Origin of the sequence: Gordonia rubripertincta (assembly GCF_038024875.1) — a bacterium.
In the GTDB taxonomy this organism is placed as follows: Bacteria; Actinomycetota; Actinomycetes; order Mycobacteriales; family Mycobacteriaceae; genus Gordonia; species Gordonia rubripertincta.
This window is the reverse complement of sequence record NZ_CP136136.1, coordinates 172,402-230,072: the sequence shown is the minus strand read 5'-3', so window position 1 is coordinate 230,072 and position 57,671 is coordinate 172,402. Positions and strand designations below refer to the sequence as shown.

Annotated in this window: 26 protein-coding genes and 4 pseudogenes (2 of these 30 only partly in view); 27 read left to right on the top strand and 3 right to left on the bottom strand. The window is 66.7% G+C overall.

Going from position 1 to position 57,671, the window contains the following annotated elements; genetic code table 11:
• Positions 1 to 176, top strand: the 3' portion of a protein-coding gene (locus tag RVF83_RS00935) for a hypothetical protein (protein ID WP_005194629.1). 103 nt of this gene lie to the left of the window's left edge; only the last 176 of its 279 coding nucleotides appear in the window; the start codon falls outside the window, past its left edge; the stop codon is at positions 174 to 176.
• On the opposite strand, the pseudogene RVF83_RS00930 reads toward RVF83_RS00935, so the two are convergent.
• Positions 169 to 646 (bottom strand): annotated as a pseudogene (locus RVF83_RS00930) (hotdog fold domain-containing protein). The gene RVF83_RS00935 and the pseudogene RVF83_RS00930 overlap by 8 nt on opposite strands.
• Positions 647 to 1,062: 416 nt before the next feature.
• On the opposite strand from RVF83_RS00930, the gene rpsJ reads away from it, so the two are divergent.
• The 15 genes from rpsJ to RVF83_RS00855 all read left to right on the top strand — a co-directional run bounded on the left by rpsJ (position 1,063) and on the right by RVF83_RS00855 (position 11,276).
• Positions 1,063 to 1,368: a 30S ribosomal protein S10 gene (rpsJ, locus tag RVF83_RS00925; RefSeq protein WP_003938093.1), complete on the top strand. Its 306-nt coding sequence runs from the start codon at positions 1,063 to 1,065 to the stop codon at positions 1,366 to 1,368.
• Between the two features lie 19 nt (positions 1,369 to 1,387).
• Entirely contained in the window at positions 1,388 to 2,044 is a 657-nt protein-coding gene (gene rplC / locus RVF83_RS00920; RefSeq protein WP_005194633.1) for a 50S ribosomal protein L3, read from the top strand.
• A complete protein-coding gene (gene rplD / locus RVF83_RS00915) occupies positions 2,044 to 2,733 on the top strand; it encodes a 50S ribosomal protein L4 (protein WP_005194635.1) in 690 nt (229 codons plus the stop codon). Before rplC ends, rplD begins: the two co-directional genes overlap by 1 nt.
• A 1-nt stretch (position 2,734) precedes the next feature.
• The gene (gene rplW, locus RVF83_RS00910; protein WP_005194638.1) at positions 2,735 to 3,040 is read left to right on the top strand and encodes a 50S ribosomal protein L23; all 306 of its coding nucleotides are present in this window, start codon (positions 2,735 to 2,737) and stop codon (positions 3,038 to 3,040) included.
• Positions 3,041 to 3,068: 28 nt separating this feature from the next.
• Positions 3,069 to 3,905: a 50S ribosomal protein L2 gene (rplB, locus tag RVF83_RS00905; RefSeq protein ID WP_005194639.1), complete on the top strand. Its 837-nt coding sequence runs from the start codon at positions 3,069 to 3,071 to the stop codon at positions 3,903 to 3,905.
• 17 nt (positions 3,906 to 3,922) lie between these two features.
• A complete protein-coding gene (gene rpsS, locus RVF83_RS00900) occupies positions 3,923 to 4,204 on the top strand; it encodes a 30S ribosomal protein S19 (protein ID WP_004020551.1) in 282 nt (93 codons plus the stop codon).
• Positions 4,204 to 4,614: a 50S ribosomal protein L22 gene (rplV, locus tag RVF83_RS00895; protein WP_005194644.1), complete on the top strand. Its 411-nt coding sequence runs from the start codon at positions 4,204 to 4,206 to the stop codon at positions 4,612 to 4,614. Before rpsS ends, rplV begins: the two co-directional genes overlap by 1 nt.
• 2 nt (positions 4,615 to 4,616) lie before the next feature.
• Complete coding sequence (gene rpsC, locus RVF83_RS00890; RefSeq protein WP_004020549.1) at positions 4,617 to 5,423, top strand: 30S ribosomal protein S3; 807 nt, start codon at positions 4,617 to 4,619, stop codon at positions 5,421 to 5,423.
• Between the two features lie 3 nt (positions 5,424 to 5,426).
• Positions 5,427 to 5,843, top strand: coding sequence for a 50S ribosomal protein L16 (gene rplP / locus RVF83_RS00885; protein ID WP_004020548.1), 417 nt, complete (start codon positions 5,427 to 5,429; stop codon positions 5,841 to 5,843).
• Positions 5,843 to 6,076: a 50S ribosomal protein L29 gene (gene rpmC, locus RVF83_RS00880; protein ID WP_005194647.1), complete on the top strand. Its 234-nt coding sequence runs from the start codon at positions 5,843 to 5,845 to the stop codon at positions 6,074 to 6,076. The genes rplP and rpmC overlap by 1 nt, the downstream gene beginning before the upstream one ends.
• Entirely contained in the window at positions 6,073 to 6,363 is a 291-nt protein-coding gene (rpsQ, locus tag RVF83_RS00875) for a 30S ribosomal protein S17 (protein ID WP_005194649.1), read from the top strand. Before rpmC ends, rpsQ begins: the two co-directional genes overlap by 4 nt.
• 200 nt (positions 6,364 to 6,563) lie before the next feature.
• Positions 6,564 to 7,781: a sensor histidine kinase gene (locus tag RVF83_RS00870; protein WP_341261986.1), complete on the top strand. Its 1,218-nt coding sequence runs from the start codon at positions 6,564 to 6,566 to the stop codon at positions 7,779 to 7,781.
• A gap of 547 nt (positions 7,782 to 8,328) precedes the next feature.
• Positions 8,329 to 8,874, top strand: a complete 546-nt coding sequence (locus tag RVF83_RS00865) for a hypothetical protein (RefSeq protein ID WP_247602510.1) — start codon at positions 8,329 to 8,331, stop codon at positions 8,872 to 8,874.
• Positions 8,871 to 10,121: a sensor histidine kinase gene (locus RVF83_RS00860; protein ID WP_005194658.1), complete on the top strand. Its 1,251-nt coding sequence runs from the start codon at positions 8,871 to 8,873 to the stop codon at positions 10,119 to 10,121. Before RVF83_RS00865 ends, RVF83_RS00860 begins: the two co-directional genes overlap by 4 nt.
• A gap of 411 nt (positions 10,122 to 10,532) precedes the next feature.
• Positions 10,533 to 11,276 carry a hypothetical protein gene (locus tag RVF83_RS00855; RefSeq protein WP_341261985.1) on the top strand — a complete coding sequence of 248 codons (744 nt, stop codon included), beginning with the start codon at positions 10,533 to 10,535 and terminating at the stop codon, positions 11,274 to 11,276.
• Between the two features lie 10 nt (positions 11,277 to 11,286).
• On the opposite strand, the gene RVF83_RS00850 is transcribed toward RVF83_RS00855, so the two are convergent.
• Positions 11,287 to 11,691 (bottom strand): GNAT family N-acetyltransferase, encoded by a 405-nt coding sequence (locus RVF83_RS00850; RefSeq protein ID WP_005194661.1) that lies wholly within the window; start codon positions 11,689 to 11,691, stop codon positions 11,287 to 11,289.
• 532 nt (positions 11,692 to 12,223) lie between these two features.
• Between RVF83_RS00850 and RVF83_RS00845 the strand changes: the two are divergent.
• Both RVF83_RS00845 and RVF83_RS00840 read left to right on the top strand, forming a co-directional pair.
• A pseudogene (locus tag RVF83_RS00845) lies at positions 12,224 to 13,535 on the top strand (ISL3 family transposase).
• A 179-nt stretch (positions 13,536 to 13,714) separates the two neighbouring features.
• Positions 13,715 to 15,026: pseudogene (locus RVF83_RS00840) on the top strand (ISL3 family transposase).
• A gap of 172 nt (positions 15,027 to 15,198) precedes the next feature.
• On the opposite strand, the gene RVF83_RS00835 reads toward RVF83_RS00840, so the two are convergent.
• Positions 15,199 to 15,942: a glycosyltransferase gene (locus RVF83_RS00835; protein ID WP_005193839.1), complete on the bottom strand. Its 744-nt coding sequence runs from the start codon at positions 15,940 to 15,942 to the stop codon at positions 15,199 to 15,201.
• Positions 15,943 to 16,438: 496 nt separating this feature from the next.
• On the opposite strand from RVF83_RS00835, the gene RVF83_RS00830 reads away from it, so the two are divergent.
• From RVF83_RS00830 to RVF83_RS23680, 9 genes and pseudogenes are all read left to right on the top strand, one after another.
• Positions 16,439 to 17,824: an ATP-binding cassette domain-containing protein gene (locus RVF83_RS00830; protein WP_005193837.1), complete on the top strand. Its 1,386-nt coding sequence runs from the start codon at positions 16,439 to 16,441 to the stop codon at positions 17,822 to 17,824.
• 9 nt (positions 17,825 to 17,833) lie between these two features.
• A complete protein-coding gene (locus RVF83_RS00825; protein WP_005193835.1) occupies positions 17,834 to 18,649 on the top strand; it encodes an ABC transporter permease in 816 nt (271 codons plus the stop codon).
• A gap of 38 nt (positions 18,650 to 18,687) precedes the next feature.
• Positions 18,688 to 19,536, top strand: coding sequence for an ABC transporter permease (locus tag RVF83_RS00820; RefSeq protein WP_051989222.1), 849 nt, complete (start codon positions 18,688 to 18,690; stop codon positions 19,534 to 19,536).
• Positions 19,537 to 20,050: 514 nt separating this feature from the next.
• Positions 20,051 to 27,997, top strand: coding sequence for an amino acid adenylation domain-containing protein (locus RVF83_RS00815; protein WP_005193831.1), 7,947 nt, complete (start codon positions 20,051 to 20,053; stop codon positions 27,995 to 27,997).
• Positions 27,994 to 32,823, top strand: a complete 4,830-nt coding sequence (locus RVF83_RS00810; protein WP_341261984.1) for an amino acid adenylation domain-containing protein — start codon at positions 27,994 to 27,996, stop codon at positions 32,821 to 32,823. Before RVF83_RS00815 ends, RVF83_RS00810 begins: the two co-directional genes overlap by 4 nt.
• On the top strand, positions 32,798 to 42,370 hold the full coding sequence (locus RVF83_RS00805; RefSeq protein ID WP_341261983.1) for an amino acid adenylation domain-containing protein: 9,573 nt from the start codon (positions 32,798 to 32,800) through the stop codon (positions 42,368 to 42,370). Before RVF83_RS00810 ends, RVF83_RS00805 begins: the two co-directional genes overlap by 26 nt.
• Positions 42,345 to 52,115, top strand: coding sequence for an amino acid adenylation domain-containing protein (locus tag RVF83_RS00800; protein ID WP_341261982.1), 9,771 nt, complete (start codon positions 42,345 to 42,347; stop codon positions 52,113 to 52,115). Before RVF83_RS00805 ends, RVF83_RS00800 begins: the two co-directional genes overlap by 26 nt.
• Positions 52,112 to 55,235: pseudogene (locus RVF83_RS23685) on the top strand (amino acid adenylation domain-containing protein); the annotation flags it as partial. The gene RVF83_RS00800 and the pseudogene RVF83_RS23685, both read left to right, overlap by 4 nt.
• Positions 55,218 to 57,671, top strand: partial view of an amino acid adenylation domain-containing protein gene (locus RVF83_RS23680; protein ID WP_423133037.1) — the 5' portion only. Its footprint extends 1,452 nt past the window's final position; only the first 2,454 of its 3,906 coding nucleotides appear in the window; its start codon is at positions 55,218 to 55,220; its stop codon lies beyond the right edge, outside the window. The pseudogene RVF83_RS23685 and the gene RVF83_RS23680, both read left to right, overlap by 18 nt.

The following is a 57,671-nucleotide window of genomic DNA, read 5'->3' as shown; positions in this document are numbered from 1 at the left end:
TTGCCGCGGCCGACACCGCGACGAGAAGCGCCGCCGAGGGACTGGTTGTTGTCTCTGCCTGGTACGGCATGTCCTGCTACGTCTGGGCGCCGCTGCTGTGGTTCCTCGTCTCATTGGTGGGGGTCCTGATCGGGCAGCTGCGAGCGCGGAGACGTCGACTGGACGCCGTTACCTAGGCGTCACCCAGGTGGTGATGTCGCAGTGGACGACCTCGACCCCCTTGGTGTCGACGATGCTCACCGACACTGTGACGTCGGTGCCCTCGGTGATGGTGGCAAGGTCGATCGGCTCGGCGAGACGGGCTTCGGCGGTGAGTCGGGTGGTGGCCTTTGCCAGGTACCGCGTCTCCATCGCCTTCGGGATCCAGCGATGCGACGTCGGGGTCGTCGCCTCCATGAGCACACCCATCGCGGCCTCGGCAAGGTTGCACGCGGCAATCGCGTGGAAGGTGCCGATGTGGTTGTGCACGCCGAACCAGTTGGGGTGCGGTGACCCTGGCGTAACCGGGCTCCATCTCCTGGACGAGAGGGAAGACGGTCCCGAAGTACGGGGCCTTGGCCACCAGGCCGAGTGAGAACAGCACGTTCCCGAGGGCGTTGTCGGGGAGCTTCTTGCGCAGGGCGTAGGTGGAGCTGGTGGAAGACATGCGCGTATATTACTCGCGAGTCAGTTTGCGGTGTGGACCCGAGTCCCCGGGTGTGACGAGGTCGGATTTGAATCGGCACCCGCCTCTGTTGCATACTTGTCGGGTTGCCTTGACCGGCAGACGCACGTCGCACTCTGTGCCGACACCGCCGAAGTGGTCAGGTGAATGACTCCCAGGCCCGGTTGACGGGGAATGGGCGTGTAACGCGTGCGCCGGATCAGGTTCACGGACTCGACACGCCCGACCGCGGGTGCCGGAGCAAACCGGTTCGTTCCAGAGACGAGCCAACGTACAACGACAGATGAACAGCGTCGATTGCCGAATCTCACACGGCGGTCATGTGCTCAGCCGGCGAGAGCCTGCCCTGGTCACGCGGTGTTTGTCTGTCGAGAACAACTGACGGAAGAGGACACAGCGTGGCGGGACAGAAGATCCGCATCAGGCTCAAGGCCTACGACCACGAGGCGATCGACGCTTCGGCGCGCAAGATCGTGGAGACCGTGACCCGTACGGGTGCACGCGTCGTTGGCCCGGTGCCGTTGCCCACCGAGAAGAACGTGTACTGCGTCATCCGTTCGCCGCACAAGTACAAGGACAGCCGCGAACATTTCGAGATGCGTACCCACAAGCGACTCATCGACATCCTCGACCCGACCCCGAAGACGGTCGACGCGCTCATGCGCATCGACCTGCCGGCCAGTGTCGACGTCAACATCCAGTAGGACGGGGGCGAGATAAATCATGAGCAACCAGAGTTCATCCAAGGGCATCCTGGGCACCAAGCTCGGCATGACCCAGGTTTTCGACGAGAACAACCGCGTCGTTCCGGTCACGGTCATCCAGGCCGGCCCGAACGTCATCACCCAGCTCCGTACGCAGGACCGTGACGGCTACACCGCCGTCCAGCTCGCCTACGGTGCCATCGATCCCCGCAAGGTGACCAAGCCGGTCGCCGGCCAGTACGAGAAGGCCGGGGTCACCCCGCGCCGTCACCTGGCCGAGATCCGCGTCAACGACGTCAGCGAGTTCGAGATCGGTCAGGAACTGACCGCCGAGATCTTCGCCGACGGCGCGCTGGTCGACGTCACGGGCACCTCGAAGGGCAAGGGTTTCGCCGGCGTCATGAAGCGCCACGGCTTCGCCGGTCTGGGCGCCAGCCACGGCGCTCACCGCGTGCACCGCGCACCGGGCTCGATCGGTGGCTGCGCCACCCCGGGTCGCGTGTTCAAGGGCATGCGCATGGCCGGTCGTATGGGTAACGACAAGGTGACCACGCAGAACCTCACCGTCCACAAGGTGGACGCCGAGGCCGGCCTGCTGCTGATCAAGGGAGCGATCCCGGGTCGCAAGGGCGGCATCGTGGTGGTCCGCGACGCAGTGAAGGGTGGTGCGAAGTAGTGAGCACCGAGACCACGACCAAGTTGACGCTGGACGTCAAGACCGCCGACGGCAAGACCAACGGAACCGTTGACCTGCCGGCCGCGCTCTTCGACGCTCCCGCCAACATCGCGCTGATGCACCAGGTCGTCGTGGCCCAGCAGGCCGCGGCTCGCCAGGGCACGCACTCGACCAAGACCCGCGGCGAGGTCCGTGGCGGTGGCGCCAAGCCGTACCGCCAGAAGGGCACCGGCCGTGCGCGTCAGGGTTCGACCCGTGCACCGCAGTTCACCGGCGGCGGCACCGTCCACGGCCCGCAGCCGCGTGACTACAGCCAGCGCACCCCCAAGAAGATGAAGGCCGCCGCCCTGCGCGGTGCCCTGAGCGACCGCGCTCGCAACGAGCGCATTCACGTGATCACCGAACTGGTTGCGGGGCAGGCCCCCTCGACCAAGGCGGCTCGCGAGTTCCTGGAGAGCCTCTCCGATCGTCGCAAGTTCCTGGTCGTTCTCGGCCGCGAGGACCTGACGGCGTGGAAGAGCGTGGCGAACCTGGACAACGTGCTCCCGATCGCTCCCGACCAGCTCAACACCTACGACGTCCTGGATTCGGACGAAGTCGTGTTCAGCGTCGAGACGCTCAATGCCTTCATCGAGCAGAACACGGCGGATGCCAAGGCTGCCGTCGAGAAGACAGCAGAGGAGGCCTGACATGACGACCGTTGCCGATCCGCGCGACATCATCCTGGCGCCCGTGATCTCCGAGAAGTCCTACGGACTCATGGAGGACAACGTGTACACCTTCCTGGTGCACCCGGAGTCCAACAAGACCGAGATCAAGATCGCGATCGAGAAGATCTTCGGTGTGAAGGTTGCCAGCGTCAACACCGCGAACCGACAGGGCAAGCGCAAGCGGACCCGCTCCGGCTACGGCCAGCGCAAGTCCACCAAGCGCGCCATCGTGTCGCTGACCGCAGACAGCAAGCCCATCGAGATCTTCGGAGGCTCGGTCAGCTGACCGGGGCTTCAGAGAAGGACTGAGACTCATGGCTATTCGTAAGTACAAGCCGACGACCCCGGGTCGTCGCGGGGCCAGCGGCTCCGACTTCGCCGAGGTCACCCGTGACCATCCGGAGAAGTCGCTGGTGCGTCCGCTCCACGGGCGCGGTGGCCGAAACGCTCACGGCCGCATCACCACTCGTCACAAGGGTGGCGGCCACAAGCGTGCCTACCGTCTGATCGACTTCCGTCGTAACGACAAGGACGGCATCAACGCCAAGGTCGCTCACATCGAGTACGACCCCAACCGCACCGCGCGCATCGCGCTGCTGCACTACGTCGACGGCGAGAAGCGCTACATCATCGCGCCGAAGAACCTGAAGCAGGGCGACATCGTCGAGAGCGGTCCGGCCGCCGACATCAAGCCCGGCAACAACCTGCCGCTGCGCAACATCCCGACCGGTACCCAGGTCCACGCTGTGGAGCTGCGCCCGGGCGGTGGCGCCAAGATGGCACGTAGCGCCGGCGCGTCGATCCAGCTGCTCGGTAAGGAAGGCGCCTACGCCACGCTGCGTATGCCTTCCGGCGAGATCCGCCGTGTCGACGTGCGCTGCCGCGCAACCGTCGGCGAGGTGGGCAACGCCGAGCAGAGCAACATCAACTGGGGCAAGGCCGGCCGTATGCGCTGGAAGGGCAAGCGCCCGACCGTCCGCGGTGTCGTCATGAACCCGGTTGACCACCCGCATGGTGGTGGTGAGGGCAAGACCTCCGGTGGTCGCCACCCGGTCTCGCCGTGGGGTAAGCCCGAGGGCCGCACCCGCAAGAACAAGGCCAGCGACAAGCTGATCGTCCGTCGCCGTCGCACCGGCAAGAACAAGCGATAACAGGAGGAGGTAAGAGAATGCCACGCAGCCTCAAGAAGGGCCCGTTCGTCGACGACCACCTCCTGAAGAAGGTGGACGTTCAGAACGAAAAGGGAACCAAGCAGGTCATCAAGACCTGGTCCCGCCGTTCGACCATCATTCCCGACTTCATCGGTCACACCTTTGCCGTCCACGACGGACGCAAGCATGTGCCGGTGTTCATCTCGGACTCGATGGTCGGTCACAAGCTGGGCGAGTTCGCCCCCACCCGCACCTTCAAGGGTCACATCAAGGATGACCGGAAAGCGAAGCGCCGCTGATGACTACGCAGACCGATAATCCGACCGCCAAGGCCACCGCGAAGTTCGTTCGCGTCACGCCGATGAAGGCCCGCCGCGTGCTGGACCTCATCCGCGGGAAGAACGTGGACGAGGCCCTGGACATCCTGCGGTTCGCCCCGCAGTCGGCGTCCGAGCCCGTGTACAAGGTGCTGGCCAGCGCTGTCGCCAACGCAGAGAACAACTTGGATCTGGATCGCCGGACCCTGGTCGTCGCCACCGCGTTCGCCGACGAGGGCCCGACCCTCAAGCGCTTCCAGCCGCGTGCCCAGGGCCGCGCATTCCGTATCCGCAAGCGCACCAGCCACATCACCGTGGTCGTGGAGAGCCTGCCGGAGAAGGCAGCCGGCGGCCGTGGCCGTTCGCGTCAGCCGAAGAAGAAGGGAGCCTAGTAGTGGGCCAGAAAATCAACCCGCACGGCTTCCGTCTGGGCATCACCACCGACTGGAAGTCGCGGTGGTACGCCGACAAGCAGTACGCGGACTACGTCAAGGAAGATGTCGCGATCCGCAAGCTCCTCTCGACGGGGCTCGAGCGCGCCGGCATCGCGAAGGTGGAGATCGAGCGCACCCGTGACCGGGTTCGCGTCGACATCCACACCGCGCGACCGGGCATCGTCATCGGTCGCCGTGGCGCCGAGGCCGATCGCATCCGCGGCGACCTGGAGAAGCTGACCGGTAAGCAGGTCCAGCTGAACATCCTCGAGGTCAAGAACGCAGAGTCCGAGGCCCAGCTGGTGGCCCAGGGCGTCGCCGAGCAGCTGAGCAACCGTGTGGCGTTCCGCCGCGCGATGCGCAAGGCGATCCAGTCGGCGATGCGTCAGCCGAACGTGAAGGGCATCCGGGTCCAGTGCTCGGGTCGTCTGGGCGGCGCTGAGATGAGCCGCAGTGAGTTCTACCGCGAGGGACGCGTGCCGCTGCACACGCTGCGCGCCGACATCGACTACGGACTCTACGAAGCCAAGACCACCTTCGGCCGTATCGGCGTGAAGGTGTGGATCTACAAGGGCGACATCGTCGGTGGACGTCGCGAGCTGGCTGCGGCCGCTCCGGCAGCCGAGGATCGCCGTCCGCGCCGGCCCAGCCGGCCCCGGCGTAGCGGTGCCTCGGGCACCACTGCGACGAGCACCGACGCCGCTCGCGCGGCCGAGGCCGCTCCTGCCGAGGCCACTGCTGGTGCGGCTGAGAAGCAGGAGGGCTAGGCCATGTTGATCCCACGTCGGGTCAAGCACCGCAAGCAGCATCACCCCAGCCTCAAGGGGCAGGCCAAGGGCGGCACCAAGGTGACGTTCGGCGATTACGGCATCCAGGCTCTGGAAGGCGCGTACATCACCAACCGTCAGATCGAGTCCGCTCGTATCGCGATCAACCGGCACATCAAGCGTGGCGGCAAGGTCTGGATCAACATCTTCCCGGACCGCCCGCTCACCAAGAAGCCGGCCGAAACCCGCATGGGTTCGGGTAAGGGTTCGCCCGAGTGGTGGGTCGCCCCGGTCAAGCCGGGTCGCGTGCTGTTCGAGATGACCTACCCGAATGAGGAGATCGCTCGCGAGGCCCTGCGCCGCGCACAGCACAAGCTCCCCATCAAGACCCGGATCGTGACACGAGAGGAGCAGTTCTGATGTCTCTCGGAGTTGCTGCGAACGAGCTGCGCGAGCTCAACGACGCCGATCTGGTCGACCGCCTGAAGGAGTCGAAGGAAGAGCTCTTCAACCTTCGTTTCCAGATGGCCACCGGCCAGCTCGACAACAACCGCCGTCTGCGCACCGTGCGTCGCGAGATCGCACGTATCTACACCGTCATGCGTGAGCGTGAGCTGGGCCTGGCGTCGGGACCGGAAGGTGAAGACGCATGAGTGAGGACCAGAAAGTGACCGAAAACCAGGCTGCCGAGCGTAACCGCCGCAAGGAGCGGATCGGCTACGTGGTCAGCGACAAGATGCAGAAGACCATCGTGGTCGAGCTGGAAGATCGTAAGAGCCACCCGCTCTACAAGAAGATCATCCGGACCACGAGCAAGGTCAAGGCACACGACGAGAACGGCGATGCCGGCGTCGGTGACCGCGTGCGGATCATGGAGACCCGCCCGCTGTCGGCGACCAAGCACTGGCGTCTGGTCGAGGTGCTGGAGAAGGCCAAGTAAGCCGACTCCCAGCGAGATCGACACCCGAACGGCCCGTTCCCCTCTCGAGGGGGACGGGCCGTTCGGCGTGCCGGGTGAGTACGCCGGTCCCGTTGGTTCCCCCGATGGATTGACCGCGTCACCGGTGGGTGTGAGGGTTGACCTGATGGCCGCGACCGATGCATCTCTGACCGACAGAACGATGGAACATCCGGCTTGGGGTGCGTCGAGTTTTCGAATCCGACTCGGCCGAGCCGGATCTCGACCATGTCCGCCGGATCGGCGCGCGATTTCTCGGTCTCGGCTTCATCGGTTATCCGATCGTCTCGTTCGCGGCGATCGCCTCCGCGGCGACGGTGACCGCCTCCTGGTGGGTACCGCTGAGCGTCATCCTGTCCGTCGGGCCCGGGATCCTTTTGATCATCTCCAGCTTTCGCCGGGGCGTTTCCTGGCTCGCTCCGCTGGCGCTGGCCACCTGGGGTGGCTATCTGTTGGGCATCGCGCTGTGGTTCCCGGCCTGGACCGGAGCCGCCATCGCCGACACGGAGGGCGTGGCGCAGTGGATGATCGCGTTCTGCGGGATGCCGAGCATGGTGCTGATGCTCGTCAATGCCAGGCTCGGTGCGATCAGTCTCGTCGTGTCGTCCGTCGCTTCGCATGTCTCGCAACAACTCGGGCGGTTCGGAGAGGTCACCACGGATCTCGTGTTCGAGATCGTGTGGTCGGTCGTGTTCACCGCGGTCTTCCTCGCGGTTGTTCTCGTGGCCACCCGCACCGGGCGGCGCCTGGACGAGACCCGTGAAGAGACCTACCGGAACGCGGCGAAGGTCGCCGCGGAGGCGGCCCGCGAGGTCGAGAAGGCGCGCTTCGACGCCATCGTCCACGACCGGGTGATCGCGTCCCTGCTCGCAGTCGGGCCGGGCACACCCGATCACCGTCTCGCCGCACAGGCACGCTCCGCGCTCGAGGAACTGGTCCGCGTGCCGGTCGCCGGCGACGCCGAAGCGGTGTCACGAGCCGAGACCCTTCGCCGGATCAGATCGGCGGCAGCCGACGTCTCCGAGCGATTCGAGGTCCAGATCCTCGGCGCGGCGACAGACTCCGACGGTACGAGGGTGGCTCGGTGGGACCACGTCGACTATCCCGTGGAGGCTGTGCAGGCGGTTGTCGAGGCGATGTCGGAGGCGCTGCGCAACGTCGTCCGGCATGCCGGGCCCGATGCCGAGTGCGCGGTGATCGTGCAGCTCGCGCCGGAGGTGCTGAGCATGGCGGTCGTCGACAACGGCACCGGCTTCGACCCGGACTCGGTGGGCCCCGGCCGGGTCGGGATCGCGGTCAGCATCCGCGGCCGGATGTCACGACTGCCCGGCGGCCACGCGCAGGTGAACAGTCGCCCGCGCCGCGGCACCACCGTCCAGATCGGATGGGAACGTCCGTGATCGGGAACTGCGAACACGGCCGGGACGTCGAGCGGGGCGCGGTCGACAACGCCTTCGGTATCGGCTCCCGCCCGCTCTGGGTGACCATGGCGATGTTCGGCTGCGGATATCTCGCCGTCACGTTGTACGCCAACGCCGACGTCACGGGGGTCTGGCAGTGGGTCGGGATCATCGCAGGGTTCCTGTTCTTCGCCGCCGGCGGATTCCTCATCCTCGATGCACCGGGCGACCCGTTGCCCATGCCGACCACGGTGGTGATCGCCGTCCTGGCGGTCGCCGGGGTGACAGCCTCCCTGTTCTCGCTGCCGTTCCCGTTGACGCACGCCATGCAGACCGGCCCGTCCATGGGTGCGTCGGTGGTCATCCTCGCCTTCGTCGCGGTGCGCGGCCGCCCACTGGCAGCGTGGAGCGCGAGCATCGTGATCTCGCTGATAGCGACCGAATGGGGGCATCTGGCGCTCGGGGACGCGATGTGGGGTCTGGCGGTGACACTGCCCGGTTACGCCATCATGATCATGGGTTCGTTGTTTCACTCATGCTGCGGCCGATGGCCCGGCAGCTGTACGGACTGCGAGAAGCCAACGAACGTCAGGCGGCGCGAGACGCCGCGGCGGCCGCGGCGGCCGAGGTTCGCAGCCGGCGCCTGGCAGCGCTCGACGAACGCGCCCGGCCGATCCTCACCCGCATCGCCGACCGGCAGGAGTTCAGCGCCGAGGAGGTGGCCGTCGCCCGCCTCATCGAGGCGCAACTCCGTGATGGCATCCGTGCAACGGATCTCGATGTGCCGGAGGTCCGGGACGCTGCCTGGCGTGCCCGGCAGCGGGGCGTGAAGGTGGTGCTGCTCGACGACGGCGGCCTGTCCGTCCTTGCCGAAGATGAAGCCGCACGGACCCGTGACCGGCTCGGTGCGGCGGTCGCCGAACTCCTCGCCGATGCCGAGAGCGGTCGCGTGACCGTCCGCATCCATCCACCGGGTCGGAACACCCTGGCGTCGGTGGGTGTCGACACCGATGACCAGGTCCAACTGGTCGAGTTCACGGCTGCGGAAGCGGATCGCCAGGAGGCTTCGGCAGACCGGCGGTTGTCCAGATGAGCACGACGACACGGTCCCACAGCACCGTGGGCGAGGTGCGCGCGGAGCGTGTCGTCGATCGTGTTCGCCGAGGCCTGGGGCGCGGTATCCGCGAGGATTCGTCCGATCTCGACCGTCAGAAGCGAATCGGGTGCAGGTTCGTCGGAAGCGGACTCCTCGCCTTCTGCGCCGTGATGGTCCCGGTCGCGATGATGCGGGCCGACCTCGCGGCGTCCTGGTGGACGCCGGTGAGCCTTCTGCTGGTCGTCGTGCCCGCCGCCTTGTTGGTCGCCTCGACCTTCCTGACCGTTCCGCGGGCCCTCCTGGGGCTGGTCTGTGCCTGCGCACTGGGCTATCTCGCGGCGACGCTTCTGTGGTTTCCGGCCTGGCTCGGCGAACCGGACGAGGAGGCCCGCTGGGCGGTGTGGCTGTTGCAGTTCCCGTCGGTGCCGAGCTTCGGACTCGTCGTGATGTTGCGGACCGGCCTGGCCGTGACGAACCTCGTCGTCGCCACCTTCGCCGTCCACGCTGCCAATCAGATCGCGCGCTACGGAGAACTCCGTCCCGTCGAATTGCTGAGTGTGCCGCTGTCCGCGGCGCTTGCCGGGGTGTTCCTGGCCGTGGCTCTCGCCGCGGTGCGCAACGTGCGCGCCCTCGATGCGCGGCACCCCGCCGTCCTCGCGATGACAGCGCGGGCCGCTGCCGGCGCGGCGCAGGAGGCGGAGCGTTCCCGGTTCGCCGCGCTGATCCACGACCACGTGATCGCCACTCTCCTGGCCGTTCGGGAGGGACCGCCGGACCCGCGGCTCGCGGAGCAGGCGGCGTCGGCGATCGACGAACTCGACCGCAGCACCGTACCGCCGTCGGAGGTCACGGCTCGGAGGTTCGCCTCGCGGATAGAGGAGACCGTCGCCTCGACGAGCGGGCTCGCGTCGTGCGCGCACGTCATCTCGTCACCCGCGGCGAGCTACCCGGCGCAGGTCGTCAAGAACATGGTCGACTGTGTGGCCGAGGCGACCCGGAACTGTGTGCGGCATGCGGGTCCGGACGCGCGCTGCGCGGTCACCGCCGAGTTCGGAGACGGCTTCGCGAGGGTGACCGTGACCGACGACGGCGTGGGATTCGACCCCGACGTCGTGGATCCGCGGCGATTCGGCATCGCGGTCGGCATCCGCGCGCGGATGGCCGGTCTGCCGGGCGGCGGCGCGGAGGTCGAGAGCGCGCCGGGTCAGGGCACGGTCGTCACCGTCGAATGGAGGCGGCCGTGATCTCGCACCCGGTGCCCGAGGAAGCGATCGACCTCGACGAGACGACCGGTAATCTGTTCGGGCTCGGTTCGCCGCTGCTCGTTCGAGCACTCGTCATCTTCGCGGTGATCTACGTGGCCGTGACCATCGGCGCCGGTTGGCAGATCCGATCGGTGGGCACCTGGGGCGCGCTGACGACGGGTTTCGCCCTGTTCGTGGTGGCCACGTCTCTGCTCATGCGCTACGGCCGGACGACGCTGCCGTGGGGCACTGCCGCGGTGGTGACCGTCCTGACCGTCGCCGGACTCGCGACGTCGTTCTGGACCCTCTCGCTCGACACGTACCTGACCCTTCAGACCACCCCCGCGAGCTCGGCGTTGACGATCATCCTGGCCATGGTGGTGCTGTACCGGCGACCGCTGTTCGCCTGGGGTGGGGGCGTTCTGCGCCACGGGTCTGGCTGCGGTCGGTGGAGAGATCATCGGCATCGGCTACGCGATCGGGGCCGGCAACACCCTGTTCTGTTATCCCGTCCTGGTGCTGGCAACACTGTTCGGGCTCATGGCGATCCCGATGCCCGACCGCCTCCGCAGCCTTCGGGAGCAGGCGTTCGCGCAGGCGGCGGAGGAGGCCGCGACGGCGGCGTCGGCCGACGAACGGAGAAGGCAGCTCGAGCGTCTCGACGCGGGCGCACGCCCGATCCTGGAGCAGATCGCCGGCGGACACGAATTCGGCCCGGAGGAGGCGCGCGACGTACGCCTGACGGAGGCGCAGCTCCGCGACACCATCCGCGCACCCGGCTGGGACGCGCCCGAGGTGGGTGAGGCGGTATGGGCAGTACGCCGACTCGGTATCTCCGTGCGATTGCTCGACGACGGCGCCCTCGACGACTACGCGTCAGACGACCTCGCCGACGAATCCACGCCCGGGAGCCTCGCACGTCGGATGCTCGTCGAGGAGTTGACCGCTGTCGCGGCGACATCTGCGGACCACGGCAGTGTCACCGCCCGCATCCTGCCGGCGGGACGGGACGTGCTCGCGTCGATCGTGGTCGACGTCGGCCTGCGCATGCGCCGGGTGGAAGTCCAGCGGGATGGCAGTGTCAGCGTCGACAGCACTCCCGCGGGTGATGTGGGCACCTCGGGGACCGCCACGGGCCCGGTCGCCCCGGCCTGAGGGCGACCCCTCAGGTCTGCTGACCTCGCAGCCAGGTCAGGACGTCGCGAGTGACCGGTCGCGTGGCACCGGCGTACTCCGGATGCTTTTTCAGGAAGGCCCCGACGAGGGGGCAAACCCCCACGATGACGAGCCCGCGCGACCGTGCGTCGTCGAGCGCTTCGCGAACCAGGATCGTCGCAAGTCCCCGGCCGCCGAATTCTTCGGCTACCTCCGTGTGGAAGAAGACCCGCTCGGTGTCCGTGCCCGAACCGTCGGCGCGGTCCCGATACTCTGCGAAACCCGCGACGACACCGTCGGTGGTGCCGTCGACGGTGATCTCGTAGCGCCGGGCCGAGGTGTTGTCGCGCACCGACGTCGGCGCACCGGTCTTGTCGGTGGTCGACTTGTCTGCGTTGGCCGTCTCCTGGGTCACGGTGTGAGTCTGCCATGGCTGTCCGGAGGCCGGGCGCCGCTGCACTGCCCCGGCGGGTGAGGTCGAAGTTGGACTTGCATGAAAATGCGCGGTTACTCCGTGAGGAGTTAGGTTCGATATGCCGAATGCGTTCCGGCATGGTAGACAACGGGGGGTTAGTAAGCGATGGTAATTAACTAGGCTAGTCTTCCATCTGCCTTGGGCAGCACGTGTCGCGTATTCGTGGATCCATGATGTGGCCTGCCCTTCTGGTGATCATGCAGACCCCTGTTCCAACCAGAACGTGAAAGGATGTTCTCCGTTATGCCGCGAGGTGCTGCGACACTTTCTGCCCTAGATGCATTGCTCGCACATACGCGGTCGATAAACCGGCTCTTCCTGATTGACGGTGCGTGGAACAGGTTCTTGCGACCACAAGATGTAGGGGTGAGCAAGATCGCGGGGTGATGGGCGGTGTCGCTGGAGGTATAGGCGGGTCCTGCGGTGTGAGGATGAAAGTTCTCACACCATCAGCCCGACACCGACAGGACCCATGTTGCAGCGTAGCGCTATTGCCGACACCATTTGCCGCACCATCGAGCTCGGGGTGACGATCACCGATGCCGCCCTCGACGGCGAGGACCGCACCCACGTGTTCTGCCAGGTCCTGGCCCCTCAGGATGGGTGTCCCAGGTGCGGGCAGGCCGGTCGGCTGCGTGACCATGTGGATCGGGAGGTCGCGGATCTGCCGATCGTCGGGCATCCGACTCGTCTGCACGTGAAGGTGCCGCGTTACGCCTGCACCAACGCTGGGTGCGCCACGTCGGTGTTTCGGGCCGACATCAGCTCGATCGTGGCTCCGCGAGCCCAGGTCACCCGCCGCAGCACTGCTTGGATCATGCGGCGGATGATTGTCGACAAGATGAGCGTGTCGGCGGTCGCGGCCTCGGTCGGGTTGAGTTGGAACACCGTCAACACCCTGGCCCTGGATGCGGCCCACACCCTGGCCTCGGCGCCGGCCCGTCTGGCTGGTGTCCGAGTTCTCGGGGTCGACGAGCACAAGTGGAAACATGTTCGCGGCACGGGTAATTCGAGTTTCGTGACCGTGTTGGTCGACCTCACCCCGGTCGTGGACGGGACTGGCCCAGCCAGGTTGTTGGACATGGTCGCCGGCCGATCCAAGGCCGCCCTTGCCGACTGGCTCGGTGCCCGCGATCAGTCGTTTCGTGACCGCATCCGGGTGGTGGCGATGGATGGGTTCACTGGGTATCGCACCGCCACCGCCGAAGCGCTCGAGAAGGCGCGGCCGGTGATGGATCCGTTCCACGTGATCCATTTGGCAGCGCAGAAGCTGACGTTGTGTCGTCAACGCGTGCAACAGGATACGTGCGGGCACCGGGGTCGGTCCGGGGATCCGCTGTTCGGTATCCGCCGCACCCTGCTGACCCGCATCGGGTTACTCACCGACAAGCAGAAGACCCGACTGCGCTCGGGTCTGGAAGCCCACGAGGACCATCTCGCCGTCGCGATCAGCTACGCGATCTACCAACAGTTGATCGAGGCCTACGACCAGGAACGCAAGCGGGACGGGAAGGTCTTGATGTACAAGGTCCTCAAGAAGATCCACACCGGCCTGCCGGCCGGTCTGCTCGAACTCGCCCAGCTCGGCCGCTCGTTGTGGGCCGACACGTGCCGAGATCCTGGCCTACTTCGACACCGGCGCCTCCAACGGGCCCGTTGAAGCGATCAACGGACGCCTGGAACACCTGCGTGGCATCGCCCTGGGCTTCCGCAACCTCAACCACTACATCTTGCGGTCACTTATCCACTCCGGCGGCCTGGCAGAACGCTTGCACGCACTCTGAATCAGGAAGAGCCTCAGTGGCTCTTCCTGATTGACGGTGCGTGGAACAGGTTCTTGCGACCACAAGATGTAGGGGTGAGCAAGATCGCGGGGTGATGGGCGGTGAGCCTGGAGATATAGGCGGGTCCTGTGGTGTGAGGATGGAAGCTCTCACACACCCACCCGGACACAACAGGACCCATGTTGCAGCGTAGCGCTATTGCCGACACCATTTGCCGCACCATCGAGCTCGGGGTGACGATCACCGACGCAGCCCTCGACGGCGAGGACCGCACCCACGTGTTCTGCCAGGTCCTGGCCCCTCAGGATGGGTGTCCCAGGTGCGGGCAGGCCGGTCGGCTGCGTGACCATGTGGATCGGGAGGTCGCGGATCTGCCGATCGTCGGGCATCCGACTCGTCTGCACGTGAAGGTGCCGCGTTACGCCTGCACCAACGCTGGGTGCGCCACGTCGGTGTTTCGGGCCGACATCAGCTCGATCGTGGCTCCGCGAGCCCAGGTCACCCGCCGCACCACTGCTTGGATCATGCGGCGGATGATTGTCGACAAGATGAGCGTGTCGGCGGTCGCGGCCTCGGTCGGGTTGAGTTGGAACACCGTCAACACCCTGGCCCTGGATGCGGCCCACACCCTGGCCTCGGCGCCGGCCCGTCTGGCTGGTGTCCGAGTTCTCGGGGTCGACGAGCACAAGTGGAAACATGTTCGCGGCACGGGTAATTCGAGTTTCGTGACCGTGTTGGTCGACCTCACCCCGGTCGTGGACGGGACTGGCCCAGCCAGGTTGTTGGACATGGTCGCCGGCCGATCCAAGGCCGCCCTTGCCGACTGGCTCGGTGCCCGCGATCAGTCGTTTCGTGACCGCATCCGGGTGGTGGCGATGGATGGGTTCACTGGGTATCGCACCGCCACCGCCGAAGCGCTCGAGAAGGCGCGGCCGGTGATGGATCCGTTCCACGTGATCCATTTGGCAGCGCAGAAGCTGACGTTGTGTCGTCAACGCGTGCAACAGGATACGTGCGGGCACCGGGGTCGGTCCGGGGATCCGCTGTTCGGTATCCGCCGCACCCTGCTGACCCGCATCGGGTTACTCACCGACAAGCAGAAGACCCGACTGCGCTCGGGTCTGGAAGCCCACGAGGACCATCTCGCCGTCGCGATCAGCTACGCGATCTACCAACAGTTGATCGAGGCCTACGACCAGGAACGCAAGCGGGACGGGAAGGTCTTGATGTACAAGGTCCTCAAGAAGATCCACACCGGCCTGCCGGCCGGTCTGCTCGAACTCGCCCAGCTCGGCCGCTCGTTGTGGGCCGACACGTGCCGAGATCCTGGCCTACTTCGACACCGGCGCCTCCAACGGGCCCGTTGAAGCGATCAACGGCCGCCTGGAACACCTGCGTGGCATCGCCCTGGGCTTCCGCAACCTCAACCACTACATCTTGCGGTCACTTATCCACTCCGGCGGCCTGGCAGAACGCTTGCACGCACTCTGAATCAGGAAGAGCCGGTTTCAGACAAGGGCTTGCCGTCTCGGCATCGCCCGTCAGACGCGTTTCTCGGTCGACCCGGGCGATAGTGGTGCGTTCGTGCAGTCATCAGGACTGACTTTGAGAAGGCCGTTCCGCCACGAGTTCCGCGTTTGTGTACGCGCGAGCGCACCTACCGCTACTCGAATGATCTGGTGACGACCGGCAACTTTGAATCGGCGCGGATCTGACCGTTCAACCCGATGCGACGCATGCCTTGCTTCATCTGACGGAATGAACTCAACTGATAGGAAAATCGCGACTTGGAAGCGGTTGCCGTTCTCTGGCCGAGATGGTTTAGGAAGCCCCTTTCAGTTACGTAGATCTTGAATCCGGCTTGCCGAACTCGTAGTGATAGGTCGAGGTCTGCACCCCACGCATATGTTCCGAACGTGCGTTCGTCCAGGCTTCCGACGGCCCGCCACGCTTCGCGTGTAATCAAGAGTCCGGTGCCGTCGACAAACGGCACCTCCCGAAATCTGTTCGCCGGGATGTATTGGTCGGCGGGTCCCCTGTAGTCCGCGAGCATCATCCGATGCGCCATTTCGTCGTCGTACACCGCCGTCACCAGGCCGCGGTCGGCGGGCAGAGCCGAGTCCAAGAGGGCGTCAACGTATCCAACGGAGATGCGGGTGTCATTGTTCAGGGTCACCGCGTTCTGGTACCCCTCCGAGAACGCGAGTCGGAAACCAAAGTTTGAACCTCCGGCCCACCCGAGATTCCTACCGGGGTGTTCCACCCTTTCGTCCGCCAGCCGGGTGTAGTCGCCCTTGTTATCGATGATTACGAAATCAGCGCCTTCCCGGATTAGGTCGGACACAAGTGCGTGGGTGTACTCGATTTGTCCGAATACAGGAACGCCAATCAGTAGTTCTTTGGTCACGTGAGGTCCTCATATTTCTGCCTGTGCCGATAACGAACTTTCCACGACGGCATGCCGCTACGGCAGAGTGGCAGCGCCGGGTTGAAGATCGCCAGACTCGCTGTCATAGATATGCTGCATCATAGCCGTCGGGCCATCGCGAACGGCCCGATACGGTGTCGTTCGCGATGTAATCTGTCGCACCACTTCGATTTCCGCAAAGCCGTATTCTTCGGCGTTACCTCCTGCAAAAGGGGTTCGCGAGACGGAAGAAAGGTGCTTCATCTCGAGTGTGGCGTCCCTGGGCCTCGCATGCGGAGTGTACGGTGCGCTTGAGGCAAGCGGTGTGGACCTAGCGAATGGACGGCTATCCGGGACGATAAGTAGACGGACGCACGCGCCTGACCGTTGTGAAACGACTGTCGCTGCGTTGTCTCCAGTCTCGCGATGGATAGGCTGGTGTGTGCGTCCGGGTTAAGTTCGCGGATGCCTAGTGAGAAGCCGACTGAAAGAAGAGATGCCCGTGGCCGGTGGTCAGCAACCCTCGGATGCCATGCACCAACCCCGGCATCGGCGGCTCGATGAGGGGAACCCGCCAGAGGAGCGGATCGACTCCGAGCCCCCGGGCGATGGTTCGGATGACGTGGCGGCAAAGCTACGGGAGTGGCGCCTGGAGAACGAGCGACTCGGCGCCTGGACCAGCGGACCGGAGCATCTGGCGGATGAGCACGATCTGCCCGGGGAGTCGCATACAGACCGAGCGGACCAAGCGCCGACCACGCGATTGTCCGCGCCTACGAGCGCGGACCGGAGGGCTGAGTCTCGAACCATTACGTCGCCGTCGCCGGACGATGGGGCGGGTGACTCGTCCGAGCCCCATATGGGTCAACATCAACCGAAAGACAGCATCGACGTGGGATCCAGCAGGTTGCGAGACTCCGAACCGGATGCGCCGGTGAGTGCTCCCGCGATCGAGGTCAAGAACCTACAGAAGAGTTTCAAGGACACGCTCGCGGTGCGGGACGTGAGCTTCTCTGTTCCGGCGGGAAGCATCGTCGCGCTCCTCGGGCCCAATGGCGCTGGCAAAACGACCACGGTGAACATGCTGTGCACCCTCCTCAAACCGGACGGGGGCTCCGCCACTGTCAACGGGTACGATGTCGTCGCCGATTCGGCTGCGGTTCGCCGGTCGATCATGCTGACCGGGCAGTTCGCCGCACTGGATGAGTCACTCACCGGCCGCGAGAACCTGATTCTGTTCGGCCGACTGCTCGGACTCTCCAAGTCCGCCGCGAAGTCCCGGGCCGCGGAGCTGCTCGAGACCTTCGGTCTGGCGGATGCGGCCGGCAAGCGTGTCGGCCAGTACTCGGGCGGTATGCGTCGGCGCATCGACATCGCGTGTGGCCTCGTCACGTCGCCCAAGGTGGTATTCCTCGACGAACCGACAACCGGCCTCGATCCCCGCAGCCGGCTCGAGGTGTGGTCACTCGTCGGACGTCTCCGCGACGAAGGCGTCACGATCCTCCTCACCACCCAGTACCTCGAAGAGGCAGACGTGCTGTCGGACAACATCGTGGTCATCGACAAGGGGCACGTGATCGCCCAGGGCACCTCCGACGCGCTCAAGGAGGCCACCGGCGCCGCGTATTGCGAGGTCACCCCGGCTCACGCCGACGACTTGCCGCGCATGCTGGAGGTTCTGGCCGACCTCATTCCGGATGGCTCGGCGCACAGCGACGATCACGCCGTGTCCGTCCCCGCCCCGCGCGGGACAGAAACACTGGTCGAGGTCATCCGTCGCACCACGGATGCCTCGATCCAGCTGTCGGACGTCGCGATGCGGCGCCCCTCACTGGACGAGGTGTTCCTCGCGCTGACCGACCCCGAACATGGCGGGAGGTAGACGAGTCACATGTCTACGTTCGTGACTGGATCGCCGTTAGCGTCTCTCAGAGCACCCGCCGAAGCGCGGACCCGGCCACTGCAGCAGTGGTGGGCGCTCAGCGTGCGCGGCATCTTCAAGGTGTTCCGCAACGGCGAGTTCGTGTTCGCCTTCGTCTCCCCGGTGTTCCTTGCTGTGTGCTTCTACCTGCCGTTGAGCAGCGTCATGAATACATTTGGCGTGAACTACGGGCAGTTCCTGATGCCTATCATCGTGCTCCAGTCGGTCGGCTTCGCCGCATCGTCGGCCGCGATGCGCGCGTCCTTCGACGACACCGAGGGCATCAACACCCGGTTTCGTGTGTTGCCGATGCCCTCGGTGGTCCCGATGTTCGCGCGCCTGAGCGCGAACGCCGTATTACTGGTGGTCTCATTGATCTGCGCGACCATCGCCTGCTCGGTCATCGGGTGGCGTCCGATGGGCGGCGTGACCGGGACCATCGGCCTTTACGCAACCGCTCTGATCGTCGGCCTGCTGATCGCACTTCTCGCCGACGGGATCGGCCTCGTCGCAGGAAGTCCAGAGGCGACCAGCCAGGCCTTGATGCTGCCGACCCTGATCCTGGGCATGATGTCGAGCGGGTTCGTGCCGGTCGGGCAGTTTCCGGAATGGATTCAGCCCTTCGTTCGTAACCAACCCATCTCCCAGTTCGTGAACGTCATGCGTGCGTCCGACAGTGGCGTCCTGACGTGGGAGATCCTCCAGCCCACGGTGTGGTGGTGCATCGGGCTGTTCGTCTCTGCGGTGGTCCTCCTCGGTGTCGGCGGTCGGAAGGTTCGAGCGTGATCACCTCACAGACAGATGGCGGCGCGCCAGGGCACGACGTGCGAGCACCTGGGTCGCTCGGTCCGGCGGCCGATCCGAGTCCCGCGGGTGAGGCAGCGACACATTCGGAGTCGTCGGTTCGCGCGTGGTGGAGTCAGAGCCTGGCCCTTGCAGGCCGTCAGCTGCGGGTCTTCGTCAGAGATGTTCCAACGCTGGTCCAGTCGCTGGTCATGCCCGCTCTGAGCATGCTGATGTTCAAGGTCGTGCTCGGCGATAGCATCGGTAAGGCAACCGGACAGGACAGTGCGTACGGAACGGTCCCGCTGGTGATCCTTGTCGGCGCGATGTTCGGGTCGATCGCGTCGGCGACCCGACTTAATCGAGAACGGCGGACCGGACTGCTGGCAAGGTTGTATGTCTTGCCGATCAATCGCGGCGCCGACCTTACCTCGCGTGTCGCGTCAGACATGGTCCGCGTGTTCGTCACGACTCTGCTGCTGCTGGCCGCGGGGCATTTGATCGGTTTTCGCTTCACCCAGGGGGTCGGCCCGGCGATCGGCCTGGTCGCGGTGGCGATGGCATACGGCGCGGCGTTCGGGATCATGACGCTGGCGCTGGCCGTCAACGCGGCTCCGGGGGCGCCGATTGTGCCGTACCTCGGTCTCTTCTCGAGTCTGTTGATGTTCTTCAACTCGGGGTTCTCGCCGCTGAGCGCATATCCGGACTGGTTGCAACCGATCGTGGCGAACCAGCCGATGACTCCGGCCATCGAACTTATGCGAGCGCTTGCGGTCGGGGGACCGATGGCCGAGAACCTGCTCAAGGTGAGCATGTGGACGGTGGCGCTGCTGGCGTTGTCGATCTATCCGGCGCTCCGTGGATACCGGAAGGCCGCGACCGCCCGGTGAGGCCGTCACCGACCGATCGTTCGCATCCGATAACGTGTTGAGCGATCAATCGGTGGGTACACCGCGGTAAGAAGCAGGGTGCGTGGCACGGGCTGAGGCCTCTGACGCACAGCCAACCTGTTCTGGGTCGTTACGGGCCCGCCGACTTGGCGAAATCCGAGCTGGACACGGCGAGCCGCCGTGCTCGCGGATAGTCGCATGGAAAGCTGAATGACACCGTTGAATGTAACGCTAAGGAGGGCTCAGGTCGATTAACCGAAGTGGTGCCCGCTCGGTTGTCCGAATAGTTCCTCGGGCATTTCCGTGCGTGACACGATCGCAACCTGAAGAACGGCCTAGGTTGGTGTTTGTGGGACGAAGTCTATGGGTCGTATCAGGTCTAATCGATAGACCCGAGGCAGTGAGGCAGTGAGGAGTGTCAGCGTCCGTGGCGACCGCCGATAACAGCGACAGCGCGAACGTTGTCGGAAGAAACATCACCGAAGTCTTGCCTCTTACTGCGGCACAACGGGGAATGTGGTTCGCCGACACCTTGTCGCCGGACTACTCGGTGAACATCGCCCAGTACGTCGACATCCGGCACGCACCCGGTGGCCTGGACATCGACCTCCTCAAAAACTGTTGTGTCGAGGTCGGCCAGGTCATGGAGTCCCCTTACGTCCGCCTCGCGGAGGTCGACGGGGTCCCGGTGCAGTACGTCGACCTCGAATTCGACCAGCAGGTGGATGTCATCGATTTCCGCGGCGAATCCGACCCAGTCGGCGCCGCGATGGCATGGATGAAGTCCGAGTACCGCCGGCCGGTCGACCTGATCGAGGATCAACTGATAGTCATCGCGATCCTGCAGGTCGCTGACGACCGGACGTTCTGGTACAACCGCGCCCACCACATCATCATCGACGGGTACGCAGCTCTCTCGATCATGCGGCGAACTGTCGACCTGTACAATGCGATTCGCCGTGGCGAAGAACCCCGCGTCAAACCGCCGGCGACCATGGCCGAGCTGGTCGAGTACGAGGCCTCGTATGAGACGAGCAGCCGCCGTGAGTCCGACCGCGAGCACTGGCTCTCGCGAGCCGTCGACCTACCCGAACGGCCGTCGCTGGCGCACGGGGTCCCCTCGGCGCCCATCTCGTTCGACAATCGCATCGCGAGCGCCGAACTCGACTCCCGGCTGCAGCGTCGACTCTCGGATCTCGCCGGCGAGTTGCAAAGTTCGGTCGCAGTGCTGCTCACGGCCGCATTCGGAGCCTTTCTTGCGAAGATGACCGGCACCGACGACATCGTGCTGAGTCTGCCGGTGACGGGTCGCACAACCGCGAAAGTGCGGATCTCGGGCGGCATGGTGTCCAACATCCTGCCGATTCGTCTCCGAGAGGCCTCCGCAAAATCTGCGCGGGAGCTCATCAAGAACGCCCAACTCGAGATGACCGGGGCGCTCCGGCACCAGCGGTATCGCTCCGACGACATTCGCCGCGACGCCGGGTTCGACGCAAGTTCGGTTACTTTTGGGCCCACGATCAACATGGTGTTCTTCGACGAAGAACTCCGGATCGACGGCACCGAGATGGATTACCGGATCTTCACGTCCGGAATTCTCGAAGACCTGTTGATCAACCTCTACCAGTCGAGCCCTGACGCACCGATCGTCGTCGATCTGCACGGCAATCCCAATCTCTATTCGCAGGTCGAGATCGAGCGGCACCATGAGCGATTCCTCGCGTTCCTGAACCGGTTCTACGCGGATCTGGAACAACCGGCGACCGACATCGATTTGCTCCTCCCCGGAGAGGCGGACCTGATACGGGCGTTCGGTTATGGACCCTCACTGCCGGTGGAGCCGGGCGACAACGTGGTTCGCGCTTTGTTAAACACGGCGGATCGACACGGCGACGCCATCGCAGTCACGTTCGAGGGACGCAGCTGGACTTTCTGCGAACTGCGTGACCACGCATTGCGTATCGCCGGCCATCTCAAGGCCGAAGGCGTCGGCCCCGGAGGGGTCGTTGCGGTCGACCTCGATCGTGGACCGGCCCAGGTGTTCGCGCTCCATGCCACACTCGCCCTCGGCGCCACCTATCTCCCGATGGATCCGGGACAGCCCGAGCAGCGGCGCGCCACCATCCTCGAAGAGGCGCGGCCCGCCCATGTGATCAATACGGATTGGCTCGCGTCGACCGGATGGACCGACGAATCGGCCGAGGCTCCGGAGCCGTGGCCGGGTCTCGGTCAGCTTGACGCCCGCTCGACCGCCTACCTGCTCTACACGTCGGGAAGTACCGGGCGCCCCAAGGGGGTGGCCGTTTCGCACGGCGCCCTGATGAACTTCCTGCGGTGGCATCTCGACGCTTTCCCGATGGGTCCGGCGGATTCCTTCGTGTACAAGGCGTCGGCGTTGTTCGACGCGTCCCTGGCCGAACTTCTGGTCCCGGTGGTTTCCGGGGCGCGGATGGTCATCGCGCGACCGGACGGGCATCGCGATCCGCAGTATCTCCACGATCTCGTGGTCCTGGAGCGCGTCACCGCGATCCAGTTCGTGCCCGTCCTGCTCGACCTGTTCGTCGAAGCGGTCGAGCACGCGGTGTCGGGCCCGCCGAACACCTTGCGGTACGTGTTCACCGGCGGTGAACCGCTTAGTCCCGAGCTGGCGGCTCGTGTGTCGTCGGCTCTACCGGGAGTTCGGCTCCAGAACCTGTACGGGCCCACCGAGACCGTGGTGGACATCACGACGTGGGCTTCCGAGGAAGTCGACAGGACGGTTCCGATCGGCGCGCCGGTGGCGAACGCTCGTCTCTACGTACTCGACACCAAGCTGCGGCCGACCCCCGTCGGGGTGCAGGGGGAGCTGTACATCTCCGGTCCGCAGGTCGCCGACGGGTATCGCAGCCGCGGCGGGCTGACCGCCGACCGGTTCGTCGCCGACCCGTTCCGGGTGGGTGAGCGGATGTATCGATCCGGTGATCTGGTGCGCTGGTCCGCCGACGGGATGCTGGAATACCTGGGGCGCAGCGATTTCCAGGTCAAAATCCGCGGACAACGGGTCGAGCTCGGCGAGATCGAGTCCGTCCTCCTCGCGGAGGGATCGGTCTCCGCGGCCGTCGTGACCGTTCGGACGGACGCCGGCAGCGCAGCCGTCGTTGCGTACGTGAAGCCACGCGATGCGGACACCCCGGCCGAGGCCGTCGCTGACCGACAGATGCGCGCTGCGCGCCACCATCTACCCGGACACATGGTTCCGGCTGCGGTTGTGGTGCTCGACTCCTTCCCGGTCAACAACTCGGGCAAGCTCGATCGTCGCGCACTCCCCGCGCCGGCGATCGCCGGGGCTGAGCGAGAGTTCGTCCCGCCGCGCTCGCCGATCGAGGTGAAGATTGCCGAGATCATTGCCGGCGTGATCGGTTCCGATCGAATCGGCATGCGAGACAACATCTTTGTGCTCGGTGCCGACTCGCTTGCGGTCGCCCGGATCGCGTCGCGCCTGCGCCGGGAGTTCTCCCGAGCGGTTGCGCTGAGCGACATCTTCAGCAGTGACGATGTCGGTGAGCTCGCCGAGATCATCGCTGCTGCACCGGCGGTGGCGTCGCGTCCGCCCATTCGGCACGGTTCGCGCCCGGACGCCCTCCCGGTTTCCTTTGCGCAGTCACGGCTCTGGTTCATCAACCGGATGGATCCGTCGGCGGGCACGTACAACATGCCCGGTGCAATCCGGGTCCACGGAGATGTCGACGTGGACGCACTCAGTGCCGCCGTCCGCGATGTCGTCATTCGGCACGAGCCCCTGCGGACCCGTTTCCCGTCGGTCGACGGGGAGCCGATCCAGGAGATCGTCGACGCCGAGGAGGTCGACGAACAGATCCGTCTCAACGTCCAGAACGTGGCCGACACCGAGCTGATGGATGCCGTCGCTGGGCAGGCCGCGGCTGGGTTCGACCTCGTCACCCAGGTCCCCTTCCGTGCCACGCTGTTCGAGACCGCGGCCGATGAACACGTACTGCTGGTGGTTCTGCATCACATCGTCGGTGACGGTGCCTCGCTCCGTCCCCTGATCGTGGACATGCTGGCCGCGTATGCAGCTCGTCGGGAAGGTATGGAGCCGTCCTGGGCGCCGCTTCCGGTTCAGTACGCGGATTTCGCGGTGTGGCAGCGGGAGACCCTGGGTTCCGCGGACGACGAGCAGTCCCGGTTGCGGCAGGAACTCGACTATTGGAACAAGGAACTCGTCGGACAACCCGAGCTGTTGGCGCTCCCGACGGATCGGCCCCGTCCGCAGATCCCGACGGGCCGTGGCGGTTACCTGGACGTCGACATCCCCACGGAACAGTTCGCGAGAATCCGATCCCTGGCGAGCAGGTTCGGGGTCACCACCTTCACCGTTCTGCACGTCGCGCTGGCCACTCTGCTGGCCAGGTTCGGAGACACGGACGACGTGTCGATCGGCACGGCGGTCGCGGGACGCGACGATCCCGAACTCGCCGATCTGGTGGGCATGTTCGTAAACACCGTGGTCCTGCGATTGGGTATCTCCCCGGGCGATACAGTTGCGGACCTGTTGGACCGTGCGCATCGCACGCGTACCGGCGCACTGGAGTATTCGCAGGTGCCGTTCGAGATGGTGGTCGACGAGGTGTCTCCGAGTCGGTCACGTTCGCACAGTCCGCTGTTCCAGGTCGGCTTCACGTTCCAGCGGGACAATTCCGCTCTTCTGGCTCAGGCCGAGCAGTTCGATGTGCTGAACATCCGTATCCCGTCCGCGAAGTACGACCTCGCGGTGGCCGCCACCGAGTTCGTCGGGGACGGTTCCGATCGCGTTGCTCTCGAATTCTCTTATGCCACCGATCTCTTCAACCGCACTACGGTCGAGTCGATGGCAGGTTCCCTTCTGCGCCTGCTCGACCAGATGACCAGTGCCCCGACCGAGCCGGTCGGCCGGTTCGACGTCGTGTCGGCACCGGATGTGCGGCGGCTGACGGCGGAGCCGGAGTATTGTGAACCCGCGGCGTTCGCCGACCTCCTGCACCAGAGAACGTCGAATTCTGCCGTGGTACCCGTCGTCATCGCCGGGGAGAAGATCACCCCGGATGTCTTCGATGCTCGGACCAATCAACTTGCACGAGAATTGATCTCACGCGGAATCGGACCCGGCGACGTCGTCGCCATCAGCGCTCGCCGTTCGGCGCGCTCGGTACTGTGCACCATCGCTGTGATCCGTTCCGGCGCAGCCTTCGTCACGATCGATCCCATGCACCCGGCCGAGCGTCGATCGGCGATGGTGAGCGACAGCGGCGCGCGCGTCGGACTGGCCACCGCCGAAGCCGGGGTCGACGCGATCGACAGCGGTGCGGAGTGGATCATCGTCGACGACAGCGAGACCGAGTTGCGTCTCGCCGGGCACCCCATCGCCCCGATCGGAGCCGGTGAACTCGTCCGGCCCACACGCGTCGACGAGATGGCGTACCTCATCTACACCTCGGGTTCGACGGGCACGCCCAAGGCTGCCGCGGTGAGCCATCGCGGTCTGGCGAACATGATGGCGAATCAGCGCGAGATCCTGAGGCTCGACGAGACCTCGCGGGTGCTGCATGTCGCGTCCCCGAGCTTCGATGCCTCGGTCTTCGAGCTGACGATGGCGCTCGGGTCGTCCGCTCAGCTGGTCGTCGCCGACCCGGACACCTACGCCGGCGACCAGCTCGAGCAGCTGATCGCGGAATCCGGTGTGACACACGCGGTCATGACGCCGTCGGCACTGGCGACCCTGGAACCGGCAGCGGTGCCGTCGCTGACCACGGTGCTGAGTGCGGGCGAGGCATGCCCGCCAGAACTGATGCGCCGCTGGGTGTCCGCGGGTCGCCGGTTCTTCAACCTCTACGGCCCCACCGAGACGACCATCTGGGCCACCGCGGACGGACCGTTCTCGCCCGCCGACGACATGACGATCGGAACGGCGGTACCCGGAGTCGGGGCCCTCGTCCTGGATCGCGGACTGCGGCCGACCCCGGCCGGGGTCGTCGGCGAGCTCTACCTCGTGGGTGATCAGCTGGCCATCGGTTACCTGGGCCGCCCCGGTCTGACCGCCGAGCGGTTCATCGCGAACCCGTACTCGAACGGGACGCGGATGTACCGGACGGGTGACCGGGTCGTCCGTCGTGCCGACGGGCGGTTGATCTACCACGGCCGCGACGATTTCCAGCTGAAGGTGCGCGGACTCCGCATCGAGCTCGGTGAGGTCGACAACGCATTGATGTCCCACCCGGACGTCGCCAACGCGGTCAGCCTCGGTGTGCCCGGACCGGCCGGCGAAGACGTCCTGGTCGCATATGTGACAGCGGCCGACGACCGCTCGCCGATGCCCGAGGCGCTGACCGAGCACGTCACGCAACTCCTGCCGCGCTACATGGTCCCGCACACGATCGTCGTGGTCGACTCCTTTGAACTGACCACCGTCGGCAAGATCGACCGCACCAAGCTGCCGCCGGTCGACTTCAGCGCGAGTAAGGACTTCGTCCCCCCACGGACGCAGCTCGAGGCCATCGTCGCCGAGGTGTTCGCCCAGGTGCTCGGGGTCGAGCGGGTCAGCGTGCACGACGGGTTCTTCGAGATGGGCGGCAACTCGCTGTCCGCGACCAAGGTGTCGGCACGATTGTCGGCGGCGCTTGACCGACAGGTTCCGGTCAAGGCGATCTTCGAGTCCGCCGATGTTGCCCGACTCGCCGAGTGCATCACCAACAGCCTGTCCGGGCATTCGGCAGTGCCGTTGATCGCCCGTAAACGCGCTGAGATGGTGCCGGTGTCCGCCGTGCAGCGCGGTATGTGGCTGCTCAGCCGGGCCGATCCGAAGTCGCCGGCATACAACGTGGCCCTCGCACTCGAACTGCGTGGCCGGCTCGACGTGGACGCCCTCCGCGCGGCAGTGGACGACCTGCTGCGCCGGCACGAGTCGCTGCGAACCAGCTATCCGATGATCAACGGCGAGCCGATGCAGATCATCAGTCCTCCGGACGAGGTTGCCGGCCTGGATGTGACCCCGGTGCCGGTGTCGGGGAGCGTGGCCGACGCCATCGCGGCCGTGACGGGTCGCGGGTTCGACATCACCACCGCGCCGCCGGTCCGGCTCGCGCTGCTGCGTGTCGACGAGGACGCACACGTCGTCGTCTTCGTCGTGCACCACATCAGTGCCGACGGCGCGTCGATGGCGCCGCTGGCCCGCGACCTGATGATGGCCTACGCAGCCCGCCACGACGGTCTCCCGCCGACGTGGGCGCCGCTTCCGGTCCAGTACGCCGACTTCACGCTGTGGCAGGCCGAGCGACTGGCGACCACCGACGACGAGGGTGTCACCGAGGCGCAGCGCCAGCTCGACTACTGGGTCGATCGCCTGGCCGGAGTCCCCGAGACCATCGACCTGCCGACTGACCGGCCGCGACCGAAGGCGCCGTCGTATGTCGGCGACCAGGTCGAGTTCGAGATCCCCGACGATCTCGCGCGGTCCCTGGAGTCCGTCGCACGCGCGAACAACACCACCATGTTCATGGTCACCCACGCCGCCTACGCGGTGTTGCTGTCGCGGCTGAGCGGACGGAACGACCTCGTCATCGGCACGCCCTACGCCGGGCGCGGCGAGCAGGCGCTCGACGAGGTGGTCGGCATGTTCGTCAACAGCCTCGCGTTGCGGACCCGGATCGACCACGGCGAGAAGTTCAGCGATCTGTTGTCCCGGGTGCGCCGCGACGACCTCGCCGACATGGCCAACACCGACGTGGCGTTCGACACGATCGTCGCGAAGATCCTCAGTGCGCCGACCACTTCGCACAATCCGTTGTTCCAGGTGATGTTCGCCTTCCAGAACATCGATTTCCCATCGCTCGAACTCGGTGACGTGGTCGTCTCGCCGGTGGCCGAGGGAATCATCCCGGCCAAGGTCGACCTGCAGTTGAACCTGTACCCGAATGACCCTGCGGCAGCAGGACCGGCCGCGGGTAGCGGTGCAATGAAGGCGCAGCTCGTCTTCGCCATCGACCTTTTCGACAAATCGACGGTCGAGACGATCGTGCAGCGTTATCTGCGAATCCTCGAGGCCATTGCGTCGGACGCCGAGTGTATCGTTGGCGACATCGTGATCTTCACTGCCGATGAGCAGGCCGAATCCATCGATGCGGCCCCTGCGGACATCCGACTCACCGATCTCGTCTCCGCTGCGAGCGATGCGGATCCCGAGGCGATCGCGGTGGCCCACCAGGGTGCGAGCGTCCACTTCGGCCAGCTGTCGGACATGGTGAAGGCGATGGCGGCCGCCCTTCCGGGATCGGATGCCGACGCCACTCTCACGATGGCCCTCATGAGTGTCGTGCCCGCGCTGGCCATCGGAGGACCCGCGGCGCTGGACGAGGTGCTGAGTGAACTCCGGACCAACGCCGCCGCAATCATCGACCTGTCCACCGCTTCAGAAGGAAACAACAGGACGTGACCGTCGACTCTGACGCCGCTGACATCTCGCGTGGTTGGGGCGCTCGGCCGTCCACCCTGCACCTGATCGCCTACGCCGCCTCGGTCGCCCCACAGGAGACCGCGTTCGACGGCAAGGCCGGACCCGTCGCATTCGCCGCCCTGAATGCAACGGTGTCGATGACGGCAGGCGTGCTCGCCGCACAGGGGATCGACACCGAGGCGGCCGTGGGAGCGGCGGTCACCGGACAGCTCGATCTCGCCGGTCTGGCGCCCGACCAGATCGCGTCGGTCACCGGTCGGGCGATCGAGAACATTCGCGCGGTTGCCTGTGATCTGGCCGGTACCCGGGACTGGGGCTCGGTGCCGGGTCTGTTCCGCTCGTCGGCACACCGGTTCGCCGACCGGACGGCACTCACCGATCTCGAGGGCGCCTCGCTGACATACGCCGAGCTCGACGCCCGGTCCGATGCCGTCGCACGCGGTCTACGTGCGTCCGGGGCCGGGCCGGAGACCCTGGTCGGCGTTGCCCTGCCTCGCGACGCCGAGCTGATCATCGCGCTGCTCGGGGTCCTGAAGTCCTGCGCGGCCTATCTGCCCCTGGACCGGTCGCACCCACTCGATCGGCTCGGGGCGATCGTCGACGACGCACATCCGGTGGTGGTGCTCACCGACGCCGACACCACCCACGAGTGGGCCGAACTCGACGCGCCGCTGTCCACGGTCGCCGAGGTGGTCTCCCGTGCCGATGACGCCTCAGGTGGCTCCGCGCCACTTCCCGAGATCATCGACCCGCGACACCCCGCGTATGTCATGTACACCTCCGGGTCGACCGGAAAACCCAAGGGTGTCGTGGTCACGCACGGCGGTGTGGTGGCCCTGCTCTCGGCCATGGGCCGGCAGTACGAGTTCTCCGAGAACGACGTCTGGACGATGTTCCAGTCGTACGCATTCGACGTGTCGGTCGGTGAGATCTGGGCCGCGTTGTCCTTCGGCGGACGACTCGTCGTGCTCGACTACATGACCACCCGTTCGCCGGCGGACTTCGTCGGCGTCCTCGAACGGGAACAGGTCACCGTCGTGAACCTGACCCCGTCGGCCTTCTACCAGCTCGCCGGTGCGGTCCGTCCGCCTGCGAACGGCGCTCTGTCACAGAGCATCCGGTACATGATCTTCGCCGGTGAGGCGCTCGACTTCGAACAGGTGCGACGCTGGCACACCGACCGCCGGGCCCTCGACGGGAACGACGGGCCGCAGCTGAACAACATGTACGGCCCGACAGAGACGACCGTGTACACGACCCGGCGAATCCTCACGCCGGAGTTCGTGGCGTCCACCAACGCCAGCGACATCGGCACGCCGATCGAGGGCACGCGCACCTACGTACTCGACAGCCGGCTGCGCAAGGTGCCCGATGGGGTCCCGGGTGACCTGTACATCTCCGGTGACCAGCTCTCCCGCGGTTACTCGGGTCGGTTCGCGCTCAACGCAACCCGCTTCGTCGCCGACCCGTTCGGTCCCGAGGGTTCCCGGATATACCAGACGGGCGACGTCGCGGTCATCCGCAACGGGTCGCTGGAGTTCATCGGTCGCAGCGACAGCCAGGTGAAGCTGCGTGGTTTCCGCATCGAACTCGGAGAGGTGGAGGCGGCGCTGCTCACCCACACCGGCGTGAATGCCGCTGCCGCAACGATCTACGAGCGTGAAGGCTATACCGCGCAGCTCGTGGGCTATGTCGTCGGCGCGGCAGCCGACGGTGGCGAGATCGACGGGTTGGACGTCAAGGCCGCGGTCGCGGCCAAGGTGCCCGACTACATGGTCCCTGACGTCATCATGGTCCTCGATCAGCTGCCGCTGAACGTGAACGGCAAGCTCGACCGGAAAGCGTTGCCCAAGCCGGTGATCGAGGCCAGGGCCGAGTACGAGCCGCCGGCCGACGACACCGAACGTGCGCTCGTCGACGTGTTCACCGCCGTTCTGGGGCTCGAGGACATCAGCGTCACCGAGTCCGTGTTCGACGTGGGCGGCAACTCGCTGGTCGCCGCGCAGATCGTGGGCCGGGCATGCGAGGTCCTCAATGTCGACCTCAACATGCGCGATCTCTTCGAGGCGCCCACCGTCCGCGGCCTGGCTGCCAGGGTGAAGGACGCGGCTCCCGGACTCGACCCGATCACTCCGGTCGATCCCCGTCCGGATGTCATCCCGCTGTCGTTCTCGCAGCAGCGGATGTGGTTCATCAACCAGTTCGACCCGACGCTGCCGACGTACAACATCCCGGTCCTGCTCCGTATCAGCGGCGATCTCGACGTCGATGCGCTGCGTGCCGCCGTCGTCGATCTCATCGCCCGTCAGGATGTCCTGCGAACAGTCTTCCCGGCCACCGACGGGCGGCCCGGCCAGGTGGTCATGCCGCTCGCGGAGGCCGAATCGGTTCTCGACTGGCTGGTCACCGACTCGTCGGAGGTCTTCGAGTCCGCGGTCTCCGCAGGCTTCGACGTCACCACGCAGACACCGATCCGAGTTGCCGTGCTGCGCAACGGTACCGGCGAAACCATCCTGGGCGTGGTGGTCCACCACATCGCGGCCGACGGCGAGTCGATGCGGCCCCTTGTCGCCGACCTCCTCACCGCCTACACCGCGCGGGTTGATTCTCGCTCGCCCGAATTCGCCCCGCTCGCAGTGCAATTCGCCGATTACGCACTCTGGCAGCATCGTGTCCTCGGCGACACCGCCGACCCGGCTTCGCTGGTGGCCGGTCAGCTCCGCTTCTGGACCGACCGTCTGGCGGACCTGCCCGACGTCATCGACCTGCCCGCCGACCGCGAACGTCCCCGCGTCGCGACAAACCGCGGCGACCGGATCGCTTTCGATGTGCCCGCCGAGGTGGTCGACCGGGTCGAGGAGATCGCCCGGATCAGCGGCGCCACACCGTTCATGGTCGCCCACGCCGCACTCGCTGTGCTGCTGTCACGGATGGCGGCGACCGACGACGTGGCCATCGCGACCCCGATCGCGGGTCGCACCCATGCGGTGGTCGAGCCGCTCATCGGCATGTTCGTCAACACGCTGGTGCTCCGCACCGGTGTCGACCCCGCCGTGCCCTTCCTCGACTTCCTCGACGAGGTCCGTGCTGCCGACCTGGACGCCTTCGCCAACGGCGACGTCCCGTTCGAGACGCTCGTCGAAACCCTTGCTCCGGTGCGCAGCGAGGCGTTCGCACCGCTCGCGCAGGTGATGCTGTCGTTCGATCCCGCCCGTTCGGCCCACAAGCTGGACGCGACGATCGGCGGACTGCAGTTCACCGAGATCGATCCGCCGGTCATCCCGGCCCAGTACGACCTCACGGTCGGCCTGAACTCCCTCGACTCCGGCGGGTGGTCCGGCACGGTCACCTTCGCCACGGATCTGTTCGATCCGGCGACGGCCGAGCTGATCGGGCGGCGGTTCGTCCGGGTGCTCGATGCCCTGACCTCGACGCCACGGATGCCCGTCGGAGACGCGCCCCTGTTCTCCGACGATGAGGCACAGACTGTCGCAGCCCTCGAGGATGGTTTGTCGACAACGGATTCGACCACGTTCGACGCTCTTCGGTCGCTTGCGGACGGGCTGGCGCATGCCGTGTCGGAGCACCACGGGGACGCCGCACTGATCCACGGGGATCGGACGGTGTCGTTTGGTGAGTTCGGTGCTCGGGTGTGGGGGTTGGCGCGTGAGTTGATTTCGGTTGGTGTGGGGCCGGATGTTGCTGTTGCTGTGGTGATTCCGCGGTCGGTGGAGTTGTTGGTGGCGGTTCATGCGGTGGTTGCTGCTGGTGGGCAGTATGTGCCGGTGGATCCGGAGGCGCCTGCTGATCGTGTGGGGTACATGTTGGCGACGTCGGGTGCGTCGGTGGTGTTGGTGGCTGAGGGGTTGCCGGTGCCGTCGGTGGTGGCTGGTGTTGATGGTGTTGTGGTGTTGGGGGTGGATGCGTCGGGTTCGTTTGATGCTGGTGTGGGGCCGGTGTCGGATGTGGATCGGTTGGCGCCGTTGGGTGTTGATGATGCGTTGTACACGTTGTTCACGTCGGGGTCGACGGGGCGGCCGAAGGGTGTGACGGTGTCGCATCGGTCGGTGCTGAATCGGTTGGCGTGGATGGATGCGTGGTATCCGGTGTCGGGGTCGGATCGGTTGTTGCAGAAGACGCCGGTGACTTTTGATGTGTCGGTGTGGGAGTTGTTCTGGCCGTTGGTGTCTGGTGTTCCGTTGGTGATTGCGGAGCCGGGGCGTCATGGGGATCCGGAGTATTTGCGTGAGGTGATTGTCGGCAACGGGGTGTCGGTGGTGCATTTTGTGCCGTCGATGTTGTCGGCGTTTGTTGATGTGTTGGGTGATCGGTTGGGCGAGTTGTCGTCGTTGAAGCATGTGTTTGCTTCGGGTGAGGCGTTGGCGCCGGCGGTGGCGGATGGGTTGTTGTCGCGGTTGCCGGGTGTGGGTCTGCACAATTTGTATGGGCCGACTGAGGCTGCGGTGGATGTGACGGCGTATTCGGTGCGGGCTGGTGATGTGGTGGTGCCGATTGGTTCGCCGGTGCCCAATACGGTGACGCGGGTGTTGGATTCGCGGTTGGCGCGGGTTCCGGTGGGTGTTCCGGGTGAGTTGTATCTCGGTGGTGTGCAGGTGGCGCGGGGGTATGCGGCGCGGCCGGATCTGACTGCGGAGCGTTTTGTTGCGGATCCGTTCGGTGGGCCGGGGGAGCGGTTGTATCGGACTGGGGATTTGGTGCGGTGGAATGTTTCGGGTGAGTTGGAGTATTTGGGGCGTACCGATTTCCAGGTGAAGTTGCGTGGTCAGCGGTTGGAGTTGGGGTGAGGTCGAGGCTGCGGTGGCGGCGGCGCCGGGTGTGGTGCATGCGGCGGCGGTGGTGGCCGAGTCTGCTGGTGGGCAGCAGTTGGTGGGGTATGTGGCGCCGGCTGATGTTGATGTGGATGTGGTTGCTGGGTCGGTGGCGTCGGTGTTGCCGGGGTATATGCGTCCGTCGGTGTGGGTGCGGTTGGATGTGATGCCGTTGACCTCGTCGGGCAAGGTGGATCGTAAGGCGTTGCCTGCGCCGGTGTTCGAGGCTGTGGAGTATGTGGCTCCGGCTTCGGATGCTGAGGAGCGGGTTGCGGCGGTGTTTGCGACTTTGCTTGATGTTGAGCGTGTTTCGGTGACCGAGTCGTTCTTCGACCTCGGGGGTAACTCGTTGTCGGCGATGCGTTTGGTGGCGCGGGTGTCGGATGCGTTGGGTGTGCAGGTCGGTATTCGTGATGTGTTCGATGCGCCGTCGGTGCGGGAGTTGGTTGCCGCGGTGGCCGATCGTCGTCCTGCTCTGCCGCCGGTGGTGCCGGTCGAGTCCCGGCCGGAGCGGATTCCGTTGTCGTTCGCGCAGCAGCGCATGTGGTTCATCAACCAGATGGAACCGGAGCTGGCGACATACAACATCCCGGCCGTGTTCACCCTGTCCGGCGAGATCGACGTCGATCTCCTGCGCACGGCGACCGCTGATGTCGTCGCCCGACACGAGATCCTTCGGACGACCTTCCCGGCCGTCGACGGTCTGCCGTACCAGCAGATCGACGCACCCGCGGCCATCGCCGAGCGCCTGGATTGGCGGGTCGTGGCTTCTGCCGACGAACTCGCAGCCGACATGCGATGCGGGTTCGATGTCGCGCACGAGTGGCCCCTGCGTGCCCGCGTGCTGCACACCGGTGACGGGCAGGCGACCCTCGCCCTCGTCGCCCACCACATAGCTTTCGACGGTCAGTCGTTCGAGCCGCTCGCAACCGATCTCTTCGCCGCTTACGAAGCCCGAAGCCGCGGTGCGGCACCGAATTTCGCGCCTCTCGAGATCCAGTACGCCGACTACGCACTCTGGCAGCGCGACGTGCTCGGCGCACCCGAGGACTCGGATTCGGTACTCGGCGGACAACTCGCCTACTGGCGAGACCGACTCGCGGGATTGCCGGATGTCCTCGAACTGCCCGCCGACCGGTCCCGGCCGCTCGTCGCCAGCCACCGCGGCGACGTGCTCACCTTCGACATCCCGGCCGACATCGGCCGCCGTGTCGACGCCATCGCCACCCGGCACGGCGCGACGCGGTTCATGGTCTTGCACGCGGCGTTCGCAGTCCTGCTCGCCCGGCTCACCGGCACCCATGACATCGCGGTCGGTACGCCGATCGGTGGTCGCGGGCAGAGCGAGCTGGACGCGATGGTCGGCATGTTCGTCAACACCCTCGTGCTGCGCACCGAGATCGATTCCGCCAGCGGGTTCGATGCTGTTCTCGATCGCGTCCGCGCCGACGACCTCGATGCCTTCGCGCACGCGGATGTGCCGTTCGAATCGGTGGTCGATGCGGTCAACCCCGTTCGCTCCGAAGCCTTCTCGCCTCTGGTCCAGGTCATCCTGTCGGTCGATCCGATCGGTGCGGACATCACCGGCACCGCCACGGTCGACGGTCTGACGGTCACCCCGATGGCCATCACCGAGGCCCCCGCCCAGGTCGACCTGAACCTGACCGTCTCCACCGGTTCTGCCGACGAGGACTGGTCGGGAATCCTGACCTACGCCACCGATCTGTTCGACCAGGGAACCGTCGAAGAGATGTCGCGATGGTTCCTCCGCCTGCTCGACGGAATGCTCGCATCCGAGCAGGCCGCCGTCGGCGACATCCGACTCCTCGCTGCCGAACAGGATCAGGCACTCCTCGCCGGATCCGTCGGTCCGACGGCGTCCGACGCGGAGGAGACGATCGCCGATCTCGTCGGTGCCCGCGTGGCCGACTCCGCGCAGTCGATCGCGCTCGTCACCGGCGAACGCACGTTGACCTACCGCGACTTCGGACTCCGCATCGCCGCGGTCGCACGTACCTTGATCGCCGAGGGCGTCGGTCCGAACACGGCTGTCGGTGTCATCATGCGCCGGTCTGCCGGCACCGTCATCGCGGTGCACGCCATCATGGCGGCGGGTGGCCAGTACGTCCCCATCGATCCCGACACCCCGGCCGACCGCGCGCGGTACATGGTCGAGACCGCCGGGATCGGACCCGTCCTCGTGGAGAAGGCACACCGGCCCGTCGAGGTTCTCGACGTGCTCGACGGGCGGTCGCCGATCATCGAACTCGACGCCGATGCGCCGCTGCCCGCCGACGCGACGCCGTTGTCGACCTCCGAACGACTTGCCACACTGCGTCCCGACGACGCCGCCTACACGCTGTTCACCTCCGGCTCGACCGGTAGGCCCAAGGGCGTCACCATCTCGCATCGGGCGGTCGCCAACTTCGTCGCCTGGTTCGATTCGCTCATCCCTGCCGGACCACAGCGACTGCTGTTCAAGACCCCGCACACATTCGATGCGTCGGTCCTGGAGCTGTTCTGGCCGTTGACGGCCGGGCAGACGATGGTGATCGCGGACGCCGAAGGCCACCGCGACCCGGATTACCTAGCCGACGTCATGGCCGAAACCGGCGTGACAATCGCTCAGTTCGTGCCCTCACTGCTCTCGGTGTTCCTCGACGTCGTCGATCGGCCGGATCTGCTCACCGGACTGCAGGTGCTGTTCAGCGGTGGAGAGGCGCTTCCTCCGGCAGTGCTACGGCGTTTCGCCGAGCGCGTGCCCCACGCCCGGGTGGTCAACCTGTTCGGACCCACCGAGGCCGCCGTCTACACGATGTCCTCGGCACTCGACGAGCCCGTGGACGTCGTGCCGATCGGTCGGCCCATGCCGAACACCGCCGCCTACGTGCTCGACGACCGGCTGCATCCGGTGCCCGACGGGGTGGCCGGCGAACTCTACCTGGGCGGTGTCCAGTCGGCGCGCGGATACGCGGCCCGCCCGGACCTGACCGCGGAGCGCTTCGTCGCGGATCCGTTCGGGGCACCCGGAGCGCGGCTGTACCGGACCGGTGACCTGGTCCGCCGACGTCGTACCGGTGAACTGGATTACCTGGGCCGCACCGACTTCCAGGTGAAGCTGCGTGGGCAGCGACTCGAACTGGGTGAGGTCGAGTCCGCGATCGCCGACGCGCCCGGTGTCGTCCATGCGGCGGCCCGCGTGGTCGCCGGCCCCGCCGGGGACCAACTCGTCGGCTACGTCGCTCCCGCGACCGTCGATCTCGATGCTGTGCGCGCATCGCTCGCGGACGCACTCGCCGAATACATGCGCCCCACCGCGTGGGTGCTGCTCGACGAGATGCCGTTGAACTCGGCCGGCAAGGTCGACCGCCGTTCGCTTCCCGAGCCCGAACTGGGAGATGCCGAATACGTCGCTCCCGCCTCGGAAGCCGAAGAGGTGATCGCCGGCGTTTTCGCCGGGCTGCTGGGAGTCGAGCAGGTGAGTGTCACCCAGTCGTTCTTCGACCTGGGCGGCAACTCACTGTCGGCCATGCGTCTGACGTCTCGCGTGTCGGATGCGTTGGGTGTACAGGTCGGTATCCGCGACGTGTTCGACGCGCCGTCGGTGCGCGAACTTGCCGCGGCAGTAGCCCATCGCGCTGCGGCTCTTCCGCCGGTGGTTCGCGTGGAGCCGCGTCCGGTTCGTGTTCCGTTGTCGTTCGCCCAGCAGCGGATGTGGTTCATCAACCAGCTTGATTCGTCGAGCGGGATGTACAACGTTCCGTTGGTGTTGCGGGTGTCTGGCGCGCTTGATGTGGTGGCGTTGCGTGCGGCGGTGGTTGATGTGGTTGCGCGTCACGAGACGTTGCGGACGACCTTCCCCAGTGCTGATGGGGAGCCGTTCCAGTTTGTCCACGACGTGGAGGAGATCGCCGGTCGCTTGGATTGGCGGCAGGTGGAGTCGGTTGCAGAGGTCGAGTCCGCGGTCGCTGGCGGATTCTCGCTGGATCGTGATTGGCCGGTGCGGGTGCGTCTTTGGGCGGCGGCTCCGGGTGAGCATGTGGTCGCGGTGGTGATGCATCACATCGCTTCTGACGGTGAGTCGTTGAGTCCGCTGGTGTCGGATCTGGTGTCGGCCTATCTTGCTCGGTCGAGTAGTGGGTCGCCGACGTTTGCGCCGTTGGATGTGCAGTATGCCGACTTCGCGTTGTGGCAGCGTGAGGTGTTGGGTTCGCCGGATGATCCGTCGTCGGTGGTCGGTCGTCAGCTCGGGTTTTGGACTGAGCAGTTGGCGGGTTTGCCGGATGTGTTGGAGTTGCCGACGGATCGGCCGCGTCCGCAGGTTGCGAGCGGTCGAGGCGTGCGGACGGCCTTCGAGGTTCCGGGGGCGGTCACCGAACGTGTGCGACGGGTTGCCGACGCTCACGGGGTCACTCCGTTCATGGTGCTGCATGCAGCTCTTGCGGTCACGCTGTCGAGGTTGAGCGGTACCGATGACATCGCCATCGGTACCCCGATTGCGGGGCGCGGTCAGCAGGGGCTCGATCCGTTGGTCGGTATGTTCGTCAACACTCTGGTGCTGCGTACCGATGTGGGTGCGGGGCGTTCGTTCGTGGAGTTGCTCGACCATGTCCATACCGTTGATGTGGATGCTTTCGCCAACGCTGATGTGCCGTTCGAGGCCGTGGTCGATGCGGTGGATCCGGTGCGGTCGGGGGCGTTTGCGCCGCTGGCTCAGGTGATGCTGGTCGCGACTCCCGTTGATGCTGATGTTTCTCGACCCGTCCAGTTCGGTGACCTTGAGTTCGCTCCGGTGGTGACCGATGAGGTGCCGGCGCAGCGTGATCTGACGGTGTATGTCGAGTTCGGTGCGAACGGTGGCTGGTCGGCTTCGGTCGTGGCGGCGACTGATTTGTTCGACGTGTCGTCGGTGCGGCGGATGGCGGATCGGTTCGTGCGGGTGCTCGATGTGTTGTCGGCGGATCCGTCGATGGCGGTCGGTGATGTGGATCTGCTCTCGGTCGATGAGCGTGCTGCGTTGGCGCAGTTGCCTGTTCCGGTGACGCAGACGGCGAACTCGGGTCGTACGCTGGTCGAGTTGTTCGCCGATTCCGTTGCGGCGCATCGCGATCTGGTTGCGGTGTCGGCGTCGGGGCGGTCGCTGTCGTATGCGGAACTCGATGCTCGCTCCGATGCGGTGGCAGCTGGTCTGATCGTTCGTGGTGTGTCTGCCGGTGATCTGGTGGGTATCGCGACGGCGCGTTCGGTGGATCTGATGGCGTCGATCCTGGGTGTGTTGAAGGCGGGTGCGGGTTATCTGCCTCTGGATCTGGGCAATCCGGTGGAACGGTTGTCGTTCATCGTGGCCGATGCCGAGGTGTCGGTCGTGATCGGTGACGCCTCGTCGGCCGATCATGCCCTGTGGGCGGGCCTGCCAGGTTCTGCGCAGGTTGTCGATATAGAAGATCTTGTTGCCGACCAGGTTTCGGATGGATGGGTGCCGGTCCGGGTGCCGGCGGATGCGCGGGCGTATGTGATCTACACGTCGGGGTCGACTGGTCGGCCTAAGGGTGTGGAGATCACCCACCGTGATGTGGTGACGTTGATGGACACCGCCGCGGCGGACTTCGAGTTCTCGGCGTCGGATGTGTGGACGATGTTCCATTCGTATGCGTTCGACTTCTCGGTGTGGGAGATGTGGGGGCCGTTGCTGACCGGCGCTCGGCTGCTGATCGTGGATCGGGAGTTGGCGCGGGATCCGCGGGCGTTCCTCGATGTGCTGGCCACCGAGCGGGTGACGGTGTTGAGTCAGACACCGTCGGCGTTCTATCAGCTGATCGATGCCCGTCGCGACGATGATCGTGATCTGGCGTTGCGGTATGTGGTGTTCGGCGGTGAGGCGCTGAGTTTCGACCAGGTGCGTCGTTGGTTCGATGAGAATCCGTCGGATTCGGCGCAACTGGTGAACATGTACGGCATCACCGAGACGACGGTGCATGTGAGTTTCCGGGCGTTGGATCGGGATCTGGTGTCTGGTACGGATGCGTCGTTGATCGGTCGTCCGTTGGCGTCGTTGGGGATTCACATCCTTGATGACCGGCTGTATCCGGTGCCCGACGGGGTGCCGGGGGAGATGTATGTGACCGGTGGTCAGTTGGCCGCCGGTTATCTGAAGCGTCCGGGGTTGTCGGCGACTCGGTTCGTGGCGAATCCGTTCGCTGCTGGCGGGTCGCGGATGTATCGGACCGGTGACCGTGCACGGCGGGTCGGTGCCGACATCGAGTACCTTGGTCGCGGCGACGCGCAGGTGCAGTTGCGTGGTTTCCGGATCGAGTTCGGTGAGATCGAGGCGGCGCTGCTGGCGGCGATGCCGACGGCGTCGGCAGCTGCGGCGCGGGTGATCACCGACGCGGTGCGTGGCGATCAGCTGGTCGGTTATCTGGTGCTTGGTGCCGACGCGGATGTCGATGCGGCTCAGGTGCGTTCGGCGATGGCCGAGCACGTGCCCGGCTACATGGTTCCTGATGCGGTGGTCGCGGTGGAGCGGTTGCCGTTGAACCACAATGGCAAGCTGGACCGTAACGCGTTGCAGGCTCCGGAGTTCGCCGAGACCGAGTACGTCGCACCGGCATCCCCGGCCGAGGAATCGGTGGCCGCGGTCTATGCGGAACTGTTGGGTCTCGAGCAGGTGAGCGTTACCGAGTCGTTCTTCGACCTGGGCGGCAACTCGCTGTTGGCGGCCCGGCTTGCCGCCCGTGTGTCGGCCGCTCTCGGCGCCGAGGTGTCAGTCCGCGATGTGTTCGATGCGTCGAGCGTGCGCAGCCTTGTCATGGCGACCTCCGACGCCGCTCCGGCACTACCACCGATCGTCAGAGTGGCGCCCCGGCCGGGTCGTGTTCCGTTGTCGTTCGCCCAGCAGCGCATGTGGTTCATCAACCAGCTCGAGCCGTCCAGCGGGATGTACAACATCCCGGCGTTGCTGCGTGTTTCCGGTGCACTCGATGTGGACGCGTTGCATGCGGCGCTGGGTGATGTGTTGGCGCGGCATGAGGTGTTGCGAACGACGTTCCCCAGTGCTGATGGGGAGCCGTACCAGCTCGTCCACGCCGTGGACGAGATCGCCGAACGTCTGGACTGGCGACAGGTGGGCTCGATCTCCGACATCGAGGCGGCTGTCTCGGGCGGGTTCGCACTGGAACGCGGCTGGCCGTTGCGGGCACGTGTCTGGGAGTGCGAACCGGGGGAGCACGTCGTCGCGGTGGTCATGCACCACATCGCATCAGACGGTGAATCGCTGACGCCGCTGGTGACAGATCTGGTCACCGCGTACGTCGCGCGATCGAGCGGCGAGCCGCCCGCATTCGCGCCGTTGGACGTGCAGTACGCCGACTTCGCCCTGTGGCAGCGAGATGTTCTCGGGTCGCCGGATGATGCGGAGTCGGTGGTCGGCCGGCAATTGGCGTACTGGTCCGAGAAACTGGCGGGCCTACCGGATGTCCTCGAGTTGCCCGCCGATCGACCGAGGCCGGCGGTGGCATCGGGGCGTGGCGTGCGAACGGCCTTCGATATTCCGTCGACGGTCACCGAGCGCGTGCAACAGGTGGCCGACGCCCACGGGGTGACCCCGTTCATGGTGCTGCATGCCGCGCTCGCGGTGACGCTGTCCCGTTTGAGCGGTACCAATGACATCGCCATCGGAACCCCCATCGCGGGGCGTGGACGCGAGGCGCTTGACCCGCTGATCGGCATGTTCGTGAACACCCTCGTCCTGCGCACCGACGTCGATACAGCGAGCTCGTTCACCCAGTTGCTCGATCGCGTCCACACCGTCGACGTGGATGCGTTCGCGAATGCGGATGTGCCGTTCGAGGCCGTTGTCGATGCGGTCAACCCCGTGCGTAGCGAAGCGTTCGCTCCGCTCGCCCAGGTGATGCTCGTCGCGGCTCCGAGGACAGCGGGTGTGCCGCGGGCGATCGAACTCGGCGACCTCGAGTTCGCGCCGGTGGTCACCGACGAGGTGCCGGCTCAGCGCGATCTCACGGTGAACATCGAGATCGGCGGAACCGGTGCCTGGACGGGTTCGATCGTCGCGGCCGCAGATCTGTTCGATGTGGAGACGGTGGATGTTTTTGCGTCTCGTCTGGTGTCGGTGCTTGATGGGTTGACGGCTGCTCCGGGGTCGGTGGTGGGCGATGTTGCGTTGTTGTCGGCTGCTGAGGATGAGTCGGTTCGGGCGTTGGAGTCCGGTTCGTCGGTGGTGGATTCGGCGGCGTTTGCTGGTGTGGGGTCGTTGGCTGATGGGTTGTCGCGTGCGGTGGCGGCGGATCCGGGTCGTGATGCGTTGGTGTTCGGGGATCGGACGGTGTCGTTTGGTGAGTTCGGTGCTCGGGTGTGGGGGTTGGCGCGTGAGTTGATTTCGGTTGGTGTGGGGCCGGATGTTGCTGTTGCTGTGGTGATTCCGCGGTCGGTGGAGTTGTTGGTGGCGGTTCATGCGGTGGTTGCTGCTGGTGGGCAGTATGTGCCGGTGGATCCGGAGGCGCCTGCTGATCGTGTGGGGTACATGTTGGCGACGTCGGGTGCGTCGGTGGTGTTGGTGGCTGAGGGGTTGCCGGTGCCGTCGGTGGTGGCTGGTGTTGATGGTGTTGTGGTGTTGGGGGTGGATGCGTCGGGTTCGTTTGATGCTGGTGTGGGGCCGGTGTCGGATGTGGATCGGTTGGCGCCGTTGGGTGTTGATGATGCGTTGTACACGTTGTTCACGTCGGGGTCGACGGGGCGGCCGAAGGGTGTGACGGTGTCGCATCGGTCGGTGCTGAATCGGTTGGCGTGGATGGATGCGTGGTATCCGGTGTCGGGGTCGGATCGGTTGTTGCAGAAGACGCCGGTGACTTTTGATGTGTCGGTGTGGGAGTTGTTCTGGCCGTTGGTGTCTGGTGTTCCGTTGGTGATTGCGGAGCCGGGGCGTCATGGGGATCCGGAGTATTTGCGTGAGGTGATTGTCGGCAACGGGGTGTCGGTGGTGCATTTTGTGCCGTCGATGTTGTCGGCGTTTGTTGATGTGTTGGGTGATCGGTTGGGCGAGTTGTCGTCGTTGAAGCATGTGTTTGCTTCGGGTGAGGCGTTGGCGCCGGCGGTGGCGGATGGGTTGTTGTCGCGGTTGCCGGGTGTGGGTCTGCACAATTTGTATGGGCCGACTGAGGCTGCGGTGGATGTGACGGCGTATTCGGTGCGGGCTGGTGATGTGGTGGTGCCGATTGGTTCGCCGGTGCCCAATACGGTGACGCGGGTGTTGGATTCGCGGTTGGCGCGGGTTCCGGTGGGTGTTCCGGGTGAGTTGTATCTCGGTGGTGTGCAGGTGGCGCGGGGGTATGCGGCGCGGCCGGATCTGACTGCGGAGCGTTTTGTTGCGGATCCGTTCGGTGGGCCGGGGGAGCGGTTGTATCGGACTGGGGATTTGGTGCGGTGGAATGTTTCGGGTGAGTTGGAGTATTTGGGGCGTACCGATTTCCAGGTGAAGTTGCGTGGTCAGCGGTTGGAGTTGGGGTGAGGTCGAGGCTGCGGTGGCGGCGGCGCCGGGTGTGGTGCATGCGGCGGCGGTGGTGGCCGAGTCTGCTGGTGGGCAGCAGTTGGTGGGGTATGTGGCGCCGGCTGATGTTGATGTGGATGTGGTTGCTGGGTCGGTGGCGTCGGTGTTGCCGGGGTATATGCGTCCGTCGGTGTGGGTGCGGTTGGATGTGATGCCGTTGACCTCGTCGGGCAAGGTGGATCGTAAGGCGTTGCCTGCGCCGGTGTTCGAGGCTGTGGAGTATGTGGCTCCGGCTTCGGATGCTGAGGAGCGGGTTGCGGCGGTGTTTGCGACTTTGCTTGATGTTGAGCGTGTTTCGGTGACCGAGTCGTTCTTCGACCTCGGGGGTAACTCGTTGTCGGCGATGCGTTTGGTGGCGCGGGTGTCGGATGCGTTGGGTGTGCAGGTCGGTATTCGTGATGTGTTCGATGCGCCGTCGGTGCGGGAGTTGGTTGCCGCGGTGGCCGATCGTGCTGCGGCGTTGCCGCCGGTCACCCGCGTGGAACCGCGCCCCGAAAGCCTGCCCCTCTCGCGGGCTCAGCGTCGGATGTGGTTCCTCAACCAGTTCGACACCGGATCCGGTGCCTACAACATCCCGGTCGCCCTCACGTTGACCGGGAACGTCGACGACACCTTGCTGTACGACTCGGTCGGCGACGTCGTCGCACGCCACGAGGTACTGCGCACCGTCTACCCGTCTGTCGGTGCCGCACCGGTGCAGGAAGTCCTGCCCGTCGCTGCGGCCCGGGAGCGGCTCGACTGGCACGAGGCCGACTCGATCGATTCCCTGATCCGTTCGACCACAGAGGGATTCGACGTCAGCTCACAGCTGCCGATCCGCGGCCGTTTCCACCGCGACGAGGCCGGTCTGCACGTCGCGATCACGGCGCATCACATCGCGATGGACGGCCAGTCCATCCCCGTCCTCGCCCGCGATCTGATGACCGCCTACGCGGCACGGGCCGAGGGCAGCGACGCCGGCCTGCCGGTCCTCGACGTCCAATACGCCGACTACGCCCTCTGGCAGCAGACCGTCCTCGGCGACGCAGCGGACGAGTCGAGCGTCCTCGGCGGACAGCTCGCGCATTGGTGCCGTGCTCTCGCCGGACTGCCCACGGTGACCGACCTGCCGATGGATCGTCCACGCCCGGCCGTGCTGAGCACCTCGGGTGCGACGGTCACGGTCGAGTTCGACGACACCGTCGCGGACGGCGTCGACGCGCTGGCCCGTAGCAACACCATGACGGCGTTCATGGTCACCGAGGCGGCCTTCGCGGCGACCGTCGCCCGACTCGCCTCCACCACCGACGTCGTGATCGCGACCCCGATCGCGGGCCGCAACGACGCCGCGCTCGAGAACCTCATCGGCATGTTCGTCAACACGCTGCTGCTGCGCACGCAGGTCGATCCCGGGCACAGCGTCGGCGACCTGCTCGGCAGTGTGCGCACAGCGGTGCTGGATGCCTTCGCCAACGATCAGGTCCAGTTCGACGATCTGATCGAGACACTGGCACCCGAACGCTCGTCGTCGTACCAGCCTCTGGCCCAGATCGCGTTCACCTACACCGAAGCGGCAGGGGAAGAGACCGCCGGACTCGAGGCCGCGGATATCGAGGTCGCGCCGGTCGGCCCCGCCACCGCGGACGCCAAGTTCGACCTGACGGTCGCGATCCGCGCACGCGGTGATGGCGCTCCGATGGCCGCGGACTTCATCTACGCCACCGATCTCTTCGACGAGTCCACCGTGGAACGGTTCGCCGAGGTGTACCGGCGTGTGTTGACCGCTGTCGTCGAGAACCAGGACATCGCGGTCGGCGACATCGACATCGTCGGTGCCGAACGCGTGGAGCCGGCACCTGCTGCGGCGGTGGCGGTTCGCACGCCCGGCGCGATGGTCGGCCGCGGCGGCGAGGTCGAGGCAGGGACACTCATCGACGTCCTCGCCCAGCGCGACCTCGACCCCGACCACCCGGCGCTCATCTGCGACGGCACCGAGCTCGACTACGACGAGTTCGAGACGCGTACCAACGCGATCGCGCGAGCGTTGCTCGCCCGCGGGGTCTCGCCCGAGGACGTCGTCGCGGTCGGCATGGAGCGGTCCATCGGCTCTGTCCTTGCGACGTGGGGCGTCATCAAGAGCGGCGCGGCCTATGTGCCCGTCGACCCGGCATACCCGGCCGACCGCATCGCCTACATGCTCGACGACTCGGGCGCGACCGTCGGCATCACCGATGCGGGCACCCGTGCACGTCTGGGCGAATCGCCCTGCGAATGGGTCGATCTCGCAGATCTCGAGTCCGAGGCCGAATCCGGTGACGATATCGACGATTCCGAGCGCAACGGATCGGTGCGGCTGACCAACCTGGCGTACCTGATCTACACATCGGGTTCGACCGGTCGTCCGAAGGCCGTCGGCGTCTCGCACACCGGCATCGTCGACTTCGTCAACTCGCTCGCCAAGATCACCACGGGCACACCGGAAGACGAGCCCGACACCCGGATCCTGCACGTCGCATCGCCGAGCTTCGACGCGTCGATGTTCGAGATGGCCTGGGCCATCCCCGCCGGACACACCCTGGTGATCGCGCCCCAGGCCGATTTCGCCGGCGACGCGCTGGCGACGGTGCTGGAGCGCGACGAGGTCACCGACATGATCATCACGCCGTCGGTGCTGGCGACGGTTGATCCGGAACGTGCCCAGTACGTGCGGAACCTGGCAACCGGTGGCGAGGCGTGTCCGCCGGAGCTGGTCGAGCGTTGGTCGGAGCGCGGCCGCCGCATCTTCAACTGCTACGGGCCCACCGAGGCAACAGTGTGGGCGACCCGGTCGCGTCTCACTGCCGGTAAGCCGGTGACGATCGGAAAGCCGGTCGACGGCTTCTCCGTTCGCGTCCTCGACGGACGGTTGCACGAGGTGCCGCAGGGCGTGGTGGGCGAACTGTATCTGTCCACCGAGGGCCTGGCACGCGGTTACCTCGGTCGTCCCGGCCAGACAGCGACCAGCTTCGTCGCCGATCCGTTCGGTGAGCCGGGCGCGCGGATGTACGCGACCGGCGACCTGGTGCGGGTGGCAAAGGGCGGCAATCTCGAATTCGCCGGCCGCGCCGACCATCAGGTCAAGATCAACGGTCAGCGTGTGGAACTCGGCGAGATCGAAGCCGTGCTCGACGCCCAGCCGGGTGTCGCGCAGTCGGTCGTGGTCGGCGTCGAGTCGACTCGCGGCGGACGCAAGCACACCGAGGTCGTGGCCTACCTGGTCGCCAAGCCCGGCGCGACCATCGACAGCACCGCGGTCCTCGACGAGGCGGCCCAGCACCTGGCGGCGCACATGGTGCCCAGCCAGGCGATCGCCATCGACGAGATCCCGCTGACCCCGGCGGGCAAGCTCGATCGCACCGCGCTGCCCGAACCGCATGCCCCCGAACCGGCCGAGTACGTCGCACCGGCGAACCCCGCCGAAGAGAACCTCGCTCGGATCGTCGGCGGCCTGCTGGGCGACGAGCGGATCAGCGTCACCGAGTCGTTCTTCGCCCTCGGCGGCGACTCGATCATGTCGATCCAGCTGTCGTCCGCGGCAAAGGCGGCCGGTATCCACCTGTCGCCCCGAGAGATCTTCGAGCTGAAGACGATTCGCGCGATGGCGGCTGCCGCAGCGGCCTCGGGCGGTCCGGTCGAGCTGATCGCGGAGCTGCCGGGCGGTGGGGCCGGTGACATGCCACTTCCGCCGGTCGCCTCCTGGATGATCGAGCACTCCGAGCAGCCCGCCGATTTCGCGGACTTCTCGCAGCCGCTCGTGTTCGGTTTCCCGAGAGATGCCGAGGTCACCGACCTGCAGGCGGTCGTCGAAGCCGTCGCGGCAGCGCATCCGATGCTGACTGCTGTCCTCACGCGGGACAGTGGCGAGTGGAATCTGACCGCCGGCGCGGGAACCGTGCCGGCCGTTCACGAGATCGACGCCGCCGGACCGATGGCCGAGGCCCTCCTCGACGCGCATCGCGAACTGCTGAACGCGCTCGATCCGGTAACCGGCTCCCTGTTCGGGACCGCGGTCGTCAACGGCGACGGCTGGCGTCGCCTGGTGATCGCGATCCATCACCTGGGCGTCGATGCCGTGTCGTGGCCGATCCTCGTCGAGGATCTCGTCACGGCGTGGGCACAACAGACCTCCGGCCGGCCCATCGAACTCCGCCCGGAGGGCACGTCCGCACGCCGGATCGCGCATCTCCTCGCCGACCAGGTGGACGCTCGTGCGGGCGAGGCCGACTACTGGCTCGAGCAACTGCCGGCGCGACCGACCTCGTTCGGCGACGCCGCCGACCGATCCCTCCACCGGTGGGGCGATGAGTCCTCGCTGACCTACGTGGTCGATGACGTCGCCGGACAGATCCTGACCGCGGTTCCCCAGGCGTTCGGGAGCAGCGTCGACGACGTCCTGCTCGGAGCGCTCGCGCGAGCGGTGCGCTCGTGGCAACTCGACAACGGGATCGCCGACGACGGACCGGTCGCGGTGTCGACCGAGGGCCACGGCCGAGACGAGAGCATCGCCGGCGACGGGGGCGCCATCGACCTGTCCCGGACGGTCGGCTGGTTCACCAGCATCACCCCGCTGGCCGTCGACCCGTCGAGCGACGTCGTCCGCGCGATCAAGTCGGCGAAGGACATGCGCGTGTCCCGTCCGGGTGGCGGGGTCGGCTTCGGCATCCTCCGTTACAACTCCGACGGCGAGCTCGCGCGTCGCCCGCTCCCGTCGATCCTGTACAACTTCTTCGGCGGTGGAACCGCCCCGACCACCGACACGACGCCGGACGAGTTCCTACCGGCGTCCGACGGCCCGCACCTCCCGCCCACGGTGTCGAGTGCGATGCGATCGCCGAGCGTCTTCGGGATCAACATCAGCACGGCCGGACGCGAGCAGAAGCAGCTGGAGGCGACGGTCACCTACGCCCGCGACGTCCTCGACGAGGCCGCCGCGACCGACATCGCCGAGCGCTGGCACCGGGAACTGCGCGCCGTCGCAGAACTCGTCGCCGGCGGTGCGGACGTGGGCCTCAGCCGCGCCGATGTGCCCGGTGTCGAGGTCACGCAGGATGACCTCGACCGTCTCGCCGAGCAGTACCCCGGAGTCGACGTCTGGCCGCTGACCCCGCTGCAGCAGGGCCTCTTCTTCCAGGCCGACCTCGCGAGCAACGCGGGTGCCGACCACGCGGGCATCGACGTCTACGTCACGCAGACCGTCCTGACGCTGACCGGTGACATCGACGCCGACCGACTGCGGACAGCGCTCGGACAGCTTCTCGACCGTCAGCGGGTGCTGCGTTCGGGCTTCGTACGGCTGTCGAACGGCGCAGCGGTCACCGTTGTGCCGGCCGAGGTGAACGTGCCGTGGCGGGTCGTCGACCTCCGAGCCGACGACCCCGCAGCGCGCCAGAGCCGGGTCGACGCCGTCATCGCCGAGGAGCGGGCGAAGCCGTTCGACATGGCCCAGCCACCGCTCATCCGCACGGTGCTGATCGAGCACGCTGACGGTGCCGAGGTGGTCATCACCAACCACCACCTGCTGATCGACGGTTGGTCGAGTCCGCTCGTGCTCGCCGATCTCCTCTCGCTGTACGCGACGGGGGAGACCTTCACGGGGTCGCTGCCGGGTGCATCCCAGCGCGACTTCGCCGACCACGCGCGTGCGGTCGCCACGACCGACACCGCCGCCGGCCTCGCCGCCTGGCGCGAGGTGCTCGCGCCCGTCACCGAGCCCACACTGGTCGCACCCGGTCACGAGCCCGCCGCGGACGCTCCGCCCCGCGACTTCGAGTTCACCGTCGACGTCGACGTGACCGAACGTCTCGAAGCATTGGCACGGGACAACTCGACCACGATGTCGACCGTCGTCCAGTTCGCCTGGGCGGTGTTCCTCTCTCGTCTCACGGGCAACCGGACGGTGTCCTTCGCGGAGACGGTCTCCGGCCGCTCGCCCGACATCGAGGGCATGGAGTCGATGGTCGGCATGTTCATCAACACGATCCCGGCCGTCGTCGACGTCGATCCCGACGCCACGGTGGTCGACGCGCTGACCGCGATGCAGAACGACAAGGTGAAGGTCCTCGACCACCAGCAGATCGGACTGCCCGTCCTGGTCGCCCAGACCGGACTGCCCACGCTGTTCGACACCCTCGCCGTCTACGAGTCGTACCCGGTGAACGTCGACTCGGTCGCCGGCATCGACGCGTCGTCGGCCGGCGGGCTGCAACTTGTGGGCGCCGAGACGTCGGACGCGACGCACTACCCGCTCAACCTGTCCGCGTCTCGCCGCGGCGCCGAGCTCGCGCTGAAGATCAAGTTCCTGCCGACTGCGTTCACACCGGAGCAGGTCGCGATCTTCGCGGACGTGCTGACCGAGCTGTTCGGGGCGATCGCCGAGGCTCCCGAGAACACCTGCGCCCGTCTGCCGCTCCTGTCGGCAGAGGCCGGTGCCGCACTCGCACCTGTGACCGGTGGACCGGCGACGGACCCGGTGACGTTGTCCGAGCTGTTCCGGGCCGCGGTACGCCGCGCACCCGACAACACGGCCGTCGTCGACGGTGCCGGTGCACGACTCACCTATCGGGAACTCGACGAGGCCTCGGACCGCCTGGCCCGCTGGTTGATCGGTCACGGCGTCGGACCCGAGCAGGCCGTCGCACTCGCGATCGGCCGCTCGGCTCGACTGCTGACCGCCATCTGGGCGGTGGCGAAGACCGGTGGCGCCTATGTGCCCATCGACCCCGACTATCCGGCCGAGCGCGTCGCGTCGATGATCGAGGATTCCGGTGCGGTACTCGGATTGTCGGTTGTCGAGACCGGTGACCTGCCGGCCGATGGGTTCGAGTGGGTGCGACTGGACGACGACTCGGTGGCAGCCGAGATCGCCGCCGCGCCCGCCGGCCCGATCACCGAGACCGAGCGCCTCGGGGACGTGACCGCGGCGAACCTCGCCTACGTCATCTACACGTCCGGGTCGACCGGCCGCCCGAAGGGCGTGGCGGTCACCCACTCGGGGCTGGCGAACTTCGCCCGTCAGGAATCCGAACGCCTGGATGCCGGCGACGCCCCGGTGGTGCTCGGGTTCGCCTCACCGAGCTTCGACGCATCGGTGCTCGAATACCTGCTGGCGACGGTCAACTCGGGCACGCTGGCCTACCGCCCGTCGGAAGCGGTCGGCGGGGCAGCGCTGGAGAAGTTCATCGCCGAACACGGTGCGACGCACACGTTCCTGACGCCGTCGGTCCTCTCGACGATGGATCCGGCCGCGGTGCCGAGTCTTCGGGTGATCGCGGCCGGCGGCGAAGCGGTGCCGCAACCGATCGTCGACCGGTGGGCCGGAGCGACGCAGCTGCACAACCTGTACGGCCCGACCGAGACGACGATCGGCATCACGATCTCGGCGGCGATGCAGCCGGGCGACCCGGTGCGCCTCGGTGGTCCGATCGGCGGGGTGGATCTGATGGTCCTCGACGACCGGTTGCGACCGGTCCCCGTCGGCATGCCGGGCGAGCTGTACGTGGCCGGGGGTGCACTCTCCCGCGGCTATCTCGATCGGTCCGGCCTCACCGCCGAGCGGTTCACCGCCAACCCGTACGGCGAAGCCGGACAACGGATGTACCGCACCGGTGACGTCGTCCGGTGGACACCCGACGCGAAAACCGGCGGCCTGACCCTCGAGTACACCGGCCGTTCCGACGACCAGGTGAAGCTGCGCGGCCTGCGCATCGAGCTGGGTGAGATCGAGGCCGTGCTCGCCGAGCACGACGCAGTCGAGTCCGCCGTGGTCCTCGGTGTCGGTGGCTCCGTGGCGACGGCGCTGGCCGCCTACATCGTCCCGGCCGACGGCACGGTCGAGGTGGCCGAGCTGAAGACCTTCGCAGGTCGTCGCCTGCCGGCGTACATGGTGCCCTCGTCGTTCACCGTGATCGACGAACTGCCGTTGACGCCGGTCGGCAAGCTCGACAAGCGAGCCCTCCCGGAGCCCGTTCTCGAGGCCGGCGAGTACGTCGCGCCGGCGGCCGGCACCGAGAGCACGATCGCCGACGTGGTCGCATCCGTCCTCGGCATCGACGCCGGTCTCGTCTCGGCGACATCGAGCTTCTTCGAACTCGGCGGCGACTCGCTCTCGGCGGCACGGCTCGCAGCCCGGTTGTCCGATCAGCTCGGTGTGGCCGTCTCGGTTCGCGACGTCTTCGAGGCCGGTTCCGTCCGCGCCCTCGCCGAGGCCGTCGGCGGCTTCGAGACCTCCGCGCTGCCGCCGGTCACCGCGGTGACCCCACGTCCGGACCGCGTCCCGTTGTCGTTCGCACAGCAACGAATCTGGTTCATCAACCAGTTGGAACCGGAAGCCCCGACCTACAACATCTCGGTCGGCGTCCGCCTGTCCGGTCGCCTGGACGTGCCCGCCCTCGAGGCGGCGGTGCACGACGTGGTGGCCCGCCACGAAGTCCTGCGGACGACCTTCCCGGACGTCGACGGCGAGCCGTCCCAGCTGGTCCACGCCGCGGATTCACCAGCGGCCGAGCCGGATTGGGCGATCGCCTCCGGCGAGGAGGATTTGGTCGCCGCCGCCGGTTCCGGATTCGACGTCGCTGCAGCACCGCCGTTCCGGGTTCGCCTGCTGAAGGTCGGCGACAACGAGCACATCCTGCTGGCCGTACTGCATCACCTCGTCGGCGACGGTGAGTCGATGCGACCGCTGATCGGCGACATAGTGGGCGCGTATCTCGCCCGGGCAGCCGGCGGGGCACCGCAGTTCACGCCGCTCGAGGTGCAGTTCGCCGACTACGCGTTGTGGCAGCGCAGTGCGCTCGGGTCGCCGGACGACCCGACGTCGGTGGTCGGGCAGCAGCTCGAGTACTGGGCGCGGCAACTCGCCGGGGCGCCCGACGTACTGGACCTGCCGGCCGACCGCCCACGACCGACGGTCGCCTCGCACCGGGGCGCGATGGAGACGGTGCCGTTGCCGGCCGAGGTGAGCACGCGTGTCGACGAACTGGCTCGCGAGCGCGGCGTGACCCCGTTCATGGTCGTGCACGCGGCGCTGGCGGTGCTGCTGTCGAGGTTGTCGGCAACCGATGACATCGCGGTCGCGACCCCGATCGCCGGCCGTGGTCAGCAGGCTCTCGAACCGTTGGTCGGCATGTTCGTCAACACCCTCGTGCTGCGCACGCCGGTCTCGCCCCGGGGCCGGTTCGCCGACCTCCTCGACGAGGTGCGTTCGGTCGACCTCGAGGCCTTCGCCCACGCCGACGTGCCCTTCGAGGCCATTGTCGAACGGGTCCAGCCCGTGCGTTCGCAGGCTTTCGCCCCGCTCGCACAGGTGATGGTGACCGTCGTCGACCAGACCGCGGCCGAGAGCGGTGACAGGCATGCGGAAGCAGGCGAGCTGACCGTCACCCCCGTGGAGTCCCCGGTGGTTCCGGCACAGTACGACCTCACGCTGACCGTCGGCACCAACCGCGGTGGCGACGGAGAGGTGCGCCTCGTCTACGCCACCGACCTGTACGACGCGCAGACCGTGCGGAGACTGGCCGAGCGGTTCGTCGCCGTACTCGACCACCTGAGCTCGCGGCCGGAGGCGCTTGTGGCCCAGGCCCCGCTCATGTCCCGCGAGGAACGCGAGGAGGTCCTCGACTGGTCGCGGGGCGCGTCGGACGGCTCTGTGGCGGCGACCTTGATCGAGTTCGCGACAGGTAATGTCCGATGAGGAACGGCAGAGAACATGGCGGGGGCCGCACCGGGGACAACGAGGAGAATCAACCGAACGTGTCGGAGCTGACCAGGACGCACACCTCGACACAGACCGCGTCGACACCGGCTCTGGTTTTCGGTGATCGCCGGGTGTCGCGAGACGAGTTCACGGCACGGGTCGCCGACCTCGCGCGCGAGCTCATCGCCGCCGGCGTCGGCCCCGAGGTCGCAGTGGGCGTGCAGATCGAGCGGTCGGTCGAACTCCTCGTCGCCGTCCACGCGATCACCGAGGCCGGCGGACATTACGTGCCGCTCGACGCAGAGCTCCCCGACGAACGACTCCGCTACATGGTCGCGACCTCTGGAGCCCGGCTCGTCCTGGTCCGGGACGACGCCGCGGCGTCGCGCGATCGGTACGAAGGGATGGCCGCGGTCCGAACCGTCGACTGCAAGGGCCCGACACCCGATGCGACCCCGATCACCGACGCCGACCGCCTCTCGCCGGTTCGCGGCGAGACCGCCGCGTACACGATTTTCACGTCCGGCTCGACCGGGCGTCCCAAGGGCGTCACCGTCTCGCACCGAGCAGTCGCCAACCGGCTCCGCTGGATGCGGGACTGGTACTCGCTGACCGCCGACGACGTGTTCATCCAGAAAACACCGATCACCTTCGACGTGTCGGTGGGGGAACTGTTCCTGCCCATCGGTCTCGGGGCCACCCTGGTCATCGCCGATCCGGGTCGCCACGGCGACCCCGAATACGTCGCCGACCTCATCGCGGCCGAGTCCGTGACGGTCGTGCACTTCGTCCCGTCGATGCTCTCGGCGTTCAGCGATGTCCTCGGCGGCCGGCTCGCCGACCTCACCGGACTCCGGCTGTTGTTCACCTCGGGTGAGGCCCTCACCGCGGCGGTCGCCGAACCCGCGCTCGCCGCCCTGCCGGATCTCGAGATCCACAATCTCTACGGACCGACCGAGGCGGCCGTCGAAGTCACCGCCCAGCCGGTCGTCCTCGGCGATCGCAACGTGCCGATCGGCGTCCCGGTTCCCGACACCCCAGACCTACATCCTGGACTCGTCCCTCAACCCGGTCCCGGCCGGTGTCCCGGGAGAGCTGTATCTCGGTGGCGTCCAGGTCGCGCGTGGCTATGCGGCGCGGTCGGATCTGACCTCCGAACGTTTCGTCGCCGACCCGTTCGGCGCACCCGGCTCACGCCTTTATCGCACCGGCGACCTCGTCCGGTGGAATCGCAGCGGCGCCATCGAGTACCTCGGCCGCACCGACTTCCAGGTGAAGCTGCGCGGTCAGCGACTCGAGCTCGGCGAGGTCGAGGCAGCCATCGCGGCGGGCCCCGGCGTGGTGCACTCGGCCGCCTCGGTTGTCGACGGCCCCGGCGGTCAGGTGCTCGTCGGGTATCTGTCACCCGACGACGTCGATCTCGACGCGGTCGCCAAGGGCGTCGCCGCGCGACTGCCCGAATACATGCGGCCGGGCACCTGGGTCCGGCTGTCCTCGATGCCACTGAACAGCTCGGGCAAGGTCGACCGTCGTGCACTGCCGGCGCCCGACTTCGGTGCGACCGAGTACGTGGCGGCCGAGACCGCCGACGAGCAAACCGTCGCCAAACTCTTCGCCGAACTCCTCGGCCTCGCCCGGGTCGGAGTCACCGAATCGTTCTTCGACCTCGGTGGCAGCTCCCTGTCCGCCACGCGCATCGCGGCCCGGATCTCCAACGAGCTCGGCGTCGCCGTCTCGGTGCGCGACGTCTTCGACGCGCCCAGCGTTCGCGAACTCGTGGCCGCGGTCCGGGGTCGCGAATCCGCGCTGCCGCCGGTCCGGCGCGTGGACCCGCGTCCAGAGCTCGTGCCGCTGTCGTATGCGCAGCAGCGGATGTGGTTCATCAACCAGCTCGACCCGGCCAGCGGCATGTACAACATCCCGGTGGTCCTGCGCATCAGCGGTGACCTCGACGCGGTGGCGCTGCGCGCCGCGGTGGTCGACGTCGTGGCCCGTCACGAGACGCTCCGGACGACGTTCCCGGCGGCCGACGGCGCGCCGTTCCAGTTGGTGCACGAGGTCTCCGAGATCGGTGAGCACCTGGACTGGCGACACGTCGGCTCGCTCGCCGACATCGAGGCCGCGGTGTCGAGCGGATTCGTGCTGGAGCGGGAATGGCCCGTCCGAGTGCGTGTCTGGGAGGCTGCGCCGGAGGAGCACGTGGTCGCGCTGGTCATGCACCACATCGCCTCCGACGGCGAGTCGTTCGCGCCCCTGGTCTCCGACCTGGTCACCGCCTACCTCGCCCGCTCGACGGACGAGTCCCCGGTTTTCGCGCCGCTCGAGGTGCAATACGCCGACTTCGCGCTGTGGCAGCGTGAGGTCCTGGGCTCCCCGGACGATCCGTCGTCGGTGGTCGGCCGGCAGCTCGCCTACTGGACCGAGCAGCTGGCAGGCCTGCCGGACGTGCTGGAGCTGCCGACGGATCGGCCGCGCCCGCAGACCGCCAGCGGGCGGGGCGCACAGACCGCCTTCGACATCCCTGCCGATGTCACCGATGGCATCTCGAGACTGGCCGCCCAGCGTGGCGTCACCCCGTACATGGTCGTGCACGCGGCCCTTGCCGTCGTACTCGCACGGCTGTCGGGCGACGACGATCTCGCCATCGGGTCGCCGTTCGCCGGGCGCGGCCGGCGCGAACTCGAGCCCCTGGTCGGCATGTTCGTCAACACGCTCGTGTTGCGGTCACACATCGATGGATCGGCGACCTTCGCCGAGTTGCTCGCCGACGTCCGCAACACCGACCTGGCCGCGTTCGCACACGCCGACGTCGCCTTCGAATCGGTTGTCGAGGCGGTCGATCCGGTCCGCAGTGCGGCGTTCGCCCCGCTGACCCAGGTGTGGTTGAGCGTCGAAGAGGGGGCGGGTCAGCAGTCGGCCGAACTGCCCAACGGACTGGTCGTGTCCCCGGTGGAGGACGGACCCACCCTCGCCAAGGTCGACCTCGGTTTCGGTGTCTACACCGCGCCCGCCGGTGACCCCTGGTCCGGGTCGGTCACCTACGCGACCGATCTCTTCGACGAGGGGACGGTCCGTGCGACGGCCGACCGACTGATCCGGGTGCTGGCCGCAGCGGTGGCCGACCCCGACGTACTCGTCGGCGACATCGAACTGCTCGAAGCCGACGAGCACTCCGCCATCGCGGACTGGTCGGGAGCGACGACGTCCCGCGAACTCGGGCTCGCGACAGGCACTCTCGCCGATCTGGTGGAGAAGGTCGAGCCGTCGTTCCTGCACTCCACCGCAGTGATCGACGGCGAACGCACGGTCGATTACGCAGAGCTCACCGATCGCACGAATGCGCTTGCGTGCCAGTTGATCGCCCTCGGCGTCGGTCCCGATGTCCCGGTTGCGATCTCGCTGCCGCGGTCGGTCGAGATGGTGATCGCTTCGCATGCGGTGATCGCCGCCGGGGGTCATTTCGTGCCCATCGGCGTCGACGCGCCCGCGGAACGGGTCCGTTACATCCTCGACGCCACCGGTGCCGACGTGCTCGTGGTGTCGGCGCACGCGCGCGACGCGGCGGACCGCGTCGCGCCGGCCGTGAGGGTCGTCGAGGTCGACGCTTCGGCGCCCCTGACCGGTGACACGTCGACCATCACCGATGCCGACCGCACCGCCCCGCTCCACGCCGACCACGCGATGTACACCATCTTCACCTCGGGTTCGACCGGTAAGCCCAAGGGCGTCACCGTCTCTCATCGTGCCGCGATGGCGATGCTGCACGCCGATCATCTCGACCACGAGTTCACGTCGGCCGACGTCATCCTGGCCGTACTCGACTTCACCTTCGACCCGTCGGTGCTCGACCTGTTCCGTCCGGTCATCAGTCAGGGCGCCCTCGTCATCGTCGGACAGGGTCAGCAACGTGACCCATGGGCGTTGCGCGACTACGTGATCCGGCATCGTGTCACCTCGATCATGATGGTGCCGTCGATGCTCTCGCTGATGCTCGGCGAACTGTCCGACGACGACTTCGCGGCGATGCGATCGGTGCGAACCGTTCAGCTCGGCGGTGAGGCGCTGCCCCCGGCACTCGCCGACGCCATGCACCGCGTGTGGCCGCAGGCCACCCTCCACAACCAGTACGGCCCGACCGAGACCGTCATCTACTCGACGATCGCCGAAGTCGGTTCGGGACTGTCGACGGTCCCCATCGGCATCCCGACCCCGCACGCCACCGCCCAGATCCTCGACGCGCGACTGCATCCGGTGCCGGTCGGCGTGGCGGGCGAGCTCTACCTCGGCGGGATCCAGATCGCCCGCGGTTACATCGGCCGCCCGGGTCTGACCGCCGAACGATTCGTCGCGGACCCGAGCGGACCCGCCGGATCGCGCATGTACCGGACCGGCGACATCGTGCGTTGGCGCGCCGACGGTCAGATCGAATACCTCGGACGCGTCGACTTCCAGGTCAAGCTTCGCGGCCAGCGCATCGAGCTCGGCGAGATCGAGTCGGTGATCGCGTCGGCGCCGGGTGTCCGTGAGGTCGTCGTCACGGTCCTCGAGACTCCCACCGGCGCACAGAGTCTCGTCGCCTACGTCACTGCCGACGCCGACGTCACGGTGAACTCGCTGCGCGACCACGCCGCCGAACGTCTGCTCCCGTTCATGCGCCCGGGTGTGTGGACACTGGTCGACGACATGCCGGTCAACGCGGCGGGCAAGGTCGACCGAGAGCGTCTGCCCGCACCGGACTTCGGCGGAGTCGACGTCGTAGCGCCGGTCGGTGCCGACGAAGAAGCGGTTTCGGCAGTGTTCGCCGACCTCCTCGGCGTCGAGCAGGTCAGCGTCACCGAGTCCTTCTTCGATCTCGGTGGTACGTCCCTCAACGCGGCCCGACTGGCAGCGCGCGTGGCGGCTGCACTGGATGCCGAGGTTCGTGTCCGCGACGTGTTCGATGCCCCCTCGGTCCGAGAACTCGTCGAGGCGGTCGCGGGACGGAGTCCGGCGCTGCCGCCGATCTCCGCCGTCCAGCCGCGGCCCGATCGTGTCCCGCTGTCGTTTGCGCAGCAGCGCATGTGGTTCATCAACCGGTTCGAACCCGGCAACGCCACCTACAACCTGCCGAACGTACTGCGACTGTCCGGACCTCTCGACGTTCCCGCGCTGCGCGCCGCCTTCGTGGACCTGGCGATGCGACATGAGGTGCTCCGCACCACGTTCCCGGCGATCGACGGCGTGCCGTTCCAGGAGGTCGCCGACGCCGCGGACGTCGCGGGGCGTCTCGACTGGGGTGTCGCCGAGTCGATGGCCGACATCCAGGCCGCGGTGACCACCGAATTCGACCTCGCCGTCGACTGGCCGATCCGGGTCCGGCTGTGGCCCGTGGGCACCGACGAACACGTGCTTGCGATCGTCATCCATCACATCGCCGCCGACGGTGAGTCCCTGCGTCCGCTGATCTCCGACCTGGTGGCCGCCTATAGTGCACGGCACGAGGGCTTTGCTCCCGAATTCGCGCCGCTGGACGTTCAATTCGCGGATTTCGCGATCTGGCAGCACGAGGTCCTC

Excerpts from the sequence above, each read along its gene's own strand:
- rplC (WP_005194633.1), top strand. The coding sequence starts at position 1,388 with ATGAGCAACCAGAGTTCATCCAAGGGCATCCTGGGCACCAAGCTCGGC.
- rplW (WP_005194638.1), top strand. The coding sequence starts at position 2,735 with ATGACGACCGTTGCCGATCCGCGCGACATCATCCTGGCGCCCGTGATC.
- rplB (WP_005194639.1), top strand. The coding sequence starts at position 3,069 with ATGGCTATTCGTAAGTACAAGCCGACGACCCCGGGTCGTCGCGGGGCC.
- rpsS (WP_004020551.1), top strand. The coding sequence starts at position 3,923 with ATGCCACGCAGCCTCAAGAAGGGCCCGTTCGTCGACGACCACCTCCTG.
- rplV (WP_005194644.1), top strand. The coding sequence starts at position 4,204 with ATGACTACGCAGACCGATAATCCGACCGCCAAGGCCACCGCGAAGTTC.
- rplP (WP_004020548.1), top strand. The coding sequence starts at position 5,427 with ATGTTGATCCCACGTCGGGTCAAGCACCGCAAGCAGCATCACCCCAGC.
- rpmC (WP_005194647.1), top strand. The coding sequence starts at position 5,843 with ATGTCTCTCGGAGTTGCTGCGAACGAGCTGCGCGAGCTCAACGACGCC.
- rpsQ (WP_005194649.1), top strand. The coding sequence starts at position 6,073 with ATGAGTGAGGACCAGAAAGTGACCGAAAACCAGGCTGCCGAGCGTAAC.
- RVF83_RS00865 (WP_247602510.1), top strand. The coding sequence starts at position 8,329 with ATGGCCCGGCAGCTGTACGGACTGCGAGAAGCCAACGAACGTCAGGCG.
- RVF83_RS00860 (WP_005194658.1), top strand. The coding sequence starts at position 8,871 with ATGAGCACGACGACACGGTCCCACAGCACCGTGGGCGAGGTGCGCGCG.
- RVF83_RS00830 (WP_005193837.1), top strand. The coding sequence starts at position 16,439 with ATGCCCGTGGCCGGTGGTCAGCAACCCTCGGATGCCATGCACCAACCC.
- RVF83_RS00825 (WP_005193835.1), top strand. The coding sequence starts at position 17,834 with ATGTCTACGTTCGTGACTGGATCGCCGTTAGCGTCTCTCAGAGCACCC.
- RVF83_RS00815 (WP_005193831.1), top strand. The coding sequence starts at position 20,051 with ATGTGGTTCGCCGACACCTTGTCGCCGGACTACTCGGTGAACATCGCC.